Source organism: Pseudarthrobacter sp. NamB4, assembly GCF_005796185.1.
Lineage (GTDB): Bacteria > Actinomycetota > Actinomycetes > Actinomycetales > Micrococcaceae > Arthrobacter.
Genome location: NZ_VAHM01000012.1, coordinates 1 through 57,671, shown reverse-complemented (window position 1 = coordinate 57,671; position 57,671 = coordinate 1). Strand labels below are relative to the sequence as shown.

Here is a 57,671-nt window from a genome sequence, read left to right as displayed (position 1 = left end):
AGCAGTGACAGGCACAAGGGGACCAGGACGGCCGCTGCCGCCGGCAGCAGCCTGCGTGCAATGCCGCCACGAACGGCAAGGGCAAGGGCAGCTGCCGCCACGGCGAGGGACAGCGGCCAGCTGGCGGCCGCCGTCGTGATCACTGCCGTGGCGCCGGCCAGCGCAAGTGAGGTCAGAGGGTTAAGGCGCATACGTCGCTTCAGGCATTGGGTGCGATCATGAGCCCTGCCCGGTGGGCTGGGCCGGGCTGCCAGTGGTCGCCGCCGCGGCCTGCGTACGGGCTTCGTTGCTTGCCTGTCCGGCCAATACCCGGTGGCGGCGGATGAACGGGAACTGCAGCCGCGTGCGGCGGGGAAGCGCGTAGACCAGGACAGCCACCACGGTGAACACGATGGCCTTGTCCATGGGGTCCGAGATGAGCGCCTGCTTGGTGATGGCCGCCAGGAGGGTGTCGCCCATGGACCGGAACGCGCTGACAATCGCTCCGGTGGCCACTCCGGAGGTGCCGCCGAAGACGAAAGCCGCAACCGGTGCGGACACCACGCCGCCGATGATGCCGGTCACAAACCCTGCCACCGGCGCCAGGTAGAAGCGGCGGAACATGCCATGGCGGGCGGCGAGGCCGGCCAGGCAGCCGATAAGCGCGGCACCGGCGGCGAACGGCAGGACGGTGGGGTTGAAGAAGGACCAGACAATGCTGCTGAGGGCGCCGGTGGCTGCACCCGCCGCCGGCCCTGCCAGCACCGCAATCAGGACCGTGCCGATCGCGTCGAGGTAGAACGGGACCAGGGTGCTGCCCACGAACTGGCCGAGCACGATGTTCAGCACCAGGGCCACCGGGATCAACACAACCGTGGAGGCCGGCAGGGTGGGCAGGACTGCAACGATCAGCAGGACGGCGCCCACGAGGAAACCGGACAGGGCGATCAGGGCGGAGGCACTGCCGGGGCCGCCCGTAATGTCCGTGGGCTGATTGAGTACCAGGTAAACGTACGTGCCGGCGATGGCGACTGCTCCGAGGATTTCCAGCAGCCGGCGCTTGCGGGCAGCGGCGGGCCCCGGGGACGGGAGGGTAAGGGAGGGCGATGACATGGAGTTCCTTAGAATGCGGACGCGGATTACCGGGCACTGCGATATCTGTACTGCAACTGCCCAGTGCGGGGCCGCCTATGTCACCTCGGCAGCAGCCGGCGGAACGTCCGGCCGGCTGCCGCCCATTCTACCGGGAAGGAGTTGCCGGAGAAGAAGCGTATGCCAAAGCGGAAGCGCCGGCTCCCGCTTGTTCACCCCAGCCGTGCGGCGAGGGCTCCCACCCTGGACACCAGCTCCCGGAAGGCCTGCCCCGGGTTGTTGTCTGCCACAATCCTGGCGTTGGGCGCCCTGCCCCACAATCCCCGGAAGTCAGCCACCGTGGTTCCCATCAGGAGGGTTGATCCGGTCTCGACGTCGACTGTGGCGGGGCGGGCCTGGAACTCCAGGGTGCCCGCGGCTACACCGGCTGCGAAGAAGTCGTGGACGTGCGCCAGGTATCCCTGGTCGTAGCGCCGGTGGAACTCGAAGTAGAAACGCAAGGCATCGGACAGGTGCCGGACCAGGGTGTTGTCGGAGGTGCTTGGCTGGCCCTCAGGCTGACCGGGCAGCACCTCTTCCGCGACTTTCGCGCCCGCCGCCTCCGCGAGCTGCCGGACGTGGACCGGATGGAGCTCCATCCGCTCCGTGGTGTCCAGTGAGCAGACAATGGGGAGTTTCTCCAGGGGCTGGCCTTCAAACGCGGCGTACACCTCCTTGGCGGCATGCGGGTCCACGTGCGTGTTCCACTCTGCTGTCGGTGTGGTGTTGCCCTGGTAGTAAAAGCTTCCGCCCATGATCACCACTCCTGCCAGCAGTTCCGGCAGCCGCGGTTCCATCCTGAGGGCCAGGGCAAAGTTGGTCAGCGGCGCCGTAATGAGCGCTGTGAGTTCACCCGGCCTGGCCCTGGCATGTTCAACCCAAAGTTCCACGGCATCCCGTGCCGAGACGGCGCCGTAAGGCTCCGGCAGGACGGCATAGCCGATGCCTTGGGGGCCATGTGTCTCGGGGGTGGTTAGCAGCGGGATGGACAGGGGTTCCCGGGCGCCTATGGCCACTTCCACTCCGGGCCGGCCGCAGAGTTCCAGCAGCGCCAGGGTGTTCCTGGCCACCTGGTCCGCGTCCACATTGCCCGGGGAAGCCGTAACGGCAACGAACTCGGTGTCCGGAAGGGCAGCAAGGTATGCAACCGCCAGCGCGTCATCGATGCCAGTGTCAACGTCCAGCAGGAAAGCAGTCATGGCCGCCTAGAACAGTGCCACCTTGGGGACCGCAGGAAAAATGCGGTCCAGTTCAGCGAGATCCTCGGCTCCGGGAACCCATCCGGCCGCAGCAGCATTCTGGCGGACCTGTTCCGGCCTGGTGGCGCCGGCGATGACGCTCGCCACGGAGGGCTGGGCGGCAAGCCACGAGAAGGCCACCTCGATCTCCCTGAGTCCCCGTTCCTTTGCAAAACGGCTGAACCGGTCCAGCTGGCCCCAGTCTGCCTCGTCCACCAGATGCCGCCGGGTGTGGCTGAGCCGAGACCCCTCCGGGGCGTGGCCCGGGGAATACTTGCCGGTCAGCAGCCCGTTGGCCAGGGGGAAGTACGGCAGGACGCCCAGGCCGAATTCCGCGGCAGCGGGTGTTACTTCGAGTTCGGCCCGCCGGTCCAGGAGGTTGTAATGGTTCTGCGTTGAGATGAAGCGGCCGCCGCCCAGTTCACGGGCAACGTACTCAGCCTGGGCGATCTGCCAGCCCGCCATGTTGGAGTGGCCGATGTAGCGGACCTTACCGTCGGCAACCAGGGCATCCAGGGCGGACAGGGTCTCATCAATGGGCGTCAGCGGGTCCGGGGTGTGGAACTGGTACAGGTCGACCCAGTCCGTACGCAGCCGCCGGAGCGAAGCCTCCACCGCCTGGATGATGTACCGCCGCGAACCCCGGGCGCCAAAGTCAGCACCGTTGGCGCCCTTCATGTCCATTCCAAACTTCGTGGCCAGGACGACGTCGGCCCGCCGGCTGCCGAGGGCCTTTCCGAGCATCGTTTCGCTCAGGCCGGGCTCGCGGCCGTAGGTGTCAGCGACGTCAAACAAGGTGATACCGGCATCGAGCGCAGCATGGACCACCGCGTCAGTGGCTTCCTGCGACTCCGTGACGGTGTTGGCGCGGCCAAGGTTGTTGCAGCCCAGGCCCACCGCGGAAACGGTCAGGCCGGACTTACCAACGCGGCGGTAGGTGGTCACGGTGCTCCTAGAGACTGAAGCCGCTGGCGGCCTTGGCCGAGTGCTTGAGTTTGAAGTTTTCCGGATCGGTGTACGGGGCCGCACCGATGCTCAGCTTGGTGAAGTCGAGGTCCTCGCCACGGGCGCAGACCTTGATGGCGTTGACGGCCTTATTCACGTCGGGGCAGAGGCAGAAGATGTTCAGCTTGAAGTCGGTGAATTCGGAGCGCTCCACCGTTCCCAGTCCGCGCCAGGCAAGATGGCTGATCAGGGCGTCTTTGGCCTTCCCCTCAAGGTAGCGGTCCCGGTCGGTGCCCTCCCTGGTCTTGAGGGCGAACTGGGCAACCACCCAGAACTGTTCCTCGTCGGGAATCTCGGCAAAGCCGTCCTCGGAGCACTGGACGGCGAAGGCATCCAGAAGGCTTTCGGCGGCCTGCGGGTCCGGAACGTCCGTCTCCTCGGTCTTGCTCTGGTGCCCCACCACGCCGAAATTCATCACGAACTGCTGGTAGTCCTCGTCGTACCAGGCCTCCCGGAAGTGGAGGGTACCCTCGTCGTCGCGCTTGTAAACCCTGACTATTCCGCTCATTTACGTCCCTTTGAAAACCATTCGGCGTCGGTGCCGTCGAACGGTGCCTGCTGCGCCTTGACGGCCTGGTAAAGCTGGTCCGCCTCATCCTGGATGAGGTTCACCAGGCTGGAGGGATAATTCATCGCGGCACTGTGCTCGGCGAACTCGTCTTCATCATCCACGAAGACGCCCCGTGCAGCAGTCCTGATCACGTCGAGGTCCATGTCGATCACGTGGAACTCGGTCAGGCCGGCGCGGATGGCGGTCCACTCGTGGGCCACGGCAAGGTCCACATAGACCCGGACCCGGTTGGGATGGGCGTCGTCATAAAAGGTTGCCACCCAGTGTCCGGACCTCGGCACCAGCAGCACGGCGTCCGACTTTGTGTAGAAGGCCGCGCCGGGGCGGGAGCAGAACTCGTTGGTTCCCTGGAAGATCCACCAGCCGTGCCGGTCTTCGCCAAGGTAGCGCCCCGGAACCACCCAATGCGCCTTGCCGTTCCACTTGCGGTTGCGTGAGACCACTAACTGGCCCGATTCCAGTCCCAAAGGGACCCGTGTTGTGGTGGTGTGCCTGCGGACCTCCATGTCCCCCAGCGGTCCCGGATACTTGAGGGAGTCTTCTTCCCTCACAGGATCGGAAGACTGCCGGTGGTGGGGTGCTGGCGCCCCGGCAGGGGGCGGGCGAACGGGACCTTCGTTCCCAAAACCTGCGCAACGACGTCGTGCGTAATCTGCTGCGCCGTGAGGCCCACGCGTTCCAGGACCTGGTTGCGGGTGCCGTGGTCCAGGAATTCCACGGGCAGTCCTACCTCGTTCAGTGCTGTATCGACGCCCGCTGCGCGCATTTCCTGCCGGATCCGGGAGCCGACGCCGCCGGCCCGGACCCCGTCCTCGATGCAGATGACCAGCCGGTGATGGGAGGCCAGGGCGATGATGGACTGCGGGACGGGAAGTACCCAGCGCGGATCCACCACGGTGGTGCTGATGCCCTGCGCCCCGAGCCGGTTGGCGACGTCCAGCGCCAGCTCTGACATGGCGCCGACGCTGACGATCAGGACGTCATTTTCCGTCGAACCGCTGGGCCTGCGGGACAGCACGTCCACGCCGTCGCTGAGCCGCTCCAGTGCTTCCACCTCGGCGCCAACAGAACCCTTGGAGAACCTGACGACAGTGGGCGCGTCGCTGATGGCCACGGCCTCGCGGAGCTCCTCGCGCAGCCGGGTGGCGTCCCGGGGTGCCGCCAGGTGGAGGCCCGGGACGATCTGGACCATGGACATGTCCCACATGCCGTGGTGGCTTGCGCCGTCCGGGCCGGTGACGCCGGCGCGGTCCAGGACGATGGTTACACCTGCCTTGTGCAGGGCAACGTCCATCAGGAGCTGGTCGAAGGCACGGTTGAGGAACGTGGCGTAGACGGCGACCACCGGGTGGAGTCCGCCGAATGCCATGCCCGCGGCAGAGGTGAGAGCATGCTGTTCGGCGATTCCGACGTCGACAACACGGTTTGGGTGCCTGGCCGCGAACTTGTGCAGGCCCACGGGGATCAGCATGGCACCCGTGATGCCAACCACGTCCTCGCGCTCGTCGGCGATGGCAGCAATCTCGTCGGCAAAAACGGAGGTCCAGGACTGGGCGCCCGCGGCCCCGGTGGGCTCGCCGGTCTCGGGATCGATAATGCCCACCGCGTGGAACTGGTCGGCCTCGTGGGCCCGAGCCGGGGCATAACCATGGCCCTTTTCGGTCATGGCATGGACAATCACCGGACCGTTGTAGTGCCTGGCCGTAGCGAGTGCGTGTTCCATGGCCTGCAGGTTGTGCCCGTCCACGGGGCCGATGTACTTCATGCCCAGGTCTTCGAACATCCCCTGCGGGGCCCACCAGTCCTTGACGCCCTTTTTCATGGCGTGCAGGCTCTTATAGGTGAACTGGCCAGCAGGACCGCCACTCTGAAGCTTTTTCTTCCACCAGTCCAGGGCGACCTCGTAGGCAGGTGCCGTACGGAAGGAGTCAATGGTGGGGCGCAGCGAGGCAAGGTAGTCGGCGAAACCGCCCACAGTTGGCGCATAGGACCTGCCGTTGTCATTCACCACGATGACAACACGGCGCTTCTTGTCCGCGGCGATGTTGTTGATGGCCTCCCACGCCATGCCGCCGGTGAGCGCCCCATCCCCCACGATGGCGACGACGTGCCGGTCGCCTTGCCCGCTCAGCTGCCGGGCCCGCGAGATGCCGTCCGCCCAGGACAGGGATGAGGACGCATGCGAGCTTTCCACGATGTCATGCTCGGACTCGGCCCGGGAGGGGTAGCCGGAAATGCCGCCTTCCTGGCGGAGGGTGCTGAAATCCTGGCGCCCGGTCAGCAGCTTGTGGACGTAGGACTGGTGGCCGGTGTCGAAAACAATGCTGTCACGGGGCGATTTGAAGATGCGGTGCACGGCAAGCGTCAGCTCCACCACGCCGAGGTTGGGTCCGAGGTGTCCGCCCGTCTGTGAGACGTTCGTGATCAGGAAATCCCTGATCTCCGAAGCCAGCTGCGTCAGCTGTTCTTCGGTCAACCCGTTCAGGTCCTGCGGTTTCCGGATGGTGTCCAAGATTCCCAACGACCCCTCCTTCAGTGGTAGACGTGCCGTTTAACTCTAACGCCTTGGTTCAGACGCAAAGCCCACGGGGAAAGCCGAAGCCCCGGCTGGTCGTTGACCGGCCGGGGCTTCGGGAGGTGTTGCCTGCTGGCAGGAGCCGCTAGTTCGCGGAGATCTGGCGCAGGACGTACTGCAGGATGCCGCCGTTGCGGTAGTAGTCGGCTTCACCCGGGGTGTCGATGCGCAGCACGGCATCGAAGGAGGTGGCGGAGCCGTCTTCTGCGGTGGCCGTGACCTTGAGGGTCTTGGGCGTGGTGCCTTCGTTCAGGGCGGTGACGCCCTCAACCGAGAAGGTTTCCGTGCCGGTAAGGCCCAGGGTTGCGGCGGACTCGCCGGCCGGGAACTGGAGCGGCAGGACGCCCATGCCGATGAGGTTGGAGCGGTGGATGCGCTCGTAGCTCTCGGCGATGACGGCCTTGACGCCCAGCAGTGCGGTGCCCTTGGCGGCCCAGTCACGGGAGGAACCGGAACCGTACTCCTTGCCGGCAAGGACCACCAGCGGGGTGCCCGCTGCCTGGTAGTTCTGCGCGGCGTCGTAGACGAATGCCTGCGGGCCGCCTTCCTGGGTGAAGTCGCGGGTGAAGCCGCCTTCGACGCCGTCCAGGATCTGGTTCTTGATCCGGATGTTCGCGAAGGTTCCGCGGATCATCACCTCGTGGTTGCCGCGGCGGGAACCGTAGGAGTTGAAGTCCTTGCGCTCCACGCCGTTGGCGAGCAGGTACTGCCCTGCCGGGGTGTCGGACTTGAAGGAACCGGCCGGGGAGATGTGGTCGGTGGTGACCGAGTCGCCGAGCTTCAGGAGCACGCGGGCACCCGTGATGTCCTTAACCGGCTCCGGCTGCGCCTGCATGCCCTCGAAGTACGGGGGCTTCCGGACGTAGGTGGAGTTCGGATCCCAGGCGAAGGTGTCACCGGCGGGCGTGTCCAGTGCCTTCCAGCGGTCGTCGCCCTCGAAGACGCCTTCGTAACCCTTGGCGAACATGTCCTGGTCGATCGAGGAATCGATGACCTGCTGGACCTCCACCGGGTTCGGCCAGATGTCCCGCAGGAAGACGTCGTTCCCGGCCTGGTCCTGGCCCAGGGCGTCGGTCTCAAAGTCGAAGTCCATGGAGCCGGCCAGGGCGTAGGCGATGACCAGCGGCGGGGAGGCCAGGTAGTTCATCTTGACGTCCGGGTTGATGCGGCCTTCGAAGTTGCGGTTGCCCGAGAGGACGGCCGCGACGGCGAGGTCGTTGGCCTGGATTGCCTCGGAAACCTCGGCTTCGAGCGGACCGGAGTTGCCGATGCAGGTGGCGCAGCCATAGCCCACGATGTAGAAGCCCAGCTTCTCCAGGTAGGGGGTCAGGCCGGACTTCTCGTAGTAATCGGTGACCACCTTGGAACCGGGGGCAACGGAGGTTTTGACCCACGGCTTGGACGTAAGGCCCTTGTCGACGGCGTTGCGCGCCAGCACCGCGGCGGCCAGCATAACCGAGGGGTTGGACGTGTTGGTGCAGGAGGTGATGGAGGCGATGGTGACCGCACCGTGGTCCAGCTCGAACTCGCGCCCGTCAGCCATCGTGACCGGCACAGGCTTGGAGACCCGTCCTGCTCCCCCGTGCCCGGCCGAGTACTTCGGGGGCTCGCGGTCGGTGTCGGAGACGTTTGTGGCTCCGGCTGTGAACGACGGGGCGTCCGAGGCGGGGAAAGTCTCCTCCAGCGATTCGTCCAGGGTCCCGGCGTTTGCGTCATGGGAGACGTAGTTCTTGAGGTCGTGGCGGAACTCGTCCTTGGCCTCGGTCAGTTCGATGCGGTCCTGCGGGCGCTTGGGGCCCGCAATGGACGGAACAACCGTGGACAGGTCCAATTCCAGGTACTCGGAGAACTTGATGTCGCGTGAAGCATCGTGCCAGAGGCCCTGCTCCTTGGCGTAGGCCTCCACGAGCGCAACGTTCTGCTCGGAGCGGCCCGTCAGGCGCAGGTAGTCCAGGGTGACGTCGTCGATGGGGAACATCGCGGCGGTGGAGCCGAATTCGGGGCTCATGTTGCCGATGGTGGCGCGGTTGGCCAGCGGCACCGCGGCCACACCTTCGCCGTAGAATTCCACGAACTTGCCCACCACGCCATGCTTGCGGAGCATCTCCGTAATGGTCAGCACAACGTCGGTTGCCGTGGCGCCGGCAGGAATGCTGCCGCTGAGCTTGAAGCCCACAACGCGCGGGATCAGCATGGAAACCGGCTGGCCGAGCATGGCTGCCTCGGCTTCGATGCCGCCCACGCCCCAGCCGAGCACACCCAGGCCGTTGACCATGGTGGTGTGCGAGTCTGTACCGACGCAGGTGTCCGGGTACGCACGGAGGGCGCCGTCCACTTCGCGGGTCATGACGGTGCGGGCCAGGTATTCAATGTTCACCTGGTGCACGATGCCGGTTCCCGGCGGGACAACCTTGAAGTCGTCAAACGCGGTCTGGCCCCAGCGCAGGAACTGGTAACGCTCCCCGTTGCGCTGGTATTCGATCTCCATGTTGCGCTCCAGTGCGCCGGAGTTGCCGAAGGCATCGATCTGGACCGAGTGGTCGATCACCATTTCGGCCGGTGCCAGCGGGTTCACCCGCTTGGGGTCCCCGCCCAGTTCCTTGACCGCTTCGCGCATCGTCGCCAGGTCAACCACGCAGGGAACGCCGGTGAAGTCCTGCATGATCACGCGTGCCGGCGTGAACTGGATTTCTGTATCGGGCTGGGCGTTGGGATCCCAGCCTGCCAAGGCGCGGACGTGATCGGCAGTGATGTTCGCGCCGTCCTCGGTCCTCAACAGGTTTTCAAGCAATACCTTGAGGCTGAACGGAAGGTTTTCTGCACCTTCAACGGAGTTCAACCGGAAAATTTCGTACTCGGTTCCGGCTACATTAAGTTTGCCTTTTGAACCGAAGCTGTCCACAGTGCTCATCGCAGGACTCCTCTCGCAACAGTTTCATCTTTGTCGCGCGGTTGACCGCCTGCTAGTTAGGAGGTCCTAATTAGCAACAGGACCCGAAAATTGCACACGGCCGGCCGAGAATACGGGCGCGACGTGGGACTACTACCGCCATAGTAGTCCAAAAGGGACCGGGCATCAGGGACCAGGCGTCAGCAGTGCCACGGTCTCCAGGTGGTGCGTGTGGGGATAGAGGTCGAAGGCCCGGAGGGCTGACAGCTCCCAGCCCGCCGTCCGGAAATAGCCAACATCCCGGGCGAACGACGCCGGATCGCAGGACACGTAGGCAATGGCGCGCGGGTGCGCTGCCACCAACTGGTTCACCACGGATTTTCCGGCACCTGCCCGCGGCGGATCTAGGATCAGCGCGTCAAAGTCCCGCGGTTTCCGGTGCAGGACCCGTTCCACCCGCCCCTGGACGATCTCCACCTGGGGCGCGGCGTGCAGGTTCTTCCGCGCGTCGCGGCTGGTTCCGGGGGAACCTTCCACGGACAGAACCGAGCCCGTCTCCCCTACCGCGTCCGCCAGCACCGCAGTGAAGAGTCCCGCCCCGGCATAGAGATCGGCAACCACCGCACCGGGATGGAGGAACCCGCCGCCCTGGAGGAATTCTGTGACAGAACCCACAAGCGTTCCGGGCGCGCCGCGGTGGATCTGCCAGAACCCGGCTCCAGTAACCCTGTACTCGTGGCCGGCCGCCGTTTCCTGCACCCAGGTGCGGCCCCGCAGCTGCCGTACTTCCTCGTTGGCCGGGCCGAAAGCCGCGACGGATACCTCGCCGGGCAGCTGGGAGGCAATGGCGCCCAGTCGCTTTGGTTTGGCGCCTTCCGCCGGAGCCAGCAGCACCAACGGACGGGAGCCGTTCGCCGGGGCAGCCACTTCCACCCGGTCCACGCCCTGCAAATCGATGTCCCACAGGCGCAGGTTGTTAATGGCGTCAGTCGCCAGCGGCATCTCCCGGACAGGGACGATGTGCCCCGAGCGGTGCGCGTGCATTCCCAGTTTTCCGGCGGGGGTGACCGAGAAACTGGCGCGCGTGCGCCACCCCAGGCCGCTGCCGCCGTCGTGCGTTCCGCCCACAGCCTCGACGGTATCGCCGGCCCAGCCGGGGACATCCTCGACGCCGGCAAGCCGCCTGAGCTGTTCAGCCAGCACCTCTGCCTTGAGGGCACGCTGCCGGGCAAGGCTGATGTGGCCAAACTCCGCTCCGCCCACGGGCGGATGCCCGTGGTCCCACGCACGCGCGGGGTCAGCTGCATGCCAGAAGTGATCGACGCGGTCAGGGGAAGGTGCGAGAACCTCCACCACGTCCGCCCGCCAGAATTTCGCCTTCTCTTCCGCGTCCGTGAGCCGCACCCGCACTTTTTCGCCGGGAATGCCGTGCCGGACGAAGATCACCCGCCCCTCGTGCCGGGCGACGCAGTGGCCGCCGTGGGCCACCGGGCCGATCTCCAGCACTGTTTCCGTGCCGGCTGCGCCGGTGGTTGCCGGCTCTGTCTGGGTCTTCGCACTCATTGGACGTCCTGCAGGTTCTTGGCTTCTTCGGATGATTTCAACTGCCAGGGAACGCTGGCCACCATGACGCCGGGTTCGAAGTGCAGCCTGGTCTTGATGCGCAGTGCTGTCTGGTTGTGGACCAGTTGCTCCCACCACTTCCCCACCACGTATTCAGGGATATAGACAACGATCAGGTCCCGGGGCGAGTCCAGCCGCATCTGTTTGATGTAGTCCATGATCGGCGTGACGGTCTCGCGGTAGGGGCTTGCCAGCACGGTGAGCGGCACGGGAATTCCCAGCTTTTCCCAGTCCGCCACCGTCTGGGCAGTTTCTTCGGCGTCTATATCCACCGTCACTGCATCAAGGCGGGAGGGGCGGGACGCCCTGGCATATGCCAGCGCCCGGAGGACAGGCTTGCGGACATGCGACACCAGCAGCACGGCGTGCACCCTGGTGGGAAGTGCCCGCGGCGAGGAGTCCTCATCCACCGCCAGCTCCCTGGCCACGTTGTCGTAGTGCGCCCTGATGCTCCACATGATCAGGAACAGGATGAACATGGCCAGCAGGGCGATCCAGGCGCCCTGCTCGAACTTGGTGACCAGCACGATCACCAGGACCAGGGCGGTCATGCCGAAACCGATGCTGTTGATCACCCGCGACTTGGCCATCCGGCGCCGGTCTGCTTTGTCGCGGACGAGCTTTAGCTGCCGGCCCCAGTGCCGGATCATGCCCAGTTGGCTCGCAGTAAACGAGATGAAGACGCCCACGATGTAGAGCTGGATGAGCTTGGTGACATCGGCATTGAAGGCGAGGACCAGCACCAGTGCGCCGGCTGCGAGGGCCAGGACGCCGTTGCTGAAGGCCAGCCTGTCTCCCCTGGTGCGCAGCTGGCGCGGAAGGTAGCCGTCCTGGGCGAGGATCGAGCCCAGGACGGGAAAGCCATTGAAGGCGGTGTTGGCCGCGAACACCAGGATAACGCCGGTGGCGGCCACCACGATATAAAACGGGATGGAACCGGCCCCGAAAATGGTTTGGGCGATCTGGCTGATGGCGGGGTTCTGGATGTACCCCTCCGGCAGCGGACTGCCGTTCAGCAGGAATTCCGTGGCGGGATCCAGGACAATGTGGACCTTGGTGGCCTGGGCCAGGAACATGATGCCTGCCAGCATCGTGGCGCCGATGATCCCCAGCAACAGCAGCGTGGCGGCGGCGTTCCTGCTCTTCGGCGGGCGGAAGTTGGGCACGCCGTTGCTGATGGCTTCAACGCCGGTCAGCGCGGCGGCACCTGACGAAAAGGCGCGCAGCAGCAGGAAGGCGCCGGCCAGGCCCACCAGGCCTTCGTCGAAGCCGGGGGCCGGAACGATGGTGAAGGCCGCGGAAGGGGCCAGGCCGAGTTGTCCGGTCGCGGCCTGGAAAATGCCGACGCCGGTCATGCCCAGGATTGATGCCATGAAGATGTAGGTGGGTATGGCGAATACGCTGCCCGCCTCTTTGACACCGCGCAGGTTGACCAGAGCCAGGACTGCCACGCCGATGGCGGCAAGCATGGCCTGCTGTCCGTGGAGGTCCGGGACTGCAGTGGTGAGGTAGTGCGCTGCGGAGGACATGGACACCGCGACAGTCAGGACGTAATCCACCAGCAGGGCGGACGCCACCGTGAGGCCGGCGTACTTGCCCAGGTTCTCGCCGGCGATCTCATAATCGCCGCCGCCCGAGGGATACGCGTGGACGTTCTGGCGGTATGAGGCCACTACCGTGAGCAGGACGACGATGACCGCCAGCCCCACCCAGGGAGAGAACGCGACGGCGCTGACACCGGCCAGCGCCAGCGTGAGCAGGATCTCATCCGGTGCGTATGCCACCGATGACAGGGCATCGGAGGCAAAAACCGGGAGTGCGATCCGCTTGGGAAGCAGCGTGTGGGACAGCCTGTCGTTCCGAAATGGCCGGCCCACGATCACACGCTTGGCGGCGTTCAATATTGTCAGCACCCCACAAAGCTAGTCGGATTCCCCGGCGATGTCATGACAGCCCGGGGACGGCCGGAGCCCGGGCGCTGGCGGTAGAGTTCTAGCAGCAGGACCTTGACAGGAATACAGAGGAGAAACGGTGGCGCATTTCGTGATCATGGGATGTGGCCGGGTGGGGGCAACGCTGGCGCACACGCTGGAGGACGCAGGGCATTCCGTGGCCATCATCGACCAGGACGACCGCGCCTTCCGCAGGCTCAGGCAGGGCTTCACCGGGCGCAAGGTCACTGGTGTGGGCTTCGACCGTGACACCTTGAAGCAGGCCGGCGTGGCTGAAGCGTACGCCTTCGCGGCGGTCTCCAGCGGGGACAACTCCAACATCCTCGCCACCCGGGTGGCGAGGGAAACCTTCCATGTCCCCCATGTAGTGGCCCGCATCTACGATCCCGGCCGTGCCGAGATTTACCAGCGCCTCGGCATTCCCACGGTGGCGGCAGTCCGCTGGAGTGCCGACCAGGTACTGCGGCGGATTCTGCCCGAACAGCACCTCGCCGGGGATTTCCGCGAGCCCTCCGGGCGCCTGGTGCTTGCCGAACTCGACCTCGACGCCGGCTGGATCGGCCACCGGGTCAGCAGCATTGAAAAGGCCGCCGACGTCCGGGTGGCGTACTTGACCCGGTTCGGCGAGGGATTGTTGCCCGACGCCGCCACAGCCTACCAGGACGGCGACACCGTCCACGCCATGCTCCAGGTGGACCGCAGCTCCCAGGTTGCGCAGATCCTGGCCAAAGCCCCTGTCAAGGAGTACCAGTGAAAGTCGTGATCGTGGGCGCGGGCAGCGTCGGATCGTCCATCGCCCGGGAGCTCCTGGCTCACAAGCATGAAATCCTCCTGATCGATCTCAAGCCTGAGGTGATCGGGAGGAGCGGCCTGCGGGGCGCGCACTGGCTGGTGGGTGACGCCTGCGAGCTGAGCACGCTGCAGGGAGCGAAAGTCGAAGAAGCCGACGTGGTGGTGTCCGCAACCGGCGACGACAAGGTCAACCTGGTGGTGTCCCTGCTGGCCAAGACCGAATTCGCAGTAGGCCGCACCGTGGGCCGGGTGAACAATCCGAAGAACGACTGGATGTTCAACGATTCCTGGGGTGTGGATGTGGCCGTCAATACTCCGCAGCTGATGACTGCCTTGGTGGAGGAAGCCGTTGAGATCGGCGACCTGGTCCGGCTCCTCACGCTCCAGACAGGGGTGTCATCCCTGGTGGAGTTCACCGTCCCGCACGACTCCCACGTGATTGGCCGGACCGTCGGGGACATCCGCTGGCCGGAGGATGCCACCCTGGTGGCCATCCTGCGCGACCATGCGCCCATCACACCCAGCCGGGATGACGTGATCGACGGCGGCGACGAACTGTTCTTCGTGACCACCATCGCAGCGGAGGACGACCTGCGCGCCCTGCTCTCGCCGGAGGCCGCAGAATCCCCCGGCACCGCAGGTGCAGACGGCGCTCCCCAGCCGGCAGGCGCCCGGGTTGCCCAGCAAGGGCAGGAGGACGACGGGTTCGACGGGTAGGGTCAGGCTTTCAGTGCCGCATCCTGCCGGCCCGGATCAGCGTCCGGAGCCGGCCTGGTCACCAGCCAGGCAACCCACACACCGAGGATGTACAGCGGGGCGCCCATGAGGAGCCGCGTGGTTGCCAGTGCGGCAAATCCTTCCGGCCCCATCAGGTACAGCGGCACCTGGACCGCGAGCCGGAGCACCAGGACAGCAACGATGATCCAGGTGCCGAGCCGGTAGGCCTTGAGCCGGTCCGGATCCTTGCGCCAGTCCAGGCCCTCGTTCCGGATGAACCCGAAGAGCAGCCCGGCCACCGGCCACTTCACGAGGATCGAGAGCACCATTGCCAGGATGTAGGCGGCGTTCGTGAAAAAGCCCGGCAGGTAGAAGTCCTCGGCCTTGCCCGTGGTGTTGGCCAGCCAACCGGAAATACCAACGCCCACGACACCGGCAAGCGCCTGGGTCAGGGGACGCCGCTGCACCAGCCGGACCACGGTGAACACGGCGGCGGCAGCCAGTGCCGCCACGAGGGAGACCGTGAGGTCCCGGGTGATGGTGTAGGCAACCAGGAACAACAGGCCCGGCAGGATGCTCTCGGCAATGCCCTGAACTCCGCCGGCGCTGCGCAGCACGTCCACCCGTCCGTCGTGGGTCCGGTGCAGTCCTGCTTTGGCGGCGTATTCGGCAGCCAGGCCCGCTACCGGGGAAGGTTCCTGGCCCGCAGCTTCCGGCTTCGCTTTGCCGCCAGGAGCATCGGGGCGTGAAGCTCCGGGGAAAGGATCAGGCTGGGGGGCAGTCATTCGTTCTCCTGGCGGGACAGTATTTCGTAACGTGGGTTGAACATGGTGGGCATGCCTTTGCTCCGCGACAGCATGCCCTCGAGCCGGAGCTCGGTACCGGCTTCGATGCCCGGGACGTGCCGGCGCCCCAGCCACACAACCCGGAGCCTTCCGCGCTGGTCCCTGCCCCGGCGGGGAAGGGACCTGCCCGGTTCGCCGTCCGACACGACGGCACTGAAGGCAGCGGCCTGGTCCGGCGGGAGGTAGGTCACGGACTCGATCCATCCCTGGCAGACGATACGGCCCTTCTCCGGCAGCTGGCTGAGGGGTGTGATGCCGGCTCCGTGCCGCCGCCCGGCGCCTTCCCCGTCTCCGGGTGCGGGGTCAGCCAATCTGGGTAATTTCCGGACCACGTTCCGGTTCCTGGAGTGCAGGCGCGGCGGGCGGAGGCGTGGCGGCCGCGTCCTTGGGGAGGCGCAGCTGCAGCAGGTCACGCGGCGGCATGGGGCTGCCGCCCCGGACCACCACTACCTTCCTGAACAGCGCCTCCAACGGCTCAGCCGCCTGCCGTTCAAGCGCAGCCGGGCCGCCCAGCACACCGCGAAGGAACCAGCGCGGACCGTCCACACCGATGAAGCGGGCCACTCGGTAGCCCTGGCTGCCATCGGGGAGGCCGGCCGGCAGCTTGGCCACCAGTTCGGTGCCGAAGCTGCCCCCAATCTCCTCGACCTGGCCGCCCTGCGCGCCGACGGACTGGCCGATCTGCTCGCGGATCTCGTCCCACAGTCCCTCGGTCTTGGGCGCAGCAAAGGCCTGCAGCTGCAGGCTCGACCCGTTGAGGTCAAGCGTTACCGCCACCACACGCTGGGTGGCTTCCTCCACTTCAAGGCGCAACTGCAGGCCTTCGCTGGGGGTTATCAGCAGCGCACCCAGGTCCACGTAGCCGTCACGGCCGTCAATTTCGGCCTCATCGAACGGGCCGTTGGCGCGGATGCCGGAAACGGCGTCCGCCTCTCCCGGCGACTCCGCGGCGGCCAGGGAGTCGTCCGGTTCAACTGCCTGTTCCTTTTTCGCTTTCCTGCCGAGCCCAAAGACCATGGGAGTGTCTCCTTAGTTGTGAAATGTGCCGGTCCGGCCCATGGGGGTCCCGCCGTCGTGCTGTACCGCCGGCCGGCAACGCAGCTGCCGGCCGGACCATAATCCTCTAGGCCCCCGGACGGCTGAATCCGCCGGTGGAGCCGAAGCCTCCCGTACCGCGCACGGATCCGCTTAATTCATTGACGGGGACGAACTGCGCATACTCGACACGCTGTATGACCATCTGGGCAATTCTATCGCCGCGGCGCAGCTCGATGGGCTTGGCGGCGTCTGTGTTCAGGAGGGTGACTGCTATCTCTCCCCGGTACCCGGCGTCCACCGTCCCTGGGGCGTTGACGATGGTCAACCCGTGCTTCGTAGCCAGTCCGGACCGGGGATGAATGAGCGCGACGAAGCCCTCCGGCAGGGCGATGGCCACGCCCGTGGGAACGAGTTTGCGCTCCCCCGGCTGCAGGACAACGTCTTCCCTGGCACGAAGGTCGGCGCCGGCGTCGCCCGGGTGCGCGTAGGACGGCGGCTCCAGGCCGGGGTCCAGCATCTTCAGCTGCACCTGCAGCGCAGGGGCCGAAACCGGGACGGCGGGGGCGGCAGGTCCTGCCGTCGGGAAGGTGTCTACTGCTGCGGAATGATCAGTCACAGTCACTCACTCTAACCCGCGCCCGCTGGACAGACCTAGGGCGTCTCCGGCCGGCGGCCGGGATGAAATAGCCGGGGAAAGGTGGAAAGCTTGCCTCATGCCCGAATCAAGTTCATCCGCGCCCGTTCCCAGTACACCGTCAACCGGGGGCACGGTGGTCTACCGGGAGAAGCTGTGGCCCAATGTCTGGATCTGGATCATTTCGGCCGGCGTGGCAGGAGCGGGCATCCTGGTGTTCGCGCCGATCAGCGCCACTGCCGGGTACACGGCGGCGGTGGTGCTCTTCGCCATTATCGCCATACTCCTCATCCTCTCCACCCCCAGCATTGTGGTGACGGAAAGCACCCTCACCGTGGGGCGGGCCACCATTGAGCGCCGGTTCGTAGGGGCTGCGCAGTCCTTCCGCGGTGAAGAGGCGACGGCGGAGCGCGGCGTCCGGCTTAACGGCCTCGCATACCTCTGCATCAGGGGCTGGATCGATCCCGTAGTGAAGATCGACATCACCGACCCGTCGGACCCCACGCCGTACTGGCTGGCGTCATCCCGCCGGCCCAATGAACTGGCAGCGGCCCTCTCCAGCTAGCCGGTTTTTTCGCCGGTCCGCTCAGCCTTCGCAGTCCCTGCAGTAGAGCCGGCCGTCCTTCTCCCTGGCGATCTGGGAGCGGTGCCGCACCAGGAAACATGAGGAACACGTAAACTCGTCGGCCTGCGCCGGAACAATCTGGACCTGCAGTTCTTCGCCGGAGAGGTCCGCGCCCGGCAGTTCGAAGCTGGCGGCCAGGTCCGTTTCGTCTTCATCGATCACCGCAACCGGCTTATCCGACCGGCGCGTTTTCAGTTCCTCGAGCGAGTCTTCGTTGAGGTCTTCCTCCGACTTGCGCGGCGCGTCGTAATCGGTGGCCATGGTCGCTGTAGCCTTCTTCCTGTTGGGGTGTCCGGATTTCCTCCTGCCGGAGCCCGGGGACATCCTTGATAACGCGGCAAGCCTTTCCTTTGTCCCCGGGGCCGGACCCTGGGCACTCCAGGCCGGCGGATGTCCCGGAAAATCGCGGCGCGCCCTGCTCCTTGAGCCAAAACCCGGCCGCCGGGTGGCAGAGTTTCGAATGATAGTAATGCCAGGGTGGAGGATTTGTATGCAGGATCTACGGCTTGTAGGCGTGCACGACGACGGGACCCATCTCCTGTTGAGCGGGGCCGGCGGCGAGATGTTCCAGCTGCCGATCGATGAAGCACTACGGACGGCGGCGCGTTCCACGGCCAAGCCGCGCGTTGGGCGGCCCGCCGTTCCCATGTCCCCGCGGGACATCCAGGCCCGGATCCGGGCGGGTGCCACGGCAGCGGATGTGGCTGAGCTCTCGGGCCTGCCGCTGGCCAAGGTTGAACGCTACGAGGGGCCGGTCCTCGCGGAGCGGGAGTATGTTGCCCAGCAGGCACGCAAGGTGGAAGTGGCTGTCCCCTCCCCCGGCCACGACATCTACCGGTCCGCCTTTGGCGATAATCCGGCCACGCTGGACGACATGGTGGCGCACCGACTTGAGGCCCATGGCATTGACCCTGCCACTGTGGAGTGGGATTCCTGGCGCCGCCCGGATGGCACCTGGACTGTCTCAGCCAGCTTCGAACCGAAGAACGGCGGGGCCACCGGCGTCGGGGAGGAGCCGCCGGCGCTGTGGACCTTCAGCCCGGTCCGCAAGTCGCTGCAGAATGCCAACCGCTGGGCCCAGCAGCTCAGCGAACTGGAGCCGCTGGACGGCCCTGTCCCTGCCCGCCGGCTTTCTGCCGTTTCCGACCGGCCCTTCGATTTTGAAACTGATGCCGACGCCGGTACGGGAAACCAGACCGGGCAGGTTAATGGGAAGGACAGCGGCAAGGACAAGGAATCCGACGGCCTCCTGGATATGCTGCGGTCCCGCCGGGGCCAGCGCCTGGGCGTGGACGAGGATTCCGACGACGCCCTAGCCCTCCTCCTGACGCACGGCGTGCCGGCAGCCCATCCCAGGCCGTCGGAGGTTATCCCCGAAACTGAGGAGCAGGAACCGGAGCCGGAGACGGACCGGAACGACGCACCCGCGGCTCAGGGGGAAGCGTTCATCCGTCGGCGGGATGCCCGGCCGTCCATGCTTTCCCGGCTCAGCCTGATCCCGCCGCACCGCGACCCCGTCGATGAGAATTTGCGGCTCCACAACGGCGTCAGCACCGACACGCGAGAAATCACGATTGTGGCATCACCCAACCGTCCGGCCGGTTCATCGGAAACTGATGCCTCGTCCGGCAGCGGAAACGCCGGCTCCAGCGGCGCCGGACTGAACGAGTTGCTGGGCGGCAACCCGCGGCGGCAGGGATCCCGCAGCGAAGATACTTCCTCCGCTGCCCCCGCCACCGGACAGCTTCCGGAGACTGCTGCCCCCGAACGCCAGCCCGCCCGGCCCAAGCGCTCCAGCGTGCCGTCCTGGGACGAGATCGTCTTCGGTACCCGGGGCGATTAGGAGCCTGGGCAGGACGCGCGGCCCGCGCCGGCGGGCACCGTTGCCGCAACCCGCTGTTCAGCTTTCCGCGGCGCTTCCGCCGGTTCCGCGCCACAGGCAGGCGTCGACGTCGAACGGCAGCAGCTGGTCCTGCTCTGCCATCAGGCTGGCCCCGTGAGCCGTAACGCGGCGCATGAAATGCCGCCGGCATAGGGTCTCGTAGCCTACGACGGGAACATGGCCGGCTGCAGCGGGCGCGGAGCCTTCAGGCGCCATGTCCACGTCGCCCACCACCACCTGGGCGCCTTCGGTGACCATCACGCCGTCGATCGTCCGTGCGTTGTGCGTGGCGCGGCGGCCGCACCAGCACAGCGCCTCCACCTGCAGTACCTGCACCCGGTCCGCCAGTTCGATCAGCCGCTGCGAGCCGGGAAAGAGCCTGGTGCGGAAATCAGCGGTGATGCCAAATGCAAAGACGTCCACGTCAATCTCGTCCACTACTTTGGCCAGCTGTTCCACCTGCTCGGGCGTATAGAACTGTGCTTCGTCGCAAATCAGGTAGTCCACCCGCTGGCCCTGGGTGCGGCGCAGCATGACTTCCTCCCAGAAGTCGGTCCCGTCGGCAACTTCGACGGCATCCGTTTCCAGGCCCAGCCGGCTTGAGATCCGGGATTCGCCCGCACGGTCATTGCGGCTGAAGCGGACCCCGCCCCGGCCGCGCGCACGGTGGTTGTGGTCCATCTGCAGCGCAAGGGTGGACTTGCCGCAGTCCATGGTGCCGGAGAAAAAGACGAGCTCAGCCACGGCGGACGCGCCTGCCGCCTGCGGTGAAACACAGCAGCGGAACCTCCCGCTCAGCATTGGTCAGGGACCCGTGCTGGCCCACGACTTCCATGGCGGCAGGGCGTACACGCCTGGTGTCATACAGGGCGAGCTCATCCCGCGCGGCGATCATCACATCACCGATCCTGCCTTCGACGGCCGGCCGGACCGGGCCAAAAAGCCCGGCGGCAACCGCTTCCTCCCTGGTAAAGGCCCAGATGCGTGCACCGAAGCGGGAACGCCAGGCAGCGATCAGCCGCTCGCACGATCCTGCCCTGGATACAGCGTCGACGTTGTCAAGATACAGGTGAAGCATCCGCGGCTCGCCCGCCGTGTGCCGAACGCCTTCCACCAGCTGGGGATCGACCGAGTAATCAATGCGCTGTTGCTCCGGGACGTCGAGCATGCCGTGGTCCGCGGTCAGCAGGATGGTGGTGCCGGCAGGCAGTGAAGCATTCAGCCGCTTCATGGTGGCATCCAGCTCCTCAAGCTGATGTTCCCACTGCTCAGACTGGCAGCCGTAGCGGTGCCCGGCCTTGTCCAGTTCGTTGAGGTAGAAGTACATCAGACCAGGACCCGGGGCGGCCATTGCCTCGGCAGCCGCGGCCGTGCGGGCGTGGGACGTCGTGCCGGAGACAAAGGTGCCGCCCCGGAGGGCAGCCCGGGTCATGGGAGAATCGCCGAACTGGGGAAGGCTGACAGTGGTGACCGAAGCCTGGCCGGCTGCACGCTCGAGCACCGTGGGAAAGGGCTGCCAGTCAGACGGGTCGACGCCCGGGTCCCAGTTTCCGAGCAGGTTCACTACTTTGTCCTGCCCGGGATCCAGGACGTCGTAGCCCACCATGCCGTGCTGGCCAGGGGGAAGTCCGGTGCCAAGGCTTGACAGCGCCGCAGCCGTGGTGGAGGGGAACGCCGAGTCCAGCCACACAGGGACCTCGCCCTGCCCGGCCTGGACGATGGACCGCAGGAAAGGCGTGTGGGCGGACTTCTGCTTCAGCAGGTTCCGGCCCAGGCCATCGGCCACCACCACGCACACGCGTGGGGCCGGCGGGAGGTTAAGGATGTTGGTGAACCCCTCCAAACCCAGGCTCGCCGCGGCGCTGGAGAGCACGTCGGCAACGGACCGCCGGCCGTAAGCAGGAGCCGGCGGCAGATCGGACGCGCGCCCCGCTGCGGTTGTGGAGGCGCTGGCCGGGGCAGAAGCGGCGATGGTTGCTGGGCGGCGTTCTTCCGGCATCTCAGCGCTGCTGGTGCCCGCGGCTCAGGCGGTTGCCGAACACTCCGGACCGCGGCCGGGACGGAAGCGACTGGATGTGGGGCATAGGAGCGGCCGAGCCGGTGTTCACCGCCCGCAGCGCGCGGGCAAACAGCTTGGCATCCTGGACTGCCTGCAGCCCGTCCGCCTCCGCGCTGATACGCAGCACGATGTCTTCCTGGGCGATGGTGCCGCTGTACCCGTGGTCCGCCTCGCACTGGGGATCGCCGCAGCTGGCCGGGCCCATATCCAGGCGCTGCCCGCCCGACCAGGCGATGGACAGCGTAAGCTCGCGGACGGGATCCGACGGCTTGTAGTTCTGGGGCTGGGCGTACATGTAGCTCAACACCACCGAGCGGATCTGCGCTACGGGAACGGACTCGGTGGAGATCTGGGCGACGATCTGTTCACCGGCCTCGTCCAACTGCTGGTCATCCACGTGGGTAATCACCAGCATGTCCGCGGTCAGCACCAGGACGGTGATATGGCGGCGGACCTCGGCACGGTCAAAATGCGTCTCCAGGTGCACCAGGTGGGCAACACAGTCGCGGCCGTCCAGGGCGTCGTCCACAACATCGGCTACCAGGCGCGGGTAGAAACCCGCCTTCTGGAGCGCGCCCTCCAGGCTTTGGCCCTGTGCGCTGTGGTTGTGTGAGCTGTGGCGTACTGCCTGGTTTTCATCGCCGGGCGTTTCGGGGGCAGACGCTGGGGGCTGTGAGCTCATTCCCCCATTTTCACAGATGGGCCGGTCACATTGCTAACCGCCTCAGCCGAGCATGGCCCTGCGTGCGCTGTCCGTGCGCTTCGCTGCGTTGCCGATCCGCACGTCGGCCGCGAGGATGGCCGCACCGGAGACCCCGCACAGTACCGGGTTGAATTCCACCAGGGCAATTTCCGGGTGGCTGTCCTTCAGCCAGGCCAGCCTGCCGGCAAGGTCTTCGAGCGCTGCGACGTCAACCGGTGGCAGGCCCTGGTAGCCAAACAGCTTCCGGGCGGCCCGCGGTGCGCGGATGAAGTCATGCACGTCAGCGGCGGAGAGCGGCGGCACCCGGTGGGCCCAGTCATCCAGGAGGTTGACGGCGTCCCCGGCCAGGCCGAACGAGATGACAGGCCCCAGCAGCGGGTCCTCGATGGCCCGGAACGTGCAGGCCTGTCCCACCGGCGCCATGCTCTGCACTTCCAGGCCCGGGTCACCGTAGCGGGAGAGGGTGCGCCTCATCTGCAGCACGTTGGCGCGCAGGGACTCCGGGTCCTGGATGTCCAGGCGAACCCCGCCGAGGTCAAGGCGGTGGCGCAGCGAGGGATCGGTGGTTTTGAGCGCCACCGGCCACCCGAGTGCGTCGGCGGCCTGCACCGCCTGGTCCGGGGTGTCAAAGCCAAGCGAGGGCAGGACGGTGATTCCATAATGGCCCAGCAGCGAACGTGCGCTGGCCTGATCCAGTTGCTTGAGCTGCTCCCCCTTCACATCCCGCAGGAGGATTTCAAGTTCGGCCCGTGCACGTTGGGTGTCGCAGCCCGCCGGTTCAATGAAGTGTCCGTGGTCGCGCGAAACCCACTCCGAGTAGCGGACCACTGCTGCGAGCGCGGCCACCGCGGCGCCGGGGTTGGAGAAGCAGGGCACAGCCTGCTCGGCCGGCACCGCTGGATCCTTGGCTCCCACCATGCCCTCGACATACACGGAGGGATCCAGGATTCCGGTGAAGGCCGCCACCACGGGTTTTCCGGCCTTCGCCGAGCACTCCGCCAGCACTTCAGCAATGCTTTCCACGGTGAGGCCCCGGGCAGGAAGCAGTGCGGCAACAGCCGCGTGGACGGCATCGGACTCCAGGGCCGCGAGCAACTCCGCCCGCAGCGCCGGCAGGGCCACCGACCGGCCGGTGTCCAGGTCCACACCTGCCACCAGCTGGGCGACAGTAAGTCCGTGGGCGGAAGCGCTGTCCGCCACCACCTTGCCCAGCGCCTGCGAGTTGCTGAAGATGGCCAGGCCCGGCCCGGCAGGGAGCGGCTGGCCCGAAACGATTTGGGCAACATCCATCAGCTGCTCTATGGTCTCCACCCGGACGACGCCCGACTGGCGGAGCATCGCGTCGAGCGCCCCGGCAGGGGCCTGGGTGGTGCGTACAGCGTGCCCGGGCGGCAGCCGCAGCCCCATGGCATCGGACTTGGCCACGATCACCGGTTTGATGCGGGCCAGCCGCCGGGCCAGGCGCGAAAACTTGCGGGGATTACCGATCGATTCCAGGTACAGGCCAACAGCCGAGGTGTCCGCGTCGTCTTCCCAGTACTGCATCATGTCGTTGCCGGACACATCGGCACGGTTGCCTGCGGAGAGGAAGGTGGACAGGCCCAGCCGCCGCCTGCTGGAGGCGGCGTAGAGCGAGACGCCGATGGCGGCCGACTGGGAAAAGAGGCCCAGCCCGCCGCGCAGCGGCAGCGTGGGCGCCATGGAGGCGTTCAGCGATACCCCGGGGTGGGTGTTCACGATCCCCAGGGACGCCGGCCCGATCACCCGCATGCCGTTGGCCCTCGCCTGGCGCACCAGGTCCCGCTGCCTCATCAGGCCGCGTTCGCCGTCGTCCGCGAATCCCGCTGAAGCGATCACCAGGCCCTTCACCCCGGCCGCAGCGCAGTCTGCGACGACGGCGGACACTTCCTCGTACGGGACGGCGATCACCGCCAGCTGCACAGGATCCGGGACGTCCGAGAGCTTGGCGAAGGACATCATGCCCGCGAGTTCCAGCGCCTCCCTGTTGATGGCGTACACCGGGCCGGGGAAGCCGCCTTCAATGATGTGCTCCAGCAGCTGGTAGCCCACCGTCCCCCACTTGCGGCTGGCACCGATCACGGCAATGGACGACGGCGTCAGCAGGTCCCGCACGCTCCTCGCCTCTGCGCGGTGCTCGCGGGATTCCATCACCTCCCTGGATTTTTCGGTGGGGTCGATGTTGAACTCAAGGCTGACCACGCCGTCGTCGAAATGGCGCTTGACGTCGTACCCGGCATCGGAGAACACCATCAGCATCTTGCGGTTTTCCGGCAGTACCTCGGCGCTGAAGCGGCGGATCCCGTTTTCATGGGCCGCGGCGGCGAGGTGCTCCAGCAGGATGGAGCCGATCCCCCGCCCCTGGTGCGCGTCGGCGATGTTGAACGCCACTTCGGCTTCGGTGGGGTCGTCGAGCCGGTCATACCGGCCGATCCCCACAATTTCCCCGCCGATCGTGATGACGAATGCCACCCGGTCCCGGTAGTCCACTTCGGTGAAGCGCTTGAGCTCCTTGTTGGACAGTTTGGCCTTAAAGGCGAAGAAGCGCATGTAAATTGAGTTCTGCGACTGTCCCATGTGGAACTTCTGCACAGCGTCCGCATCCGAGGGATGGATGGGCCGCAGATGCGCTGTTCCGCCGTCGCGCAGGACGACATCGGCTTCCCAATGTTCCGGATATTCGCCGTCCGCGGGCTGATCCACCATAGGCTTAGCCTAGCCAAAAACTATCGCAGCACACCCCCAACCGGCTGCGCAGCACTGCAAAGGATTCACCAACCCCATGGCCCGCCGCCAAAGTTCAGCCCCCGTCGTGGACAGCACTCCGTACACGGAGAACATCGTGGATATCGATGTCACCTCCGAAATGGAGGGCTCCTTCCTGGAGTACGCCTATTCGGTGATCTACTCCAGGGCGCTTCCCGACGCCCGCGACGGGCTCAAGCCGGTCCAGCGCCGCATCCTGTTCATGATGAGCGACATGGGCCTCCGCCCGGACCGCGGCCACGTCAAGAGCGCCCGCGTGGTGGGCGAGGTCATGGGCAAGCTGCACCCGCACGGCGACGCCGCCATCTACGACGCCATGGTGCGCATGGCACAGGACTTCTCGCTGCGCCTGCCGCTCATCGACGGCCACGGCAACTTCGGCTCGCTCGACGACGGCCCGGCAGCTCCGCGGTATACCGAAGCGCGGATGGCGGCCGCCGCCCTTACACTCACCGACCACCTCGACGAAGACGTGGTGGACTTCGTCCCCAACTACGACAACCAGCTCACCCAGCCCGAGGTCCTGCCGGCCGCCTTCCCCAACCTGCTGGTCAACGGTGCCACGGGCATCGCCGTCGGCATGGCCACCAACATGGCCCCGCACAACCTGGTGGAAGTCATCTCCGCCGCCCGGCACCTCATTGCCAACCCGGATGCAACCCTGGATGACCTCATGCGCTTCGTCCCGGGCCCGGACCTGCCCAGCGGCGGCCGGATCGTGGGCCTGGATGGCATCCGGGACGCGTACGCCACCGGACGCGGGTCCTTCAAGACGCGGGCCAAGGTGGAGATCGAACAGCTTTCGGCCCGCCGGACGGGCCTGGTGGTCACCGAACTCCCCTACATGGTGGGCCCGGAAAAAGTCATCGAGAAGATCAAGGACGCCGTCAACGCCAAGAAGCTGACCGGCATCAGCGACATCGTTGACCTGACGGACCGCAAGCACGGCCTGCGCCTGGTCATCGAGCTCAAGAACGGTTTCAACCCCAACGCCGTGCTCCAGCAGCTGTACCGCTATTCGCCGATGGAGGATTCCTTCGGCATCAACAACGTCACCCTGGTGGACGGCCAGCCGCAGACCCTCGGGCTGGTGCAGCTGCTGACTGTGTACGTGAACCACCGGATTGACGTGGTCCGCCGGCGGACCGTTTTCCGGCTGGGGAAGAAGAAGGACCGCCTGCACCTGGTGGAGGGCCTCCTCATCGCCATCGTGGACATCGATGAGGTCATCCAGATCATCCGGTCCTCGGACGAGGCCGCGGCAGCCCGGGCGCGACTCATGTCCATCTACGACCTCACGGAAATCCAGGCGAACTACATCCTGGAACTGCGGCTGCGGCAGTTGACCAAATACTCCCGCATCGAGCTGGAGAAGGAACAGGACGAGCTGCGCCGCGAGATCGCCGAACTGGAAGCCATCCTCGCTTCGGATGAACGCCTGCGGACCCTGGTCTCCGACGAACTGGGCGCTATCGCTGAAGAGCACGGTACCCCGCGCCGGACCCTCCTGCTCGAATCCGAGGCCGTCTCCCCCACGGTGGCCGCCGACCTGGCCGGTACCAACGGCAAGAAGGGCAAACCGGCGCCGCTGGCGCTGGAAATCGCGGACGACCCGTGCTGGGCCATCCTCACCGCCTCCGGGCAGGTCGGCCGCACCGGCAACCAGGAGCCGCTGGCGGAGGCCGGGCCCAGGACTAAGCACGACGTCTTCACTTCCGTGGTCAAAACATCGGCGCGGGGCGAGATCGCGGCGGTTACCTCTCAAGGACGCATGCTGCGCCTGCAGGTGATGGACATGCCGGTCCTGCCGCCGGTGACCGGCCTGCCGAACCTCACCGGCGGGGTGCCGGCCAAGGATTTCCTCACCCTGCTGAAGGGTGAAACGCTGGTGGCCTTCGTGCCCCTGGACGAGGTCCTGGCCATCGGTACCGCCCAGGGCGTAGTGAAGCGGGTGCAGCCCGACTATCCCCTGAACCGCGAAGACTGGGAAGTCATCTCCCTGAAGGACAAGGACTTCGTGGTGGGGGTGGCGCCCGCCGGTGCCGATGACGCCGAACTGGTGTTCGTCACCGCGCAGGCGCAACTGCTGAAGTTTGGGGCTGACAACGTCCGGCCGCAGGGGCGCACCGCCGGCGGCATGGCAGGCATCAAACTGGCTGCGGGTGACCGCGTGCTCTTCTTTGGTGCCGTGCAGCCGAAGGACGAGGCCGCCGTCGTGGTCACCATCGCGGGAACCACAGGGGCCCTGCCCGGTACTGCCCCCGGCACGGCCAAGGTCACGGCATTCTCCGAGTACCCTGCCAAGGGCCGCGCCACCGCCGGCGTCCGCGCCCACCGGTTCCTGAAAGGGGAGGACACGCTGTTTCTGGCGTGGGCGGGCCACGGCCCGGCCAAGGCTTCCTCGGCGGCAGGGGTTGCCAGGTCATTGCCGCAGGAACATGGCCGGCGTGACGGGTCCGGCGTCCCGCTGTCGCAGCCGGTGGATGCGGTAGGTCCCGCCATGGCCTGGCCCGATCCCGCTTAGACTGCTTGCATGCCTATCGTTCCTGATGAAAAGGACTGGACCTGGGTCCTGACGCGTCCCTGCCCGGAGTGCTCGTTCGATGCCTCCGCGGTGACACCGTCAACGGTCCCCGGAAGCATTAAAAACATGCTGCCGCGCTGGCGGGCCGTCCTCCGCAGGCCCGGCGCCGTGGAACGCCCCAACGACCACACCTGGTCCCCGCTGGAGTACGCCTGCCATGTCCGGGACGTGTTCAGCCTCTTCGACCAGCGCCTGAACCTCATGCTGGATTCGGACGACGCAAGATTCGACAACTGGGACCAGGACCAGACGGCCATCGACAAGGACTATGCCACCGCTGACCCGGCAGTGGTGAGCGCCGAGATCACGGCCGAGGGCAGGCAGGCGGCCGACTCATTCGCCCGCGTCGGGGAATCGGAGTGGGGCCGGAAGGGGCTGCGCAGCAACGGCTCGGAATTCACGGTCCTCACGCTGGCCCAGTATTTCCTGCACGACGTGGTCCACCACCTTCACGACGTGGACGGCTGAGCTTCCCCAGAAACCGTGGCGGCATAGGCCGGCGCCGCTCCGTGAACCGGCTGCCGGGCACCCTCCCATGCACCGGCGGGCAGATCCAGCCGCGCATCCTCCGGCAGGATATCTGCCGGGTTATGGGTCACCAGGACAACCGTACGGCTGCGCAGTCCCGCCCGCAGGTCCGCCAGCATCGTTTCGGCGGACTCCGCATCCAGGTGGGCCGTCGGTTCGTCCAGCAGGATCACCTCCGCCCCGGTCATCAGGGTGCGCGCCACGGCCAGGCGCTGGCGCTCTCCCCCGCTCAGGAACGCCCCGCCCGGACCGATCCGGGTGTCCAGGCCGGCCGGAAGCCGCTCCACCAGGCTGCTGAGCCCCACGGCGGCAAGCACCTCCAGCAGTTCCGCGTCGCTTCCAGCCCGGCCATTGTTGCCGGTTCCGCCGTTGGCGGCTCCGCCGGCGGCAGTTCCGTCAGTGCCGGAGGGCCTGCCCAGCAGCAGGTTGCCGCGGATGGTCGAGTCAAAGAGATGCGCCTCCTGTGGACACCAGGCAGCCCGGCCCGTCACCCGGACCCGGCCCGCCGCAGGGGGAAGGAAGCCCAGCAGGACCGAAAGCAGCGTGGACTTTCCGGAGCCGGAAGGCCCGGTAATCGCCAGCCACCGGCCCGGTTCCGCCACTGCATCCAGCCCGGAAAACACCGGTTCCCCGCCCGGCCACGCTGCTGACAGCCGCTCAAGTTCCACGCCGGGAACGCCGCCGCGGCGGGCCGGCACGCCGTGCAGCCCGTCAGTGGAAGTGCCCGCCGCACCCGCCGGAACAGGATCGAGGGCACCGGACTCTGCCACCCGCCGCAGGACGGTCCGCAGCGCCGGAGACTGGCGCACCGCCGTCGTCATGGCGGCAAAGGGTTCCACCAGGGCGAGGAGCAGCAGCACTATGACAGCGGCGGTGGCGGGGGCAAGCCGGCCGTCGAGCACTGCGGGAGCTGCCAGCCAGGCGGCAGCGAGGGACGCTGCACCGCAGGAGGCAGTGGTGACCGCATGGCCCAGGCCGTCCGCCCAGGCCGACCGCTGGGAGGCGCGGGTGGCGTCCCGGTCCTGCGTACGCAGCCCTTGGAGGACGGGGAAAGCAACTCCGTTGGCCTGCAGCTCGGCGCGGGCATCCAGGGCTGCCGATATGCGGCGAAGGACGCCCGATCTCAGAACCTGCTCCGCACTGGCAGACTTCCGGTCCGCCCACAGGGCCATGGCGGGCGCCAGGATGAGGCTGACAGCAACGGCCGCCAGGACGGCCGGAACCGCTGCCGGCACCAGCAGCCAGGTTGCGGCCATGCCCAGTGCGGCCACGGCTGCGGCGGTGACGGGCGGCAGCACAACGCGGGGCAGGAGATCACGGACGGTGTCGACGTCGTCGATCACCGTGCCCAGGACGTTTCCGCCCTGAAGCAGGCGGCGCAGCGCCAGGGCCCTGCGGCTCAGGGACTCCCACAGCCGCCCGCGGAGCCTTGTGAGCGCGGCAAAGACCGCATCGTGAAGGAGCAGCCGTTCGCAGTAGCGCAGCACTGCCCGGCCAATCCCGAAGAACCGCACCCCCACAATCGCTGTCAGCAGGTACAGGATGGGCGGCTGTTCGCTGGCCCGGATGATCAGCCAGCCGGACAGCCCGGACAGCGCGACGGCGAAGACAGCGGCGAGCGTGCCCACCAGGGCAGCCGCTGCGAACTTGCCCCGCACCGGCACCAGGAGCGCTGCGAGGAGGCGGGCTGTTGCGGTTTTGTCTCCGCGGTTGACCGGGACACGGGCATCCGCGCCGCGGGCAGCGGAGGTACCTGCACCGGAGGCAGTGGCGACGGAGGCAGTGGCGACGGCGGCCTTGCTGGCGGCCGCGCCTCGGTCTCCGGCGGCAGCGGTTCCCGGTGAACCTTCCGCCGCAGCGGCGGTTTCCCTAAGGCCGGGGGTGGCAGGCCGACCTGCAGCGGCTGCCCCGTAGCCTGCGGTCTGACCCTTGGCAGGGCCGTGCGCTCCACCGGACGCGGCCTGCTGTCCGCCGGCCCCTACCGGCACCAACTGGTCCGCGAGGTTGCGGGTGCGCTCATTGTGCGCCACCAGGATGGTGGTGACGCGGCCACGGAGTTTGCTGATGGCTTCCTCAACCACCAGCGCCGACGCCTTGTCCAGGTGGGCGGTGGGTTCGTCGAGGAGCAAAACCGTCGCGCCGGCCTCGATCCTGGCGAGCCCACGTGCCAGCGCCACCCTCCGCTGCTCGCCCGGGCTCAGCTCAGCAGGGTGCTGGTGGGCCAGGTGGCCGGCGCCGGCGCGGACAAGGCATGTGCGGGCTGCTGCTTCCACCCCGGAGTGGCCATGGGCTCCGCGGATGTTCCCGGAAAAGTAGAGCGCCACCTCGTCCAGGACAGTCTCCGCCAGCATCACGGGATGCTGCGGCACCCAGGCGAGCGCAGCGCGGTCCAGGCCTTTGATGGTGCCGGTAACTTCGGTGCCGGCCCCGTCCCCTATCGTCCCGGCCAAAACGCCCAGGACGCTGCTCTTTCCCGCGCCGCTGGCTCCATCCAGGGCGGTGATCCTTCCCTGCGGAGCGGTGAAGCTGAGCGGGCCGACGGCGGGGCCGCGCCTTCCGCTGTAGCTGACGGTGAGGCCGGCGACGCTGATGGGCGCGCCGGGCCTTCCCGGCTTGGCCGCCGGAAGCGGTGCCGGCTCCGGTGATTCCATCACCCGGTTCGTTTCGGCAAGGGCTACGCGGCCGTCGTCGCTGGCATGGTGGGCGGTGCCCAGTTCACGCAGAGGCAGATAGCAGTCCGGCGCTAGGATGAGGGCCAGCAGGCCGGCCTCGAGCGGCATGTCGCCGTGCACCAGGCGGACGCCGATGAAGACGGCCACCACGGCAACGGAGATGGTGGCGATCAGTTCCAGCGCCAGCGCCGACAGGAAGGCTGTCCGCAAGGTCCCCATGGTCCGGGACCGGTACTCCTCCGAGATCTCTTCCAGGGCCTTGCGCTGCGCCGTGGCCCGTCCGAGCCCCACCAGGACCGGCAGCCCCTTGGCCAGTTCGAGCATGTGGGCGGAGAGCCTGCCCAGGGTGCCCTGTGCTTCCCTGACGCTGTCCTCGGTGTACCTGCCGATCAGCACCATGAAGAGCGGCACGAGCGGCACCGTCAGGACAATCACCACGGCGCTGACCCAATCGGCGAACAGGGTCCGGGCGCCCAGCAGCAGCGGGATTGCGGCGCAATTTACCAGGGCCGGAAGGAACTGCGTGTAGTAGCTGTCCAGCGCGTCCAGGCCGCGCGTGGCCAGAACTGCCAGGCCGCCGTCAGTGGGGCCCCTCCCCCGGCCGCCGCTCCGCAGCGACCTTTCCAGCAGCCCGGCACGGAGCTCCTCCTTGGTGCCCAGGGCCGCCCGGCGCGCTGCTACGGCCTGCCCCCAGACGGCCAGGGAGCGCAGGACCACGCCGGCAACCCCGGGCAGTACCTGGCTGTCCCAGTCCGGAGTTCCTGCCGCCAGGCCCGCCAGCGCGGAAGCCACGGCCTGGCCCACCAGGACCAGCGACAACGCCTTCAGCGCTGCCAGCAGCCCGAGCAGGTAGATGGCGGAACGGGTGGCTGGACCTGGAGGGAAGCTTGGCCGCATGTCAGCCCTTCGCGGTGAACGCCTTGGCGGCGATGGCCGGCAGGAAGCTGTGCGCTTCCGGGATATGGGCTGCACTCACGCGGCGGCGGAAAACCCAGTAGGTCCATGCCTGGTAGGCGATGACCAAAGGGAGGCCGAAGGCGGCCACAACACTCATAAGCCCCAGAGTGTAGTCCGAGGACGAAGCGTTGGAAATGGTCAGGTCAAACGCGCTGTCCAGGGTGGAGGGCAGCACCACGGGGAAGACGGCGCCAAAGATGGAGGCCGTGCCGAGGACCAGAAAGGCACCCAGGGCAAGGAAGGCCTTGCCCTCGGCTGCCCTCCTGGCAAGGTTCCAGGCAGCGGCCGCCGCGGCCACGGCGAGCAGGACCAGCGCCCAGGTCCACGGCTTGCCATCCAGGACCTGGATGCTGAGGGCCCAGCCGGCGATGGGCAGCAGCAGGACCGGAAGCAACCGGACGAACCACCGTCGTGCCCGGCGCCGGACCTCGCCGTCGGTCTTCAACGCCAGGAAGGCAAGGGCGTGCACCAGCGAGAAGCCCGCCACGGCCAGCCCGCCCAGCACCGCGTAACCGCTGAACCAGGCGAGGGGGCCGCCTTCACGGTCACCGTTGGCGTTGAGGGGAAGCCCGGTGGTGGTGAGGGCCAGGGCAGCGCCCACCCCGAAGGCTGCGAAGAAGGAACCCAGGGCAATGGCCCAGTCCCAGCGCGCACGCCACTGGTCGTTGTCCACCTTGCCCCGGTATTCGAAGGCCACCGCACGGAAAATCAGGGCGACCAGCACCACCAGCAGCGGGAGGTAGAGGGCCGAAAACAGCGAGGCGTACCAGAGTGGAAAGGCAGCAAAGGTGGCGCCGCCTGCCGTCAGGAGCCACACCTCGTTGCCGTCCCAGACCGGGCCGATGGTGCTCAGCAGGACCCTGCGATCAGTGTTGTTTCGGGCGAAAAGCTTCATGAGCATTCCGACGCCGAGATCGAAGCCCTCCAGGAAGAGGTACCCGGTCCACAGCACCGCGATGGCGATGAACCAGATGGTTGGCAGCAGTTCCATTCTTCGTTTCCTCTGTGCTCGGCTTAGTAGGCGAAGGCCAGGACGTCGTCGGCGGGCTTGGCGCCGCCGGAACCTCCGGATCCGGGGGTAGCGTCCTCGTTCTCATCGACGGGTGCGTGGACCAGTTCGGGCATTGCGGAGACCACGCCGCCGCGGATGTACTTGACCAGCAGCTTGACCTCGACCACCAGCAGGATTGCGTAGACCGATGTCAGCGCAACCATCGACGCCAGCAGCTCCCCGGCCGTGACCCCCGGCGAGACGGCGGCGGCCGTGAACATGAAAACCTGGTCAATGCCGTTGGGGTCGGGGTTGGGGGCCACTACAAAGGGCTGCCGGCCCATCTCGGTAAAGATCCAGCCTGCTGCGTTGGCGCCGAAGGGGGCAAGGATGCCGAAGACGGCCAGCCGCATGAGCCACGGGGACTCCGGGACGGTTCCCTTCCGGGTAAGCCAAAGGGACACCAGGGCTGCCAGCGCCGCGAGGCCGCCGAAGCCGATCATCATGCGGAAGCCCCAGTAGGTGACCTCCATGACCGGCAGGTAGTCGATCTCTTGGCCGGCACGCTCGCCATAGATGGGGTTGTCCGGAAGATGGGTTCCGTAGGCTTCCTGGTACTGGGGCAGGAGGCTGTTGACGCCCTGCACCTCGGTGGTGAAGTCGCCCTTGGCAAGGTAGGACAGGATGCCCGGGACTTCGATCAGCGCAACAATGTCGTCGCAGCTCTGGGAACCGAGGTTGCCCACACTCAAGACGGAGAACCCGGTGCCGTCGTGGCAGGCGGCTTCCGCAGCCGCCATTTTCATGGGCTGCTGTTCGAACATCAGCTTGCCCTGGAGGTCACCGGTAATGGCGGTGCCCGCAAAGGAAATCATAGCCACCACTGCGCCGATGCGGAGGGACCGGAGCCAGACCTTGTGGTCGTCGCGGTCTCGGCCGGGGATGTCTGGCGCTTCACCAGCGATCACCTTGCCGTCCGCGCCCACCGTGTCGACGCCGTCGTGACGCCTCCGCCAGAGGTGGTACCAGGCGATGCCCAGCAGGAAACCGCCTGCGACCGCCAGTGCGCCGAACAGCGTATGGGGCACGGCCACGAGTGCCGTGTTGTTGGTGAAAACTGCCCAGGCATCGGTCATGACCGGCCGGCCATCCACCATCTCCACCCCCACGGGGTGCTGCATCCAGCTGTTGGCCACGATGATGAAGTAGGCAGAGAACACCGAGCCGATGACGGCGATCCAGAGGCAGGCCAGGTGGATGGCCGGCTTGAGCTGCTTCCACCCAAAAATCCACAGGCCCAGGAACGTTGACTCGACGAAGAAGGCGAGCAGCGCCTCCAGTGCCAGCGGGGCGCCGAAGACGTCGCCCACAAACCGGCTGTACTCGCTCCAGGCCATGCCGAACTGGAACTCCTGCACGATGCCGGTGGCCACGCCCATGATGAAGTTAATGAGGAAGAGCTTTCCCCAGAACTTGGTCATGCGCAGGTATGCCGGGTTGCCGGTGCGGTGCCAGGCGGTCTGGATCACGGCGACCACCAGCCCTAGGCCGATGGTCAGCGGGACCATCATGAAGTGGTAGACGGTGGTGATACCGAATTGCCAGCGTGCGATTTCCAGCGCGTCCATAGCGTCCAAGGCGGGTCCCTCGTGTCGGCGGAATGCGGGTCTTCTACGTTTTGTAGAACTCCAACTTCTACCGAGTGTAGAACAACTTCCGCTGCAGTGTAAAAGTGATGTCGGCTTCCGTCCGGCCCGCGGCGCGGCGCGCAGCCGCTTGTTCTACCCAATGTAGAAAGAAGCGGGATTTCGGGGTAAATTTGTTTCTGTAGCTTAAGAATTCGCGTGCAGTCGCCGGCAGCCTTGAGGCTGGCGGCGCGGGGAACAAAGGAAGAGTGCAATGGCTAGTCTTGGTGAACTGGAACGGGCAGTGATGGACCTGCTCTGGGCGGGCCAGGGAGCAGCCACCGCCAACACCCTGCGGGACCGGTTGGCGCAGACGTCCGCCGGCCAGGGCGGTGCGGGAGGGCATGAGGGCAAGGAACTTGCCGTCACCACTGTGCTGACCGTGCTCTCACGGCTGGAAAAGAAGGGCCTGGTCGAGCGCGAACGCGGCACCCGCCCCCACCGCTACCAGGCCGTGTCCAGCCGCGAGGACCACACCGCGGAACTGATGCATGAGGTGCTGGGATCCGCTCCGGACCGCGAGGCTGTGCTGGCACGCTTCATTGGATCCGTTTCCGAGGGTGAAGCCGAGACTCTGCGCAAACTGCTGGGCCACCTCTAACGGATTATGTTCTGGGCCTCATACCTGCTGGCGGTCCTAGCGATAGTCCTGGCGTGGCCGGTGCCTATCCTGCTGTCACGGGCGAAGTGGCCCGCCCGCTCACCGTTCACTGCCATGCTCCTCTGGCAGGCGATTGCGCTGGCCGGTGGGCTGTCAATGATCGGCGCCATGCTCGTGTACGGCCTCGAACCGATCGGCGACAACCTGATCGCCGGGCTGCGGGCACTGGCGGGAATGGTGCTTTTCAATGCCCCCACCACCGCCCTGGGGTTTTGGCATATCTTTGCCCTGTCGGCTGCCGCTCTGCTCACCGCGCACCTGGTGTTCACCCTCCTGCTGACCTACTACAAAATTGAGCGGCAGCGGCGGCGGCACCGCGAACTGCTGGCCCTGCTGGCCTCGCCCTCAGCTGAGAGAGCCGGAACCCTGGTGATCAGCCACGACTCCCCCGTGGCCTACTGCCTCCCCGGCGGCGCGCGCTCCGTCACGGTACTGTCCGATGGCCTGATGGCGGCCCTTGAGCCCGCCGAACTGCGTGCCGTCCTGATCCACGAGAACGCGCACCTGAGCCAGCGGCACCACCTGCTCCTGTGGGCCTTTGCAGCATGGCGGCAGGCCCTGCCCTGGCTGCCCACCACCCGCCTCGCCCAGGAGGCAGTGAACTCGCTGATCGAGATGCTGGCCGACGACGTCGCCCTGAAAACCGAAAGCAAGGCCACGCTGATCAAAGCCATCGCCATCGTGGCCAGCGGATCGGCCGCGGACACCGGGAGGGCCGAACTGCGTGCCGGGGCCTCCAGCCCTGCACTTGCCGGACTTGAAACCGCGGGCACCTCCGGCTCGGACTCTGCCCGCACCACGGCCTCCCGGGTCAGCCGGCTGCTGTCGCCCCAACCCGAGCTTCCGGCGGCCGTCCGCAGCCTCGTCCTGGCCGGTTGCGCACTGCTGCTGGCACTGCCCACGGCGCTGCTGGTGGTGCCGGGTTTGCTGGGCTGATTCCCGCCGTCCGCCCCCGCCGCCCTTAGGCGTCGATGCGCTCCCGGTCCAGGCTGGATGCTCCCGCGATGATGAAGTCCTTGCGCGGGGACACGTCGGAACCCATCAGCAGGTCAAAGATCTCCTCCGCCTGCTTCGCGTTCTCGATGCCCACCTTCCGCAGGGTGCGGTGCCGCGGGTCCATGGTGGTCTCGGCCAGCTGTTCGGCATCCATTTCACCCAGGCCCTTGTACCGCTGGATGGGCTCCTTGTACCGCTTGCCCTCCTTCGCAAGCCGCGCAAGCAGCACGTGCAGCTCGGCCTCCGAGTACGTGTAAATCATCTCGTTGGCCTTCTGCCCCTGGTTGATGACCTCCACCCGGTGCAGCGGGGGTACGGCGGCAAAGACCCTGCCCTCGTCGATCATGGGACGCATGTAGCGGAAAAAGAGGGTCAGCAGGAGGGTACGGATGTGCGCGCCGTCCACGTCGGCATCCGTCATCAGGATGACCTTGCCGTAGCGCGCGGCGCTGATATCGAAGCTACGGCCGGAACCGGCGCCCACCACCTGGATCAGAGCCGCGCATTCGGCGTTGGAAAGCATGTCCCCCACCGAGGCCTTCTGGACGTTGAGGATTTTGCCCCGGATGGGCAGCAGCGCCTGGAAGTCGGAGGACCGCGCCAGTTTGGCAGTGCCCAGCGCCGAGTCGCCTTCCACGATGAACAGTTCCGAACGTTCGACGTCGTCCGTCCGGCAGTCTGCCAGCTTGGTAGGCATCGAGGAAGTCTCCAGCGCGTTCTTCCGCCGCTGGGTTTCCTTGTGCACGCGGGCAGAGATGCGGGACTTCATCTCGCTGACGATTTTTTCCAGCAGCAGGGCCGACTGGGCTTTGTCGTTCCGGTTTGCAGAACTGAGCTTCGCGCTGATCTCGCGTTCCACCACTTTGGAGACAATGGCGCGCACGGCCGAGGTGCCGAGGATCTCCTTGGTCTGGCCCTCGAACTGCGGCTCAGCCAGGCGCACTGTCAGGACGGCCGTGAGGCCGGCAAAGATGTCGTCCTTCTCGATTTTGTCGTTGCCGGCCTTGAGCTTGCGGGCGTTGTTTTCCACTGCTTTGCGGAAGGTTTTGACCAGGGCCTGCTCAAAACCGGACTGATGCGTGCCGCCCTTAGGGGTGGAAATGATGTTGACGAAGCTCCGGACGGTGCTGTCATAGCCGATCCCCCAGCGCAGCGCCACGTCCACTTCACAGTCGCGCTCCACCTCTGCCAACTGGCTGTGGCCGCGCTCGTCCAGCACGGGAACCGTCTCCTTGAACTTCCCGGAACCGTGCAGCCGCCATACATCGGTGACTGCGGGGTCGGCGGCAAGGAACTCCACGAACTCGGAGATGCCGCCGTCATGATGGAAGACCTCCTCATGGGCACCCGCCTCGCCGGGGGTTCCCGGAATTTTCCGCTCGTCCCGCACGGTCAGTTTGAGGCCGGGCACCAGGAAGGACGTTTGCCGGGCGCGGGCTGCCAGGTCCTCGTAGGAAAACTTTGCGTCCGGGGTGAAGATCTGCCGGTCCGCCCAGTACCGGATACGGGTTCCGGTGACCCCGCGCTTGGCCTTGCCCACAACGTCGAGCACCGAGTCGTCCACGAAGGGGGTGAAGGGGGCCGCGGGATCCAGCCTGGAGCCGGTGTCCTTGAAGCGTCCGGGCTCGCCGCGCCGGAAGGACATCCTGTAGGTCTTGCCGCCACGGTCGACCTCAACGTCCAGGCGGGCGGACAGTGCGTTCACCACTGAGGCGCCCACACCGTGGAGCCCGCCCGAGGCCGTGTAGGAGCCGCCGCCGAATTTGCCGCCGGCATGGAGCTTGGTGAACACCACCTCGACGCCCGTCAGGCCGGTCTTGGGCTCCTTGTCGATGGGGATGCCGCGCCCGTCATCGTGGATCTCCACGGAGTTGTCCGCGTGAAGGATGATTTTGATGTCGTGTCCGAACCCGGCCAGGGCCTCGTCCACGGAGTTGTCGATAATTTCCCAGAGGCAGTGCATCAGCCCGCGGGAGTCGGTGGAACCGATGTACATGCCCGGGCGCTTGCGGACGGCTTCGAGGCCCTCCAAAACAGACAGGTGCCGGGCAGTGTAATCAGAACTTGGTGCCACTGGTGGTGAACTCCTTCAGGGACGGATGAAACGGGCGCCGAAGCGCTCCTTCTAGGGTAGTCGGCTCCGCCGCGGAGGGCCGGGTGCCACACCTGGCGGACGGTGTGGACCACGCCACCCGGGCGGTTACGACGGCGGCTGCGCAGTTCTTGAGCCAACGTTGCGGATACGCGCACAGCGAACTTGCCCCATCCTTGCGATGGTTTTGTTACGAATGCTGGTTATATAGACGTACTGATCTACTAAGGAGGCCGACATGACAACAGCAGTGGCAGACCGCACACTCAATGCACTCGACCGGTGCGACCGTTGCGGAGCTCAGGCCTACGTCCGGGTTGTATTGGAGTCCTCCGGTGGTGAGCTGTTGTTCTGCGGCCACCACGCCCGTGCCGTCGAGGCGACTCTCAAGCCGTTGAGCTCCGACTGGCACGATGAGACGGCCAAGCTTCACGAGAAGGCAGCCGTAGAAATCGACTAGCGCGCTGAAGCTGTTGGGACCCCACCACATGGTGGGGTCCCAATTTTTTAACCGCCATCAAGTCCACGGCAGCGCATGCCGGCCGGCGCGCCCGGTTGTGCTTGCTGATCAGTGGACAAAAAACTGCCCGCCGGCCGCTGCAGCTTCTGGAAGCCGCAGCGGCCGGCGGGCCGCCTTATGGTGTCCTGCCGGGACGGCAGTCTTTAGTCCGGGCAGTCCCTAGTCCAGGTAATCCCGGAGCACCTGCGACCGCGAGGGGTGGCGGAGCTTGGACATGGTCTTTGATTCGATCTGCCGGATACGCTCGCGGGTGACGCCGTAGACCTTGCCGATTTCGTCTAAAGTCTTCGGCTGTCCGTCGGTCAGCCCGAAGCGCATCGCCACCACCCCCGCCTCGCGCTCGGAGAGGGTGTCCAGGACAGAGTGCAGCTGCTCCTGCAGGAGCGTAAAGCTCACGGCGTCCGCGGGAACCACGGCCTCGGAGTCCTCGATGAGGTCGCCGAACTCGGAGTCGCCGTCCTCCCCAAGCGGCGTGTGCAGCGAAATGGGCTCGCGGCCGTACTTCTGGACTTCGACGACCTTTTCGGGCGTCATGTCGAGTTCGAGCGCCAGCTCTTCGGGCGTGGGTTCGCGGCCGAGGTCCTGGAGCATCTGGCGCTGGACGCGGGCCAGCTTGTTGATGACTTCCACCATGTGCACCGGAATACGGATGGTGCGGGCCTGGTCAGCCATGGCGCGCGTGATGGCCTGGCGGATCCACCAGGTGGCGTAGGTGGAGAACTTGAAGCCCTTGGTGTAGTCGAACTTCTCCACGGCACGGATGAGGCCCAGGTTGCCCTCCTGGATGAGGTCAAGGAAGAGCATGCCGCGGCCGGTGTAGCGCTTGGCCAGCGAGACTACAAGGCGAAGGTTGGCCTCAAGCAGGTGGTTCTTGGCGCGCTTGCCGTCATGGATGATGAACTCAAGCTCGCGCCGGTACTTCGGATCCATGGAGCCGTCGTCCGCGTTAATCTTCTCTTCGGCAAACAGGCCGGCTTCGATCCGGAGGGCGAGGTCCACTTCCTGCTCGGCATTGAGCAGCGCAACCTTACCGATCTGCTTCAGGTAGTCCTTGACGGGGTCCGCGGTGGCGCCGGCCGACATGACCTGCTGGACAGGTGCGTCGTCGTCATCGGCGTCCGAGTAGACGAAACCCTTGCCCGAGCCGGCGGCTGCCTTGGCGGGATCCGCCTCGGCGTCGGCTTCTTCCTCAACAACATCAGGTGCTTCGAGGATGATGTCGTCAAGGTCTTCCTCAACTTCTTCGACGTCCTCGGTGTCAGTGTCACCGGCTGACTTTCCGGCAGCCTCGGCAGCTGCCTTCGCGCCCGGCTTGGGGCCGCGCTTCTTGGGCTCGCGCTTGCCGTCCGCTGCAGCCTCACCGGCTGAAGCCTTGTTGGCTGCCCGCGTAGCTGCCCGCTTGGCGTTGGTTGCAGCCTGCTTTTCCTCAGCGGACAGTTCGTCCTGGGCGGCGGGATCCTTCTTCGTGGAAGACGGGGTCACAGAAAACCTTTCTAGCGGTGGTCTGTGGAATCGCCATACGGGCAACACCACTATGACCCTGTCAAGTCCGTGGTGAAAACCAAGCGCCACCACGGCCGGCAGAGTCTTTAAGGACAACTGCCAGAGCCGCCGTAATGTTCCCCGAAAGGAGCACCTACCAGCACCCGATACACGGACCCAACCGGGTCTCGGCAACCATTGTCTCACGTTTCCCCGAATAGGACCTCCCCATGGGTCCCGGAACCCCCTGCCGCCCAGTTACTGGGCCCGCCGTCACTCAGCGTCCGGTCCGAATTTCTGCCAGGCTGCGTCCTTCCGCGAGGCCCACCCGCATAAAGTGCCGCGGCGGACCAGCTCCAGCAGCAACCCGGCCAGGCGGTAGCCGGGCTCAATCTCAAGGGCCTCGCCGAGGAAGGCGGCCGCATAGGAGCCGCGTCCCCGGCACCACGCGATCCAGCCCCTTCCAGTCAGCGCGGCCGCCGCCGGCGCCCCGCCTGGCAAGGCGAGCTGCCCCAGGACAAGATCCAGGGAGTCCAGCGTCGGCCACTGCGGCACCGCCGGCGCCTGCCCCATCAGGACCTCACCATAGCCTGGCGTTCCGGGCCCATGGCCTGGCGTTTCCGGCAGGCCGGCGGGCATCAGCAGGCTTTCCCGGTCAACATCCATATCGCCGGCGGCCATGGCGAAGGATGGAGGGCCGCAGTCACGCGATCCGACCGGAACTGTTTCCCTGCCGGCGTCTTCCGCTGGAGGCTCCAGCGGGTTCAGCTCCACATCGCCGGCGAAGATCCCAAATTCCTCGGCCCCGGCCGTGGCGGCCGCTTTCCCTGCCGCAGCCATCACCAGGACCGCGTCACGCCATGCGGGCACCAGGAGCGTAGCCCGAAGAAAGGCGGCAGAGTGCACCGGCGGCCGCCCAGGATCCGCGGGGCGGCGGGCCAGCGCCGCTTCCCACTGCCGCAGCACTGCGTTGAACTGCGGCCGGCTCTGCCGCCGCAGGTCCAACTGGGCCGACCACACGACCTCGGCCTCCAGCACTGCGTCGCTGTGGATGGCGGACAATGGTCCGGGCGCGGACCGGTCCTCAGGCGGCGGACCTACGCTGCTTCCCCGGTAGACCATCTCCGTGCTGAGCAGGCTGTCCCGAATCTGCTGGATGGGACGGCCCGGCAGGGGGCAGCACGACACATCGATGCACCAGGCGTCCCGCCAGTAGTCTTTTCCGACATACCAGGCTTCCCGGACCGGCAATCCGGCCCTTTCCAGCATGGAGTCCAGGCCGGCCAGCAAACCGTCGTACATGGATGGCGCCGCCGCCCCGCCGTTGCCCGTGAAGATCGCCAGCAAGGTGCCATCGGCTTCCTTGTCCGCCTCAAGGTAGCGCCGGACGGCCCGCAGGTATTTTGACGGTGCCGCCAGGACATCGCGGTCCGGCAGGTCAAGCCGCAGGGTGGCCCCGAGACTCTTGCCCTGCAGCGTCATGGCAACCAAGCTGTTGGCTGGCCAATATCCCAGCGAGTGGGGAATGAAGCCCAGGATGTCTTCCGGTCCGCGCACTGTGAGGCGTTCTGAAGGTGTCATGGCTCAAGCATTCGCCGCCTGCGCGCCCTGGTTAAGGGCCGAATGCTGCTATGTGGGCAAGCCGGCACTAAGTGGGTAAATCCGGCTGTGGAGGACCAGTATCAGAGTTCCTTCGCGGACGCCTGCCTGCGCCGGGCAAGGCTTTCCCGGCGCTGGCGGGCCAGGGCGGTCCGAAGCGGCGGGACCACAACACCCTGGGCAGCCATCTGCCGGCGGACCTTGCGCCGGCACACCAGCATGGCTGCCGCACCAAAGCCAAGCAGGAGGAACTGGATGCTCAAAGCAATCCGGAACGGGTCCAGCCCGTACAGCACTCCATTGGAGAAGCCGCCCGCATACAGGACGTCGAGCACCAGGCCGATCAGGAAGATCGCGACCAGGGCGGCAATGAACCCGCCCACGTTGACTATGCCGGTGGCGGTACCGATCCGGTGTGCGGGATTGAAGGTCCGCGCGAAGTCGAAGCCGATCATGGAGCCGGGTCCGCCGATGGCCAGGACCACCACCAGCCCTGCCAGCAGCCACAAGGGCGACCGCCCGGGGGTCAGCAGGACAGCGGCCCATGCTCCCGCGGTGGCCCCGGCGATCAGCAGGACCATGGTGGAGCGCCGCAACGGATGCCTCGAAACAAACCGCCCGATGAACGGACCCACGGCCATCGCGGCGGCGACGTAAAGCGCCATGAGGGCAGCCACGGTTCCGGTGTCCAGTCCCTGGCCCGAAATAAGGAAGGGGTAGCCCCACGTCATCGCGAACACCGTGCCGCTGAACTGGATGGTGAAGTGGCTCCACAACCCCAGCCGGGTACCCGGCTGGCGCCACGCCCGCCCCAGCGATGCACCGGTGGCCCTGAGCCCCTGCCGGGCCTGCGGCCGCTCCGTGCCCGGCGGGACGTCCTGCAGGAGTACCAGGACCAGGACGACGGCGAGAGCCGACATCCCGGCCAGCATCAGGAATGCGGGGGTCCAGCCGGAGAGATGCAGGACGAAGGCAAACGGGATGACGCTGAACAGCTGTCCCAGCTGGCCTGACATGCCGGTCAGCTGGGTCACCAGCGGCACCCTGGCAGGAGCGAACCATAGCGGAATCAGGCGGATGACCGAAATGAAGGTCATGGCGTCCCCAGCACCTACCAGGACCCGCCCGGCCACTCCCCCGGGAATGCTGTCCGCGAAGGCCAGCTGCAGCTGGCCCAGTCCCATCAGGACCGCCCCGCCGGCAATCATGGCCCGGGAGCCGAACCTGTCCACCAGCAGGCCGACGGGGATCTGGAGCCCTGCGTATACAAGGAGCTGCAGGACGGTGAAGAACGAGATGGCCGAGGCGCTGGCATGGAACCGCTCGGTGGCTTCCAGGCCCACGACACCAAAGGACGTGCGCTGCGCCACGGCCACCAGGTACCCGAATATTCCAATGGTCCAGATAAGCCAGGCGCGGGGTGCAGTCACCACTTCATTATGCCCGGACGGCCCGCCGGCCCGGACGGCCCGCCGGCCCGGGCAGCAGCCGGCTGCAGCTACTGCCCGGGGTTTTCGCGGGCGAGGTAGGCCTCCACTGCGGCGCCGAGGTCGTCGGCGTTGGGCAGCTCGTCATTTTCGTCCGCGAGGAGCGAGCGCCGTACGATGCCGTCGGCCTTTTCGTCGTACCGCGTCTCAAGGCGGGCCACCACCTGCTGCACGTCCTCCGACGCATCGATCTGCTGGGCGATCTGCCGGCTGACTTCGCGGCCGGCCTCGCGGAGCCTGTCCGTGGGCAGCATCAGCGAGGTGGCCGCGCCGAGGTATTCAAGGCCTGCGACGGCGGCAATGGGGTACTCCGCCTCCGCCAGGTAGTGGGGCACATGGATGACGTAACCGGCCACGTTGCGCCCGGCTTCCACCAGGCGGAGCTCCAGGATATGCCCCACGGCTGCCGGGACTTCCACCGTTGGCTTCCAGACCGAGATACCCTCAATCAGCTCCGGCCGGTTGCCGTGCACGGTCACTCCTACGGGACGGGTGTGCGGCACGGGCATGGGGATGGAGTGGATCCAGGTGACGAGGTTGACATCCAGCTTCTCCACGATGCCCACCACGGCGCGGGCGAAACGCTCCCACTGGAGGTCAGGCTCGAAACCGGCGAGCAGCAGGAACGGGTTGCCCAGGCCGTCCTTGAGCCGGTACAGGGCCAGCCTCGGTTCCTGGTAGTCCTGCAGGTGGTCTTCGACGAAGGTCAGGTGCGGCCTGCGTGACCGGTAGTCGATCAGCTGGTCGGCGTCGAACACGGCTACGGGCTCGGCATCGAGCGAGTCCAGCAGCTCCGCGTTGATCTGCTTCACCACGTGCCCGGCGTCAGCGAATCCGGTGAAGCCCATCACCAGGTTCAGCCCGCGGAGCTCAGGGCTGTGGAACAGCCCGATGTTGCGCGCATAGAGCGCGTCGGGGTCCAGCAGGGAGCCGGAGATCCGTTCAAGCACGGCATGTTCCTTCCATAGGTGCGGTTTGGACACTCCTTACAACGCCGCGGCGCAGCACGGCATTCCAGCACACCGTGTGGCGCACATCTCACGAAATTTCACCCGGCGCGGCGGGGACGGGCTACGATCGGAACTGGCCTGCCAGACGGGCCGGCAGACCCCGGACTGCGTTCCGAACGGCCGTACCCGGGCAACATGGCAGAGCGCCCAACATGCATCCCTGCCCGAACATCTTTCGAGAATCGAGGACTGATCCGCGTGGTCAAGAATACTGAAATCAACCTTAGTACCCTCTCGCGGGACCTGAAGAAGAACCCCAGCGACGCAGTGGTCATAGGCGTGGGTCAGGGTGCAGACGGTCCCGTCCTCCTGGACAATCCACTGACTGCCAAGTCCGCGGAGGCGCTGGCGGATTCCCTGAAGACCCTCGGCATTACGGGTGCAGCCGACCAGCTGGTGCGCCTGCCGGGACTGCCCGAGACCGGCGCCGGCGTTCTGGCCCTGGCCGGTGTGGGCAAGGTGTCTGCCGGTAACCCGCTGACCGGGGAGGCCCTGCGCCGCGCGGCGGGCTCCGCGGTCCGCCAGCTCGCAGGCCTTGCCACCGTTGCCCTGGCATTCCCGACGGCGTCCGTGGCCGACGTCGCGGCCGTCGCCGAAGGTGCAGCCCTGGGCGCCTATGCCTTCACCGAGTTCCGTTCCTCGAAGGAAGGCCTGAAGGACCCTGTCCGCAATGCCGTCATCTTCACCGAGCTGGCAGACCAGAAGGAACTCGGCGCCGCCCTCAAGCGCGCCGCCCTGATCGGCAGGGCTGTCAACGCAACCCGCTCCCTGGTCAACCAGCCGCCCAGCCATCTCTACCCGGAAACGTTCGCGCAAGCCGCCAAGGACCTGGCCAAGGGGCTGCCCGTGAAGGTGACGGTCTGGGACGAGAAGCGCCTGGAAAAGGAGGGCTACGGCGGCATCATGGGCGTGGGCAAGGGTTCTGCCCGCCAGCCGCGCCTGGTCAGGGTGGAGTACTCCCCGGCCAAGGCCTCCTCGAAGATCGCGCTCGTCGGCAAGGGCATCACCTTCGACACCGGCGGAATCTCCATTAAGCCGGCCCTCGGCATGGGCGACATGAAGAGCGACATGGCGGGTGCCGCCGTCGTCCTTAACACTGTCCTTGCCCTCGCGGGCCTTGGCCTGCCGGTTAAGGCAACCGCGTGGCTCTGCATTGCGGAGAACATGCCCTCCGGCGCCGCCTCCCGGCCGGCAGACGTCCTGACGATGCTCGGGGGAAAGACGGTGGAGGTGCTCAACACGGACGCCGAGGGCCGCCTGGTGATGGCCGACGGCATTGTCGCCGCGAGCCGCGAATACCCGGACGCCATCATCGACGTCGCCACGCTCACCGGCGCCCAGCTGATCGCCCTGGGCAACCGCACCGCCGGCGTCATGGGCTCGGACAGCGTGACGGGAGCCCTGAAGGCCGCCGCGGACCGGGCCGGGGAACTGGTCTGGCCCATGCCTCTTCCCGAGGAACTGCGCCCCAGCCTCGATTCGCAGGTGGCGGACCTGGCCAACATCGGTGAACGGCACGGCGGCATGATGACCGCTGCCGTTTTCCTCCGCGAGTTCGTGGGCAAGGGCAAGGACGGGGAACAGATCCCGTGGGCCCACATCGACATTGCCGGGCCGTCCTTTAACAACGGAAGCCCCTACGGCTACACCCACAAGCAGGGAACAGGCTGCACCGTGCGGACCCTGGTGGCCTATGTGGAGGACATCCTGGCTGCTGCGGCCTGAGATTAATCCGGCCGCAGGCGGCCTGTCGCGCGGCTTTGCGGCACGGGTGATCGCTGTGCCACAAAGCCGCGTGACACTCGACACAAGCGCTCCACAAACGCGGCGCCAAGGTGGAGCATGGATAGGTGGTTCGCTAAGGTGAACCACGGTAGTCACAAATGCAAGAGAACAGGCCTGCTGGCATAATCACGGCAGTGCAAGTTCCAAGACCAGATGATGCGCGGAGAACGCGTCATCGTTCACGCGAGGGAGCGTTTAAGTGGCCGATCAGGCAACTGCGCAAGAATTCGACATCCTGGTACTCGGTGGCGGCAGCGGCGGATACGCCGCGGCGCTGCGGGCAGTACAGCTTGGCCTCACCGTCGGCCTCGTGGAGAAGGCCAAGCTCGGCGGCACCTGCCTCCACAACGGCTGCATCCCCACCAAGGCCCTCCTGCACTCCGCGGAGCTGGCCGACCACGCCCGTGACTCCGCCAAGTACGGCGTGAACGTCACCCTCGACGGCATCGACATCACCGCCGTCAACGCGTACAAGGACGGCATCATCGCCGGCAAGTACAAGGGCCTCCAGGGCCTGATCAAGTCCAAGGGCATCACCGTCATCGAAGGTGAAGGCAAGCTCCAGGGCACCGACACCATCGTGGTCAACGGCACCGCCTACAAGGGCAGGAACATCGTCCTGGCCACGGGCTCCTACTCCCGCACCCTTCCGGGCCTGGAAATCGGCGGCAGGGTCATCACCTCGGACCAGGCCCTGACTATGGACTCCATCCCCAAGAGCGCCATCATCCTCGGCGGCGGCGTCATCGGCGTTGAGTTCGCTTCGGTCTGGAAGTCCTTCGGCGTGGACGTCACCATCGTGGAAGGCCTGCCCTCGCTGGTCCCCAACGAGGACGCCACCATCGTCAAGAACTTCGAGCGCGCCTTCAAGAAGCGCGGCATCAAGTTCTCCACCGGAGTGTTCTTCCAGGGCGTTGAGCAGAACAACGACGGCGTCAAGGTCACCCTGGTGGACGGCAAAACCTTCGAAGCCGACCTCCTCCTGGTCGCCGTCGGCCGCGGTCCCGTCACCGCCAACCTCGGCTACGAGGAAGCGGGCATCACCATCGACCGCGGCTTCGTCATCACCAACGAGCGACTGCACACCGGTGTGGGCAACATCTACGCCGTCGGCGACATCGTCCCCGGCGTCCAGCTCGCACACCGCGGCTACCAGCAGGGCATCTTCGTGGCCGAGGAAATCGCCGGCCTCAAGCCCGTGATCGTCGAGGACATCAACATCCCCAAGGTCACGTACTCCGAGCCTGAAATCGCCACCGTGGGCTACACCGAAAAGGCCGCCAAGGAGAAGTTCGGTGAGGACCAGGTCCAGACCCAGGAATACAACCTGGCCGGCAACGGCAAGAGCTCCATCCTGGGCACTTCCGGACTGGTCAAGCTGGTCCGGCAGAAGGACGGCCCCGTGGTGGGCGTCCACATGATCGGCGCCCGGATGGGCGAGCAGGTCGGTGAGGCCCAGCTGATCGTCAACTGGGAAGCCTACCCGGAGGATGTGGCCCAGCTGGTGCACGCCCACCCCACCCAGAACGAGGCCCTGGGCGAAGCCCACCTGGCACTCGCGGGCAAGCCGCTTCACGGCTAGTCTCCCCGGCACCACCGAGCCTGGTGCACCCGGCCGCCCTGGACCGGGTGCACTAGGCTTCCAACAAGGCAGCATTCATTCGCACTAAAGATAAATAAGGAGAACGGGGACGACATGTCTGAATCCGTTAACTTGCCCGCCCTCGGTGAGAGCGTCACCGAAGGAACCGTCACCCGCTGGCTGAAGCAGGTAGGTGACCGGGTAGAGGTGGACGAGCCCCTGCTCGAAGTTTCCACCGACAAAGTAGACACTGAAATCCCCTCTCCTGTAGCTGGCGTGATTGAGGAAATCCTGGTTGCCGAGGACGAGACCGCCGAGGTGGGCGCTCCCCTGGTCCGCATCGGTGACGGCTCCGCCAATGGTTCTGCTGCACCCGCTGAAGAGGCACCGGCCGCGGCTCCCGCCGAAGCAGCTCCGGCGCAGGAAGCCCCCGCCGCCGCACCTGCACCGGAAGCCCCCGCGCAGGAGGCTCCCGCACCTGAGGCCCCTGCAGCCGGCGGCGGCGAAGGCCACGAGGTCACCCTGCCTGCCCTCGGCGAGAGCGTCACCGAAGGCACCGTCACCCGCTGGCTGAAGGCCGTCGGCGACACTGTCGAGGTGGACGAGCCCCTGCTGGAGGTTTCCACCGACAAGGTGGATACCGAAATTCCGTCCCCCGTCGCGGGAACGCTCCAGGAGATCCGTGTCAACGAGGACGACACCGCAGAGGTTGGTTCTGTCCTTGCAGTCATCGGTTCCGGTGCCGCCGCGGCTCCTGCCGAAGCGCCGTCCACCGAGGCACCGGCCCAGGAAGCCCCGAAGGCTGAGGCACCGAAGGCTGAAGCCCCTGCGCCGGCACCCGCCGCCGCGCCGGCTCCGGAAACCCCCAAGGCCCCCGCAGCAGCACCCGCACCCGCTGCAGCACCTGCGCCCGCACCAGCCGAGGCTCCTGCAGCAGGCGGCTCCGAGTCCGGCTACGTCACTCCCCTGGTCCGCAAGCTGGCCAACCAGCACGGCGTGGACATCGCCTCGCTCTCCGGCACCGGCGTCGGCGGCCGTATCCGCAAGCAGGACGTACTGGCCGCCGCGGAAGCCAAGGCAGCACCGGCTGCCGCTCCGGCAGCAGCCCCTGCCGCGTCGGCGCCTGCCGCGTCCAGTGGCGCCGTTTCCTCCCTGCGCGGCACCACTCAGAAGGCACCGCGCATCCGCCAGGTCATCGCCCGGCGCATGCGTGAATCCCTGGAGATCTCCACGCAGCTGACCCAGGTCCACGAAGTGGACATGACCAAGGTGGCCAAGCTCCGCGCCCGCGCCAAGAACTCATTCCAGGCGCAGAACGGCACCAAGCTGACCTTCCTGCCCTTCATCGCCAAGGCTGTGGCCGAGGCCCTCAAGCAGCACCCCAAGCTCAATGCTGCCTACGACGAGGACAAGCAGGAGATTACCTACCACAACGCCGAGCACCTGGCGATCGCCGTCGACACCGACAAGGGGCTCCTGGTACCGGTCATCAACGACGCCGGCAACCTGAACCTTGCCGGCTTGGCGGGCAAGATCGCTGACGTCGCAGCCCGTACCCGCGACGGCAAGATTGGTCCGGACGAGCTCTCCGGCGGCACGTTCAGCATCACCAACATCGGTTCGGTGGGGGCCCTGTTCGATACCCCGATCATCAACCAGCCGCAGGTGGGCATCCTGGGCACCGGCGCGATCGTCAAGCGCCCCGTGGTGGTTTCCGACGAAAACGGCGACGACTCGATCGCCATCCGCTCCATGATGTACCTGTCGCTGACGTACGACCACCGCCTGGTGGACGGTGCGGACGCAGGCCGGTTCCTCCAGACCCTGAAGGCCCGCCTTGAAGAAGGCGCCTTCGAGGCTGACCTGGGGCTGTAGCAGGCATAAACGCACGACGGCGGTGCAGGCAACGGTGGGAAACACCGGACGGCCTGCATCGCCGTCGCAGTTTAACTACTACAAGCTGTAGAACTAATGGCTACACTGGTCCCATGAACATCCTGTACAACATCTTGGTTTTCCTGCACATCGTCGGCGCCGCCATGATCGTCGGCATCTGGATCGGCCAGATGAAGAAGCCCACAGTCCACCCCCGCCAGTTCGACGGCGCCATGCTCCAGCTGCTGACCGGCATCGCACTGATGGGGCTGATCCCCGCCCTGGACATGGATGCCAACTACGCCAAGCTGGGCATCAAGTTCGCCATCGGCCTCGCCGTTGGCGTACTGGCGTTCATCGGGCGGCGCAAGTACAAGAAGGGCGAGGCTGTGAGCACAGGCCTGGCGCACGGCGTGGGCGGGCTCGCCCTGCTCAACATCGCCATCGCCACTCTCTGGCAGTAGCGGCGGGCTGTAGAACACCCGACGGCGGCGGTCCCCTCGGCGGGGCGCCGCCGTCGGTGTTAAGGCCCCCGGTCATAATCCTCTGACAGCGGACACCCGGTGCACCCGGACGGTGAAGTGCCTAGGATGGGACACGGCGGGGTCCAGGCAGCGGCCTGCCCCGGTACACATCGACCTGAGGAGTGAACATGGCAGCAACACGTTCAGCAAACGCAGTATGGAACGGCAACCTGACGGAAGGTGCCGGAACCACCAGCCTGGCCACCTCGGGCCTGGGCACCTTCGATGTCACCTGGAAGGCCCGCACGGAAGCGGCCAACGGCAAGACCAGCCCGGAGGAACTTATCGCCGCAGCCCACGCCGCCTGCTTCTCCATGGCCTTCAGCAACGAACTCGCGAAGGCGGGACACACCCCGGAGGAAGTGCGCGCCAAGGCTGACGTGACGTTCGTTCCGGGCACCGGCATCACCGGAAGCCACCTGACCGTCTCAGCCACGGTCCCTGGCATCTCCGAGGACGAGTTCCAGAAGATTGCCGGCGAAGCCAAGGTGGGCTGCCCGGTCTCAGGTGCCCTGGCGAGCATCGACATCACGATGGACGCCACGCTGGAGTCCTGATCCTCCACTGACACTAAAGGCCCTGCCTGCCGATTCTTCCGGCAGGCAGGGCCTTTCCCTGTTGCAGTGCATTACTTGCCCTGGCTGCGCGCAGGCAACGGAGCCGGCCTGACCAGGCGGTACCCTTCACGGGCCGGCGGCCTGTCCGTGGGCAGCTCCTGAATCATTTCCTTCAGGGCACCGATGCCATACTCCAGCTGGGGGTCCCGGCCGGCGGCGTAGGCATGTGGCGGATACGTGACTTCGATGTCCGGGTCCACGCCGTAGTTCTCAACGCTCCAGCCCACCCCGCCGCCGAACCACGTCGCGTACCGGGGCTGCGTCACGCCGGTACCGTCGGCAAGGGCGAACCGGTTGTCGATGCCCACCACACCGCCCCAGGTACGCGTGCCGATGACCGGTCCGATGCCCCGCAGCTTTGACACCTGGGTGATGATGTCACCGTCGGAGCCGGCGAATTCGTCCGCCAGGATGATCACGGGGCCGCGCGGCGCGTGGTGCGGGTACGTCCGCGGCTTCTCCCCCCGGGGCATGCTCCAGCCCGTGACCTTGCGGCCGATGAGTTCGGCCACCAGTTGCGAGGTGTGGCCGCCGCGGTTGCGCCTGACATCGACAATGAGGCCGTCCAGGGCCGTTTCGGTGTCCAGGTCGCGGTGGAGCTGGGCCCAGCCGTTCGCCATCATGTCCGGAATGTGCAGGTAGCCGAACTTGTCTCCGGATGCTTCGCGGACCGTGCGCCGGTTGGAGGCCACCCACTCCTGGTAGCGCAGGCGTTCCTCATCCTTGACGGGCACGACGGCGACGCGGCGCTGGGTGCCTGCTGCGGCTCCATGCGCCGAACCGTTGAGGAGGGTCAGTTCCACGGCACGGCCCGCCGCGCCCACGAGCTGCATGGCCGGTGTGACCTTCTCCGACAATGGCACGCCATCGACCGCAAGCAGGATGTCGCCCGCCCTGGCTCCGACACCCGGCCGGGTCAGCGGCGAGGTGGCCAGCGGATCGGAAGATTCGCCGGCCAGAATGCGGGTGATTTCCCAGCCCGCGGCGGTGTACGCCAGATCGGCGCCCAGCCGGCCCTGGCCCTGACTGCCGTTCTCGGTGACAAGCGCGGGGCGGACATACGCGTGGGAGGTGCCCAGCTCGCCGTGCAGCTCCCAGAGGAGGTCCACGAGGTCATCGTGTGAGCCCAGGCGCCCCACGAGGGGACGGTAGCGGCGGTAGACGGAGTCCCAGTCCTGCCCTGCCATGTCCTCTGCCCAGAAGAAATCCCGCTGCAGGCGCCAGGCCTCATCAAACGCCTGGCCCCACACACTGAGCGGGTCCATCATCACCCGGATGCGGCCAAGGTCCACCTTGACCAGCTTCCCGGACTCCTCATCCGCCTTGGCATCGGCGGGAGCCACCGTGACCTGCTTGTCTGAGATCAGCACCAGTTTGCTGCGGTCCCCCGACATCCGGTAGCTGTCCAGCGCCTCCACCAGGGTGGACAGCTTCCGCCGGCCAACATCGTACCGGACCAGGCTGGGACGGGCGTCCTTGTCCTCCTGGCTGGCCTTACCGTCACCAGTCACGCCGGCCAGGGCCCAGTCGAGCCACAGCAGCGCCCCTTCGGCAGCTGTCAGGGAGGTGTAGTTGCCTTGCGCAACAGGGACGGTGATGACCCGGTGGGCGAGGCCCCCGGGATCCACGCGGACCTCCGGTGCCGCCAGACCGTCGTCGTCCGCCCTCCCCTTCCCGCCTGCTTCTCCGGTGGCTGCCGCTTCTTCCCCTTGGGTGTCCACGGCAGGGCCGAAGGGCGACGGCGTATCGGCTGACAGTGCCACAAGGTACGGCTTAATGGGGCTGGGGAAGGAGAGGTCGAAGGAGTGCCCGTCGTAGACCGGATCAAAGCTGCGGTTGGAAAGGAATGCCAGGAACTTCCCGTCGGGCGTGAATGCCGGAGACGTGTCGCAGAAGCGGCCGTCCGTCACGTCCACCGGGCCGGCAGCAGGCTCTGCCACATTGGCAAGCCTCAGCCGGCTGCGTGAACCGAACGAGGTGACCGGCTCAGACCAGGCCAGCCACTGTGAGTCCGCCGACCAGGCGAGGTCAACAATAGTGCCCTCGCCGATGCTGGCGACCAGGACAACTTCACCCGTTCGGGTGTCCGCCACATAGATCTCGCCGAAGGAGGTGCCAAGGGCAACCCTCGACCCGTCGGGGCTCGCCTCGAGGGCGCTGGCCCGGGACGGCTTGGGGAAAGCGACGCGGGTTGCAGTGGCGCCCGCCTGTGATTCCGCAGCGGAAGCGTCCGGGTCGGGCGCGACATCTGCCTGCTCATCGGAGGCAGCGGGTGCGGCGGTGCCGGCCAGCACTGCTGCACCCGCTGCGGGAACGGGCTGCGGCAGCACCACTGCGTCCCCGTGCGCCGCGGCGGCAGCGGCGCGGCTGTCCTTGACCCGCTCGGCGGGGCCGCCCTCCACGGCCGGCACTCCGGCAGGGTGCGGCACGGGGGCGGCAATGTCCTTGATATACAGCGCCTCCACACCGTCGTGGTCCGCGACGTAGGCAATCCTGCCGTCACCGAGGGGCCTGGGCAGGCGGGCCCGGACACCGGGTGCTGCTTCAATGATGCGGGAGGGTCCGTCCTTATGGCGGAGCCAGTGGATGGTGCCGTGGGCTTCAACTGCGCTGGCCAAGCCCTTCGTATCCGGCACCACAGCGCCGAGGTGCTTGCTGGTCTTGAGCAGTGCAGGGCGCCTGGACTGGGAAGCAGAACCGAGGGTGATATCGAGCCGGACGGCGTCGGAACCGAGGTCATGCAGCACCCACAACTCACCGGCCGACTCGAAAATGACGCGCCTGCCGTCCGTGGCTGCGTGCCGGACATAGAAGTCCTCATGGTCCGTGTGCCGGCGCAGGTCCTTTCCGTTGGGAAGGACCGAATAGAGGTTGCCGTAGCCTTCGTGGTCTGAAAGGAAGGCGATCCGGCCGTCCACCCACATGGGATCGGCAAGGTTGCCGTCAAGGTCCGGGAGCAGGCGCTCGAATTCGCCGTTGCCGTCCGTGTCGATCCACAGCTTTCCTGCCGTTCCACCGCGGTAGCGCTTCCACCAGGCCGGTTCACGGGACAGCACGCTGCCCACCACTACAGGACGCTCGTCGCCCACTTCAGGGCCGAACGCCACGGACTCAACCGGTCCGAACGGGAGTTCCTCGGCCCAGCCGCCCTCCAGCGGAACAATGTAGGCGTGCGTGTGCCTGCTTTCCGCCTGCCGGAACGCGCTGGTCACCACCACGGAACCGCCGGCAGTGAAGCCCTTGACCCTGGTGGTGCTGTGGCCGAAGTAGGTCAGTTGCCGGTACCCGCCGCCGTCGACCTCTGCCGATACCACCTCGGGCGCGGTTCCCTGCACAACCGTCCACACCAGCCGCTTGCCGTCAGGAGTGAAGCGTGGGTTGCGGGCGGGCAGCTGGAGGGCTGAGACACGCCAGGCGCGGCCGCCGCCCAGGGGCGCGATCCACACGTCGTCCTCGGCCACGAAGGTGACCAGGTCGCCGTGCAGATGCGGGAAACGAAAGTAGCTCGAAGTCATCGTTCGATCATAGTCAACCCCCTGCGGCCTGTCGGGAGGTGCCGCCGGTGACGCGGCGTGGTGAGATGGACCATGCGCATCGTCATGGCCGGCGCCTCAGGGCTGATCGGCACCTCCATGTCAGCAAGTTTCCGGGACGCCGGACACGACGTCGTTACCTTGGTCAGGCGGGACGCCGCCTCCGCGGACGAAGTCCGCTGGGACCCCGCCGCGGGCAGGCTGGATCCGCAGGCGCTGGCCGGGGCGGATGCCGTGGTGAACCTTTCCGGGACCGGCATCGGCGACAGGCCCTGGACCCGCAAACGCGTCGACGAGCTGTTCGGTTCACGCCTGGAACCTACGCGGACGCTGGCCCGGGCGATGCGGCAGCTGGACTCCCCGCCCGCAACCTTCATCAGCCAGTCCGGCGCCGGCTACTACGGTGATGCCGGAAACACTGTCCTGCGGGAAGATGCACCGAACGGTTCCGGGACGCTGGCGAGGATCTGCAGGGAGTGGGAAGAAGCAGCCCACGAGGCCCCTGATGGAGTTCGGGTGGTGACCCCGCGGACCGGTGTGGTCCTCAGCCGCAAGGGAGGTGCCTTGGGGAGGCTGCTGCCGTTGATTCGCCTGGGTGCGGGCGGGCCGTTGGGGAACGGCCGGCAGTACTGGCCCTGGGTGACGCTGCCTGATGTATCGGCGGCATTCCTCTTCCTGTTGGACAGCCAGGTCAGCGGACCGGTCAACCTGTCCGCTCCTGAGGAAGCCGACGTGAATGCGCTGGTGGCAGCCATGGCACAGGCCCTGCACCGGCCCGCTGCGCTGCGGGTCCCTGCCCCGGTCCTCCGGCTGGTAATGGGCGGCGGGCTTGCGGAAGAACTCCTGCTGGCCAGCCAGCGCATGGAGCCCACGGTGCTCCTGCAGGCGGGCTTTGGATGGCGGCATCCCACGCTGGAGCAGGCCGCCCAGTGGGTTGCGGGGTAAGGATGCACGGGGCGTTAGCTTCCGGGAAGGATCTCGCTGATCCTCCACCTGCCGTCCACAGCCACGAGCACCAGTCTGAGCTCAACCGGGCTGCCCGCAGTTCCCGTACGGACAACATTCCCCCGGGCGTCCCTCTCCTCGTAAGCGGAGGAACCGGAGAGCAGGCTGACCACAGCGCGGCTGGCCGTTGCGCCTTCTTCGGCCCGCAGGTCCTTGAGCGTGCTGGAGAAGCCGGCGAGGACGTGGCCGGAACTGCGAAGTTCTCCAGCTGTCCGCGCATCGGCTTGCGCCGCCGGTGAGCCCTCAACGTTGACCTCGTGCAGCAGCTCAAGGCTTCCCCGGCTGAAAGCGAGGTCCCGCAGGGCACCGAGGCCGGCTACAGCCTTGACCGGGTCAGCCGCCCGCGCCTGTTCGCGGGCGGCAGCGGCAAAGTCTTCACCGTTGGTGCCTGAGGACTCCCGCGCCGCTTCAGCCGTGGCAGCCGCTTCAGCGTTGACAGCAGCGGAATCCGGCGCCGGCGCGGATTCGGCAGGCAGTCCTGCTGCCCCCGCCAGCCACCACGCTCCGGCGGCTGCCGCCGCAGCGGCAGCCGGAAGGACAGTGCCCAGCAAACGCTTCAGGCTTCGTGGCGTCGAACTGGCTTTGCCTGCATGGCGGCCGCCGGAGGGACGGAGCTCCCGGTCCCGCTGCGGAAACGGCATCCGGGGCACCGCAAAAGGCACGCGGAGCCATGTGGCGGTCGCCAGCCGTCTGCCCGCAGACCGGACCTGATCCCGCCCGCTCCCCAGGCGCGACGGTGCAGAAACATGCCGGCGGGTCAGCAACTCCGGTATCACCGTCGGATGGACCGAGGCCGCCAGGTCCAGCGCCAGGGGCGCTGCGCTGCGGTAGACGGCCGCGGCCAGCACCGCAGCAGTAGGCCGTTCCCTCCGGTTCTCGTTGAGCCCAGACTCCAAAGCGGCGGCCAGCTCCCGCGGGACCTCCGGCACCAGGAGGGACAGCGGCGGCCGGTCGGCAGTCCTCGGCGGCGCCTGGCCGGTGAGGCAGAACCACCCGAGCGCCGCCGCAGAGTAGACATCCCGCTCTGGCTGCAGGCCGCGCACTGCATCAACCGGGGCAGGATCCACGAAGCCAGGGGTTCCGGGATTCGTTGCGCCACCAGGGTCCCCCAGCATCCGGGCAATGCCGACGTCGGACAGCAGCGGTTTCCCCTGCCCCGTGAACAGGACATTTCCAGGGGAGACATCGGCATGGGTGAACCCCTTTTCATGCAGGTAGCTGAGAACCTGGGCTATAGGCGTCAGCACCGTCACCGTTTCACCGACGCTGAGCTTCCCGCGGCTGGCCACCAGCGAGGCAAGCGAACCACCGGGTGCGTAGTCCATCACCAGCGCAGTGCCGGTCCCATGGACGGCTGCCGTCGGGACGGCGTCGCGGGCCTTGACCAGATGCTGGTGGTCCAGAACCGAAAGGATACGGATTTCACGCCGCACGGCGTCCTCGCTCATGGCTTCCGCACCAATTGCCCTTCCGGTGCCACGCCCGAAGCATTTCAGCGCGCAGTCCCGCCCCGTGCGCTGGTCCTTTGCGAGCCAGACCGCCGCGCTCCCGCCAATACCCAGCAGCCGTCCGACGGCGAAACCCGGCACCTCCGGTGCCTGCAAACCATCCATAAGTCATGTCTAGCCCAATCCCGTCTTGCGCGCAGAAGTTATCCACAGGCACCGGCCGGCTGCGTCCAAGCCCAGGCAGAAGCCACTGTGACGCACTCCCCGGGTGCGGGTGAGCTTAAGCACTAAAGCCGGTGCAGGACGCCAACGGGTCTAAGCTGGATCCCATGACTCTTGAGTTTTCACAGCTGGGTCTTGCTCCTGATTTCGTTGATTACACCCGTGGTTGGGAAATCCAGAGTGAACTTCACGCCAAGGTTGTCGCGGGGTTGGCCCCAAGCACTGTCCTCCTCCTGGAACACGCCCCCGTGTACACCGCGGGCAAACGGACGGAGGACCATGAACGGCCTTTCGACGGCACTCCCGTCGTGCCGGTGGACCGGGGCGGCAAACTGACGTGGCACGGGCCGGGCCAGCTGGTGGGGTACCCCATCATCAAGCTGAGGAACAAAGCAGGCATCCGCGACTATGTCGAACGCCTGGAGTCCGTGATCATTTCGGTACTCGCTGATTACGGCATCAACGCAGTGCGCATCAAGGGCCGGGCCGGCGTGTGGATCAACGCGGACAACAAGGGTCCCGACCGCAAGATCGCAGCCATCGGTATCCGCGTGCACGACGGTGTCACCATGCACGGCTTCGCCATCAACTGCAACAACGATCTAGCCCCGTACAGCCAGATCATCGCCTGCGGAATTACGGACGCCGGCGTCACCACGATTTCCCAGGAAACCGGTCACCATGTAGCCCCGGCTGACCTCGTTTCCCGGATTACCGAAGAACTGCGCAAGAATGAACACGCCCTGGTCGCTACCCCCGAAGGAGCTCTACTG

Annotated in this window: 45 protein-coding genes (1 of these 45 running past the window's edge); 16 read left to right on the top strand and 29 right to left on the bottom strand. The window is 66.7% G+C overall.

Going from position 1 to position 57,671, the window contains the following annotated elements; genetic code table 11:
* The 10 genes from FDW81_RS12445 to FDW81_RS12400 all read right to left on the bottom strand — a co-directional run.
* Positions 1-191 carry the 5' portion of an energy-coupling factor transporter transmembrane protein EcfT gene (locus FDW81_RS12445; RefSeq protein ID WP_138134507.1) on the bottom strand. 553 nt of this gene lie to the left of the window's left edge, so 191 of the gene's 744 nt are visible here — the first part of the coding sequence; its start codon is at positions 189-191; the stop codon falls past the left edge of the window.
* Between the two features lie 25 nt (positions 192-216).
* Positions 217-1,092, bottom strand: coding sequence for an ECF transporter S component (locus tag FDW81_RS12440; RefSeq protein ID WP_240720249.1), 876 nt, complete (start codon positions 1,090-1,092; stop codon positions 217-219).
* Between the two features lie 191 nt (positions 1,093-1,283).
* Complete coding sequence (locus FDW81_RS12435; RefSeq protein WP_138134506.1) at positions 1,284-2,309, bottom strand: nucleoside hydrolase; 1,026 nt, start codon at positions 2,307-2,309, stop codon at positions 1,284-1,286.
* A gap of 6 nt (positions 2,310-2,315) precedes the next feature.
* Entirely contained in the window at positions 2,316-3,293 is a 978-nt protein-coding gene (locus FDW81_RS12430) for an aldo/keto reductase (RefSeq protein ID WP_138134505.1), read from the bottom strand.
* Between the two features lie 7 nt (positions 3,294-3,300).
* Positions 3,301-3,861 (bottom strand): hypothetical protein, encoded by a 561-nt coding sequence (locus FDW81_RS12425; protein WP_138134504.1) that lies wholly within the window; start codon positions 3,859-3,861, stop codon positions 3,301-3,303.
* Positions 3,858-4,475, bottom strand: coding sequence for a DUF402 domain-containing protein (locus FDW81_RS12420; RefSeq protein ID WP_240720247.1), 618 nt, complete (start codon positions 4,473-4,475; stop codon positions 3,858-3,860). Before FDW81_RS12420 ends, FDW81_RS12425 begins: the two co-directional genes overlap by 4 nt.
* Complete coding sequence (gene dxs / locus FDW81_RS12415; RefSeq protein WP_138134503.1) at positions 4,472-6,445, bottom strand: 1-deoxy-D-xylulose-5-phosphate synthase; 1,974 nt, start codon at positions 6,443-6,445, stop codon at positions 4,472-4,474. Before dxs ends, FDW81_RS12420 begins: the two co-directional genes overlap by 4 nt.
* Positions 6,446-6,584: 139 nt before the next feature.
* Positions 6,585-9,410, bottom strand: coding sequence for an aconitate hydratase (locus FDW81_RS12410; RefSeq protein WP_138134502.1), 2,826 nt, complete (start codon positions 9,408-9,410; stop codon positions 6,585-6,587).
* Between the two features lie 165 nt (positions 9,411-9,575).
* Entirely contained in the window at positions 9,576-10,952 is a 1,377-nt protein-coding gene (locus tag FDW81_RS12405) for a class I SAM-dependent RNA methyltransferase (protein WP_138134501.1), read from the bottom strand.
* A complete protein-coding gene (locus FDW81_RS12400; RefSeq protein ID WP_138134500.1) occupies positions 10,949-12,925 on the bottom strand; it encodes an APC family permease in 1,977 nt (658 codons plus the stop codon). The genes FDW81_RS12405 and FDW81_RS12400 overlap by 4 nt, the downstream gene beginning before the upstream one ends.
* Before the next feature lie 118 nt (positions 12,926-13,043).
* Between FDW81_RS12400 and FDW81_RS12395 the strand changes: the two genes are divergently transcribed.
* On the top strand, positions 13,044-13,718 hold the full coding sequence (locus tag FDW81_RS12395; protein WP_138134499.1) for a TrkA family potassium uptake protein: 675 nt from the start codon (positions 13,044-13,046) through the stop codon (positions 13,716-13,718).
* Complete coding sequence (locus tag FDW81_RS12390; RefSeq protein ID WP_138134498.1) at positions 13,715-14,473, top strand: TrkA family potassium uptake protein; 759 nt, start codon at positions 13,715-13,717, stop codon at positions 14,471-14,473. Before FDW81_RS12395 ends, FDW81_RS12390 begins: the two co-directional genes overlap by 4 nt.
* Positions 14,474-14,475: 2 nt before the next feature.
* On the opposite strand, the gene FDW81_RS12385 is transcribed toward FDW81_RS12390, so the two are convergent.
* The 4 genes from FDW81_RS12385 to dut all read right to left on the bottom strand — a co-directional run bounded on the left by FDW81_RS12385 (position 14,476) and on the right by dut (position 16,972).
* Positions 14,476-15,258 (bottom strand): DUF3159 domain-containing protein, encoded by a 783-nt coding sequence (locus tag FDW81_RS12385; RefSeq protein ID WP_138134497.1) that lies wholly within the window; start codon positions 15,256-15,258, stop codon positions 14,476-14,478.
* Positions 15,255-15,629, bottom strand: a complete 375-nt coding sequence (locus tag FDW81_RS12380) for a hypothetical protein (protein ID WP_240720245.1) — start codon at positions 15,627-15,629, stop codon at positions 15,255-15,257. The genes FDW81_RS12385 and FDW81_RS12380 overlap by 4 nt, the downstream gene beginning before the upstream one ends.
* Positions 15,622-16,335 (bottom strand): DUF3710 domain-containing protein, encoded by a 714-nt coding sequence (locus FDW81_RS12375; protein ID WP_138134496.1) that lies wholly within the window; start codon positions 16,333-16,335, stop codon positions 15,622-15,624. The genes FDW81_RS12380 and FDW81_RS12375 overlap by 8 nt, the downstream gene beginning before the upstream one ends.
* A 106-nt stretch (positions 16,336-16,441) precedes the next feature.
* Positions 16,442-16,972, bottom strand: coding sequence for a dUTP diphosphatase (dut, locus tag FDW81_RS12370; protein WP_138134495.1), 531 nt, complete (start codon positions 16,970-16,972; stop codon positions 16,442-16,444).
* 97 nt (positions 16,973-17,069) lie between these two features.
* Here dut and FDW81_RS12365 point away from each other — a divergent pair, with 97 nt between their 5' ends.
* Entirely contained in the window at positions 17,070-17,555 is a 486-nt protein-coding gene (locus FDW81_RS12365; protein ID WP_138134494.1) for a DUF3093 domain-containing protein, read from the top strand.
* A 21-nt stretch (positions 17,556-17,576) separates the two neighbouring features.
* On the opposite strand, the gene FDW81_RS12360 is transcribed toward FDW81_RS12365, so the two are convergent.
* Positions 17,577-17,876, bottom strand: a complete 300-nt coding sequence (locus FDW81_RS12360) for a DUF4193 domain-containing protein (RefSeq protein ID WP_138134493.1) — start codon at positions 17,874-17,876, stop codon at positions 17,577-17,579.
* A 229-nt stretch (positions 17,877-18,105) separates the two neighbouring features.
* On the opposite strand from FDW81_RS12360, the gene sepH reads away from it, so the two are divergent.
* A complete protein-coding gene (gene sepH, locus FDW81_RS12355) occupies positions 18,106-19,458 on the top strand; it encodes a septation protein SepH (protein WP_138134492.1) in 1,353 nt (450 codons plus the stop codon).
* A 57-nt stretch (positions 19,459-19,515) separates the two neighbouring features.
* On the opposite strand, the gene FDW81_RS12350 is transcribed toward sepH, so the two are convergent.
* Genes FDW81_RS12350 through FDW81_RS12335 form a run of 4 tightly spaced genes read right to left on the bottom strand, consistent with a single transcriptional unit; the run spans position 19,516 to position 24,983 of the window.
* Positions 19,516-20,241 (bottom strand): thymidine kinase, encoded by a 726-nt coding sequence (locus FDW81_RS12350; RefSeq protein ID WP_138134491.1) that lies wholly within the window; start codon positions 20,239-20,241, stop codon positions 19,516-19,518.
* Positions 20,234-21,496 carry an alkaline phosphatase family protein gene (locus tag FDW81_RS12345; protein ID WP_138134490.1) on the bottom strand — a complete coding sequence of 421 codons (1,263 nt, stop codon included), beginning with the start codon at positions 21,494-21,496 and terminating at the stop codon, positions 20,234-20,236. Before FDW81_RS12345 ends, FDW81_RS12350 begins: the two co-directional genes overlap by 8 nt.
* 1 nt (position 21,497) lies before the next feature.
* Entirely contained in the window at positions 21,498-22,238 is a 741-nt protein-coding gene (locus FDW81_RS12340; RefSeq protein ID WP_138134489.1) for a DUF5998 family protein, read from the bottom strand.
* 42 nt (positions 22,239-22,280) lie between these two features.
* Positions 22,281-24,983 carry a bifunctional GNAT family N-acetyltransferase/acetate--CoA ligase family protein gene (locus FDW81_RS12335; protein ID WP_138134488.1) on the bottom strand — a complete coding sequence of 901 codons (2,703 nt, stop codon included), beginning with the start codon at positions 24,981-24,983 and terminating at the stop codon, positions 22,281-22,283.
* Between the two features lie 76 nt (positions 24,984-25,059).
* Here FDW81_RS12335 and FDW81_RS12330 point away from each other — a divergent pair, with 76 nt between their 5' ends.
* Together FDW81_RS12330 and FDW81_RS12325 are read left to right on the top strand one after the other, a co-directional pair.
* A complete protein-coding gene (locus tag FDW81_RS12330; RefSeq protein ID WP_138134487.1) occupies positions 25,060-27,567 on the top strand; it encodes a DNA topoisomerase (ATP-hydrolyzing) subunit A in 2,508 nt (835 codons plus the stop codon).
* Positions 27,568-27,576: 9 nt separating this feature from the next.
* Positions 27,577-28,095 (top strand): DinB family protein, encoded by a 519-nt coding sequence (locus tag FDW81_RS12325; RefSeq protein ID WP_138134486.1) that lies wholly within the window; start codon positions 27,577-27,579, stop codon positions 28,093-28,095.
* Here FDW81_RS12325 and cydD read toward each other — a convergent pair.
* Genes cydD through FDW81_RS12310 form a run of 3 tightly spaced genes read right to left on the bottom strand, consistent with a single transcriptional unit; the run spans position 28,077 to position 34,403 of the window.
* The gene (cydD, locus tag FDW81_RS12320; protein ID WP_138134485.1) at positions 28,077-31,724 is read right to left on the bottom strand and encodes a thiol reductant ABC exporter subunit CydD; all 3,648 of its coding nucleotides are present in this window, start codon (positions 31,722-31,724) and stop codon (positions 28,077-28,079) included. The genes FDW81_RS12325 and cydD overlap by 19 nt on opposite strands.
* A gap of 1 nt (position 31,725) precedes the next feature.
* Entirely contained in the window at positions 31,726-32,775 is a 1,050-nt protein-coding gene (gene cydB / locus FDW81_RS12315) for a cytochrome d ubiquinol oxidase subunit II (protein ID WP_138134484.1), read from the bottom strand.
* A gap of 23 nt (positions 32,776-32,798) precedes the next feature.
* The gene (locus FDW81_RS12310) at positions 32,799-34,403 is read right to left on the bottom strand and encodes a cytochrome ubiquinol oxidase subunit I (protein WP_138134569.1); all 1,605 of its coding nucleotides are present in this window, start codon (positions 34,401-34,403) and stop codon (positions 32,799-32,801) included.
* Positions 34,404-34,674: 271 nt separating this feature from the next.
* Between FDW81_RS12310 and FDW81_RS12305 the strand changes: the two genes are divergently transcribed.
* Both FDW81_RS12305 and FDW81_RS12300 read left to right on the top strand, forming a co-directional pair.
* Complete coding sequence (locus FDW81_RS12305) at positions 34,675-35,061, top strand: BlaI/MecI/CopY family transcriptional regulator (RefSeq protein WP_138134483.1); 387 nt, start codon at positions 34,675-34,677, stop codon at positions 35,059-35,061.
* Between the two features lie 6 nt (positions 35,062-35,067).
* Positions 35,068-36,057 (top strand): M56 family metallopeptidase, encoded by a 990-nt coding sequence (locus FDW81_RS12300; protein WP_138134482.1) that lies wholly within the window; start codon positions 35,068-35,070, stop codon positions 36,055-36,057.
* Positions 36,058-36,082: 25 nt separating this feature from the next.
* Here FDW81_RS12300 and FDW81_RS12295 read toward each other — a convergent pair whose 3' ends face one another.
* On the bottom strand, positions 36,083-38,191 hold the full coding sequence (locus FDW81_RS12295; RefSeq protein WP_138134481.1) for a type IIA DNA topoisomerase subunit B: 2,109 nt from the start codon (positions 38,189-38,191) through the stop codon (positions 36,083-36,085).
* A 256-nt stretch (positions 38,192-38,447) separates the two neighbouring features.
* On the opposite strand from FDW81_RS12295, the gene FDW81_RS12290 reads away from it, so the two are divergent.
* On the top strand, positions 38,448-38,669 hold the full coding sequence (locus tag FDW81_RS12290) for a hypothetical protein (RefSeq protein ID WP_138134480.1): 222 nt from the start codon (positions 38,448-38,450) through the stop codon (positions 38,667-38,669).
* Positions 38,670-38,888: 219 nt separating this feature from the next.
* Here FDW81_RS12290 and FDW81_RS12285 read toward each other — a convergent pair whose 3' ends face one another.
* The 4 genes from FDW81_RS12285 to FDW81_RS12270 form a co-directional block, all read right to left on the bottom strand.
* Positions 38,889-40,211 carry an RNA polymerase sigma factor gene (locus FDW81_RS12285; RefSeq protein ID WP_138134479.1) on the bottom strand — a complete coding sequence of 441 codons (1,323 nt, stop codon included), beginning with the start codon at positions 40,209-40,211 and terminating at the stop codon, positions 38,889-38,891.
* Between the two features lie 273 nt (positions 40,212-40,484).
* Entirely contained in the window at positions 40,485-41,792 is a 1,308-nt protein-coding gene (locus tag FDW81_RS12280; protein ID WP_138134478.1) for a DUF4192 domain-containing protein, read from the bottom strand.
* A 101-nt stretch (positions 41,793-41,893) separates the two neighbouring features.
* Complete coding sequence (locus FDW81_RS12275; protein ID WP_138134477.1) at positions 41,894-43,240, bottom strand: nitrate/nitrite transporter; 1,347 nt, start codon at positions 43,238-43,240, stop codon at positions 41,894-41,896.
* A gap of 68 nt (positions 43,241-43,308) precedes the next feature.
* On the bottom strand, positions 43,309-44,247 hold the full coding sequence (locus FDW81_RS12270) for a proteasome assembly chaperone family protein (RefSeq protein ID WP_138134476.1): 939 nt from the start codon (positions 44,245-44,247) through the stop codon (positions 43,309-43,311).
* 258 nt (positions 44,248-44,505) lie between these two features.
* On the opposite strand from FDW81_RS12270, the gene FDW81_RS12265 reads away from it, so the two are divergent.
* From FDW81_RS12265 to FDW81_RS12245, 5 genes are all read left to right on the top strand, one after another.
* Complete coding sequence (locus FDW81_RS12265) at positions 44,506-46,032, top strand: leucyl aminopeptidase (RefSeq protein ID WP_138134475.1); 1,527 nt, start codon at positions 44,506-44,508, stop codon at positions 46,030-46,032.
* Between the two features lie 259 nt (positions 46,033-46,291).
* Positions 46,292-47,674: a dihydrolipoyl dehydrogenase gene (gene lpdA, locus FDW81_RS12260; protein WP_138134474.1), complete on the top strand. Its 1,383-nt coding sequence runs from the start codon at positions 46,292-46,294 to the stop codon at positions 47,672-47,674.
* A gap of 114 nt (positions 47,675-47,788) precedes the next feature.
* Positions 47,789-49,549 (top strand): 2-oxoglutarate dehydrogenase, E2 component, dihydrolipoamide succinyltransferase, encoded by a 1,761-nt coding sequence (gene sucB, locus FDW81_RS12255; protein ID WP_138134473.1) that lies wholly within the window; start codon positions 47,789-47,791, stop codon positions 49,547-49,549.
* Positions 49,550-49,662: 113 nt separating this feature from the next.
* Positions 49,663-50,013, top strand: a complete 351-nt coding sequence (locus FDW81_RS12250) for a hypothetical protein (RefSeq protein ID WP_138134472.1) — start codon at positions 49,663-49,665, stop codon at positions 50,011-50,013.
* Positions 50,014-50,201: 188 nt separating this feature from the next.
* Positions 50,202-50,630 carry an OsmC family protein gene (locus FDW81_RS12245; RefSeq protein ID WP_138134471.1) on the top strand — a complete coding sequence of 143 codons (429 nt, stop codon included), beginning with the start codon at positions 50,202-50,204 and terminating at the stop codon, positions 50,628-50,630.
* Between the two features lie 71 nt (positions 50,631-50,701).
* On the opposite strand, the gene FDW81_RS12240 is transcribed toward FDW81_RS12245, so the two are convergent.
* Complete coding sequence (locus tag FDW81_RS12240) at positions 50,702-54,205, bottom strand: S41 family peptidase (protein WP_138134470.1); 3,504 nt, start codon at positions 54,203-54,205, stop codon at positions 50,702-50,704.
* A gap of 72 nt (positions 54,206-54,277) precedes the next feature.
* Between FDW81_RS12240 and FDW81_RS12235 the strand changes: the two genes are divergently transcribed.
* Positions 54,278-55,168: a TIGR01777 family oxidoreductase gene (locus FDW81_RS12235; RefSeq protein ID WP_138134469.1), complete on the top strand. Its 891-nt coding sequence runs from the start codon at positions 54,278-54,280 to the stop codon at positions 55,166-55,168.
* Between the two features lie 14 nt (positions 55,169-55,182).
* On the opposite strand, the gene FDW81_RS12230 is transcribed toward FDW81_RS12235, so the two are convergent.
* Positions 55,183-56,841 carry a serine/threonine-protein kinase gene (locus tag FDW81_RS12230; RefSeq protein WP_138134468.1) on the bottom strand — a complete coding sequence of 553 codons (1,659 nt, stop codon included), beginning with the start codon at positions 56,839-56,841 and terminating at the stop codon, positions 55,183-55,185.
* A 164-nt stretch (positions 56,842-57,005) separates the two neighbouring features.
* Here FDW81_RS12230 and lipB point away from each other — a divergent pair.
* Positions 57,006-57,671, top strand: a 666-nt coding sequence (lipB, locus tag FDW81_RS12225) for a lipoyl(octanoyl) transferase LipB (RefSeq protein ID WP_138134467.1), incomplete at its 3' end; no start/stop codon positions are given.

Coding starts and splice junctions, on each gene's coding strand:
- FDW81_RS12440 (WP_240720249.1), bottom strand. CDS start 1,092: ATGTCATCGCCCTCCCTTACCCTCCCGTCCCCGGGGCCCGCCGCTGCC.
- FDW81_RS12435 (WP_138134506.1), bottom strand. CDS start 2,309: ATGACTGCTTTCCTGCTGGACGTTGACACTGGCATCGATGACGCGCTG.
- FDW81_RS12425 (WP_138134504.1), bottom strand. CDS start 3,861: ATGAGCGGAATAGTCAGGGTTTACAAGCGCGACGACGAGGGTACCCTC.
- FDW81_RS12410 (WP_138134502.1), bottom strand. CDS start 9,410: ATGAGCACTGTGGACAGCTTCGGTTCAAAAGGCAAACTTAATGTAGCC.
- FDW81_RS12405 (WP_138134501.1), bottom strand. CDS start 10,952: ATGAGTGCGAAGACCCAGACAGAGCCGGCAACCACCGGCGCAGCCGGC.
- FDW81_RS12385 (WP_138134497.1), bottom strand. CDS start 15,258: ATGACTGCCCCCCAGCCTGATCCTTTCCCCGGAGCTTCACGCCCCGAT.
- FDW81_RS12375 (WP_138134496.1), bottom strand. CDS start 16,335: ATGGTCTTTGGGCTCGGCAGGAAAGCGAAAAAGGAACAGGCAGTTGAA.
- FDW81_RS12365 (WP_138134494.1), top strand. CDS start 17,070: ATGCCCGAATCAAGTTCATCCGCGCCCGTTCCCAGTACACCGTCAACC.
- FDW81_RS12360 (WP_138134493.1), bottom strand. CDS start 17,876: ATGGCCACCGATTACGACGCGCCGCGCAAGTCGGAGGAAGACCTCAAC.
- sepH (WP_138134492.1), top strand. CDS start 18,106: ATGCAGGATCTACGGCTTGTAGGCGTGCACGACGACGGGACCCATCTC.
- FDW81_RS12345 (WP_138134490.1), bottom strand. CDS start 21,496: ATGCCGGAAGAACGCCGCCCAGCAACCATCGCCGCTTCTGCCCCGGCC.
- FDW81_RS12340 (WP_138134489.1), bottom strand. CDS start 22,238: ATGAGCTCACAGCCCCCAGCGTCTGCCCCCGAAACGCCCGGCGATGAA.
- FDW81_RS12335 (WP_138134488.1), bottom strand. CDS start 24,983: ATGGTGGATCAGCCCGCGGACGGCGAATATCCGGAACATTGGGAAGCC.
- FDW81_RS12330 (WP_138134487.1), top strand. CDS start 25,060: ATGGCCCGCCGCCAAAGTTCAGCCCCCGTCGTGGACAGCACTCCGTAC.
- FDW81_RS12325 (WP_138134486.1), top strand. CDS start 27,577: ATGCCTATCGTTCCTGATGAAAAGGACTGGACCTGGGTCCTGACGCGT.
- cydD (WP_138134485.1), bottom strand. CDS start 31,724: ATGCGGCCAAGCTTCCCTCCAGGTCCAGCCACCCGTTCCGCCATCTAC.
- cydB (WP_138134484.1), bottom strand. CDS start 32,775: ATGGAACTGCTGCCAACCATCTGGTTCATCGCCATCGCGGTGCTGTGG.
- FDW81_RS12310 (WP_138134569.1), bottom strand. CDS start 34,403: ATGGACGCGCTGGAAATCGCACGCTGGCAATTCGGTATCACCACCGTC.
- FDW81_RS12305 (WP_138134483.1), top strand. CDS start 34,675: ATGGCTAGTCTTGGTGAACTGGAACGGGCAGTGATGGACCTGCTCTGG.
- FDW81_RS12300 (WP_138134482.1), top strand. CDS start 35,068: ATGTTCTGGGCCTCATACCTGCTGGCGGTCCTAGCGATAGTCCTGGCG.
- FDW81_RS12290 (WP_138134480.1), top strand. CDS start 38,448: ATGACAACAGCAGTGGCAGACCGCACACTCAATGCACTCGACCGGTGC.
- FDW81_RS12280 (WP_138134478.1), bottom strand. CDS start 41,792: ATGACACCTTCAGAACGCCTCACAGTGCGCGGACCGGAAGACATCCTG.
- sucB (WP_138134473.1), top strand. CDS start 47,789: ATGTCTGAATCCGTTAACTTGCCCGCCCTCGGTGAGAGCGTCACCGAA.
- FDW81_RS12250 (WP_138134472.1), top strand. CDS start 49,663: ATGAACATCCTGTACAACATCTTGGTTTTCCTGCACATCGTCGGCGCC.
- FDW81_RS12245 (WP_138134471.1), top strand. CDS start 50,202: ATGGCAGCAACACGTTCAGCAAACGCAGTATGGAACGGCAACCTGACG.
- FDW81_RS12240 (WP_138134470.1), bottom strand. CDS start 54,205: ATGACTTCGAGCTACTTTCGTTTCCCGCATCTGCACGGCGACCTGGTC.
- FDW81_RS12235 (WP_138134469.1), top strand. CDS start 54,278: ATGCGCATCGTCATGGCCGGCGCCTCAGGGCTGATCGGCACCTCCATG.
- FDW81_RS12230 (WP_138134468.1), bottom strand. CDS start 56,841: ATGGATGGTTTGCAGGCACCGGAGGTGCCGGGTTTCGCCGTCGGACGG.